The sequence below is a fragment of the SAR324 cluster bacterium genome (genome assembly GCA_015232315.1).
Taxonomy (GTDB): Bacteria; SAR324; SAR324; order SAR324; family NAC60-12; genus JADFZZ01.
The window spans coordinates 1-57,671 of the sequence record JADFZZ010000027.1 but is presented as its reverse complement, the minus strand read 5'-3'; the positions used below and the strand labels follow the sequence as shown (position 1 = coordinate 57,671).

52 protein-coding genes (1 of these 52 running past the window's edge) are annotated in these 57,671 nt (G+C 46.7%); 22 read left to right on the top strand and 30 right to left on the bottom strand.

Annotated features, from left to right (window positions below; translation table 11 throughout):
• The 9 genes from HQM11_16070 to HQM11_16030 all read right to left on the bottom strand — a co-directional run.
• A protein-coding gene (locus tag HQM11_16070; GenBank protein MBF0352549.1) for a hypothetical protein crosses the window boundary here: on the bottom strand, nt 1-475 show its 5' end (the start). Its footprint begins 932 nt before the window's first position; 475 of the gene's 1,407 nt are visible here — the first part of the coding sequence; its start codon is at nt 473-475; the stop codon falls past the left edge of the window.
• 209 nt (nt 476-684) lie between these two features.
• On the bottom strand, nt 685-2,550 hold the full coding sequence (locus HQM11_16065) for a hypothetical protein (protein MBF0352548.1): 1,866 nt from the start codon (nt 2,548-2,550) through the stop codon (nt 685-687).
• Nucleotides 2,547-3,554, bottom strand: a complete 1,008-nt coding sequence (locus HQM11_16060) for a hypothetical protein (protein ID MBF0352547.1) — start codon at nt 3,552-3,554, stop codon at nt 2,547-2,549. The genes HQM11_16065 and HQM11_16060 overlap by 4 nt, the downstream gene beginning before the upstream one ends.
• 43 nt (nt 3,555-3,597) lie before the next feature.
• Nucleotides 3,598-4,332, bottom strand: a complete 735-nt coding sequence (locus tag HQM11_16055; GenBank protein MBF0352546.1) for an SDR family oxidoreductase — start codon at nt 4,330-4,332, stop codon at nt 3,598-3,600.
• On the bottom strand, nt 4,329-5,663 hold the full coding sequence (locus HQM11_16050; GenBank protein ID MBF0352545.1) for an FAD-binding oxidoreductase: 1,335 nt from the start codon (nt 5,661-5,663) through the stop codon (nt 4,329-4,331). The genes HQM11_16055 and HQM11_16050 overlap by 4 nt, the downstream gene beginning before the upstream one ends.
• 78 nt (nt 5,664-5,741) lie before the next feature.
• The gene (locus tag HQM11_16045; GenBank protein MBF0352544.1) at nt 5,742-5,972 is read right to left on the bottom strand and encodes a hypothetical protein; all 231 of its coding nucleotides are present in this window, start codon (nt 5,970-5,972) and stop codon (nt 5,742-5,744) included.
• 201 nt (nt 5,973-6,173) lie between these two features.
• Nucleotides 6,174-6,413, bottom strand: a complete 240-nt coding sequence (locus tag HQM11_16040; protein MBF0352543.1) for a DUF4926 domain-containing protein — start codon at nt 6,411-6,413, stop codon at nt 6,174-6,176.
• Nucleotides 6,414-6,422: 9 nt separating this feature from the next.
• Nucleotides 6,423-6,761, bottom strand: coding sequence for a hypothetical protein (locus HQM11_16035; protein MBF0352542.1), 339 nt, complete (start codon nt 6,759-6,761; stop codon nt 6,423-6,425).
• A gap of 290 nt (nt 6,762-7,051) precedes the next feature.
• Nucleotides 7,052-7,936 (bottom strand): decaprenyl-phosphate phosphoribosyltransferase, encoded by an 885-nt coding sequence (locus tag HQM11_16030; protein MBF0352541.1) that lies wholly within the window; start codon nt 7,934-7,936, stop codon nt 7,052-7,054.
• A gap of 349 nt (nt 7,937-8,285) precedes the next feature.
• Here HQM11_16030 and recN point away from each other — a divergent pair, with 349 nt between their 5' ends.
• Both recN and HQM11_16020 read left to right on the top strand, forming a co-directional pair.
• Nucleotides 8,286-9,983, top strand: a complete 1,698-nt coding sequence (gene recN, locus HQM11_16025; protein MBF0352540.1) for a DNA repair protein RecN — start codon at nt 8,286-8,288, stop codon at nt 9,981-9,983.
• The gene (locus HQM11_16020; protein MBF0352539.1) at nt 9,964-10,878 is read left to right on the top strand and encodes a thermonuclease family protein; all 915 of its coding nucleotides are present in this window, start codon (nt 9,964-9,966) and stop codon (nt 10,876-10,878) included. The genes recN and HQM11_16020 overlap by 20 nt, the downstream gene beginning before the upstream one ends.
• A 234-nt stretch (nt 10,879-11,112) precedes the next feature.
• Here the strand turns inward: HQM11_16020 and HQM11_16015 are convergent, their stop codons facing one another.
• From HQM11_16015 to HQM11_16000, 4 genes are read right to left on the bottom strand one after another with little or no spacing between them, the layout of a single operon-like run.
• Entirely contained in the window at nt 11,113-12,522 is a 1,410-nt protein-coding gene (locus HQM11_16015) for an NAD(P)(+) transhydrogenase (Re/Si-specific) subunit beta (protein MBF0352538.1), read from the bottom strand.
• On the bottom strand, nt 12,522-12,815 hold the full coding sequence (locus tag HQM11_16010) for an NAD(P) transhydrogenase subunit alpha (GenBank protein ID MBF0352537.1): 294 nt from the start codon (nt 12,813-12,815) through the stop codon (nt 12,522-12,524). The genes HQM11_16015 and HQM11_16010 overlap by 1 nt, the downstream gene beginning before the upstream one ends.
• A 16-nt stretch (nt 12,816-12,831) precedes the next feature.
• Nucleotides 12,832-13,989 (bottom strand): Re/Si-specific NAD(P)(+) transhydrogenase subunit alpha, encoded by a 1,158-nt coding sequence (locus HQM11_16005; protein MBF0352536.1) that lies wholly within the window; start codon nt 13,987-13,989, stop codon nt 12,832-12,834.
• 39 nt (nt 13,990-14,028) lie between these two features.
• Nucleotides 14,029-15,312, bottom strand: a complete 1,284-nt coding sequence (locus HQM11_16000; GenBank protein MBF0352535.1) for a nucleotide sugar dehydrogenase — start codon at nt 15,310-15,312, stop codon at nt 14,029-14,031.
• 152 nt (nt 15,313-15,464) lie between these two features.
• Here HQM11_16000 and HQM11_15995 point away from each other — a divergent pair, with 152 nt between their 5' ends.
• The 3 genes from HQM11_15995 to bioD all read left to right on the top strand — a co-directional run bounded on the left by HQM11_15995 (nt 15,465) and on the right by bioD (nt 19,092).
• Nucleotides 15,465-16,955: an AarF/ABC1/UbiB kinase family protein gene (locus tag HQM11_15995; protein MBF0352534.1), complete on the top strand. Its 1,491-nt coding sequence runs from the start codon at nt 15,465-15,467 to the stop codon at nt 16,953-16,955.
• Between the two features lie 152 nt (nt 16,956-17,107).
• Nucleotides 17,108-18,427: a M18 family aminopeptidase gene (locus HQM11_15990; GenBank protein MBF0352533.1), complete on the top strand. Its 1,320-nt coding sequence runs from the start codon at nt 17,108-17,110 to the stop codon at nt 18,425-18,427.
• A gap of 14 nt (nt 18,428-18,441) precedes the next feature.
• A complete protein-coding gene (gene bioD / locus HQM11_15985) occupies nt 18,442-19,092 on the top strand; it encodes a dethiobiotin synthase (GenBank protein ID MBF0352532.1) in 651 nt (216 codons plus the stop codon).
• Here the strand turns inward: bioD and HQM11_15980 are convergent.
• From HQM11_15980 to HQM11_15970, 3 genes are read right to left on the bottom strand one after another with little or no spacing between them, the layout of a single operon-like run.
• Nucleotides 19,038-20,066, bottom strand: a complete 1,029-nt coding sequence (locus HQM11_15980; protein ID MBF0352531.1) for a hypothetical protein — start codon at nt 20,064-20,066, stop codon at nt 19,038-19,040. The genes bioD and HQM11_15980 overlap by 55 nt on opposite strands.
• Nucleotides 20,067-20,074: 8 nt before the next feature.
• Nucleotides 20,075-20,284, bottom strand: coding sequence for a sulfur carrier protein ThiS (gene thiS, locus HQM11_15975; protein ID MBF0352530.1), 210 nt, complete (start codon nt 20,282-20,284; stop codon nt 20,075-20,077).
• 1 nt (nt 20,285) lies between these two features.
• Nucleotides 20,286-20,822 (bottom strand): polymer-forming cytoskeletal protein, encoded by a 537-nt coding sequence (locus HQM11_15970; GenBank protein MBF0352529.1) that lies wholly within the window; start codon nt 20,820-20,822, stop codon nt 20,286-20,288.
• A 420-nt stretch (nt 20,823-21,242) separates the two neighbouring features.
• Here HQM11_15970 and HQM11_15965 point away from each other — a divergent pair, with 420 nt between their 5' ends.
• Both HQM11_15965 and HQM11_15960 read left to right on the top strand, forming a co-directional pair.
• Nucleotides 21,243-22,682 (top strand): proline--tRNA ligase, encoded by a 1,440-nt coding sequence (locus HQM11_15965; GenBank protein MBF0352528.1) that lies wholly within the window; start codon nt 21,243-21,245, stop codon nt 22,680-22,682.
• Between the two features lie 2 nt (nt 22,683-22,684).
• A complete protein-coding gene (locus HQM11_15960) occupies nt 22,685-24,958 on the top strand; it encodes a hypothetical protein (GenBank protein MBF0352527.1) in 2,274 nt (757 codons plus the stop codon).
• A gap of 54 nt (nt 24,959-25,012) precedes the next feature.
• Here the strand turns inward: HQM11_15960 and modC are convergent, their stop codons facing one another.
• The 6 genes from modC to HQM11_15930 all read right to left on the bottom strand — a co-directional run bounded on the left by modC (nt 25,013) and on the right by HQM11_15930 (nt 33,503).
• The gene (gene modC, locus HQM11_15955) at nt 25,013-26,080 is read right to left on the bottom strand and encodes a molybdenum ABC transporter ATP-binding protein (GenBank protein MBF0352526.1); all 1,068 of its coding nucleotides are present in this window, start codon (nt 26,078-26,080) and stop codon (nt 25,013-25,015) included.
• Nucleotides 26,077-26,757 carry a molybdate ABC transporter permease subunit gene (gene modB, locus HQM11_15950; GenBank protein MBF0352525.1) on the bottom strand — a complete coding sequence of 227 codons (681 nt, stop codon included), beginning with the start codon at nt 26,755-26,757 and terminating at the stop codon, nt 26,077-26,079. Before modB ends, modC begins: the two co-directional genes overlap by 4 nt.
• Nucleotides 26,754-27,524 carry a molybdate ABC transporter substrate-binding protein gene (gene modA, locus HQM11_15945; protein MBF0352524.1) on the bottom strand — a complete coding sequence of 257 codons (771 nt, stop codon included), beginning with the start codon at nt 27,522-27,524 and terminating at the stop codon, nt 26,754-26,756. Before modA ends, modB begins: the two co-directional genes overlap by 4 nt.
• A 231-nt stretch (nt 27,525-27,755) precedes the next feature.
• Nucleotides 27,756-28,568 (bottom strand): MBL fold metallo-hydrolase, encoded by an 813-nt coding sequence (locus tag HQM11_15940; GenBank protein MBF0352523.1) that lies wholly within the window; start codon nt 28,566-28,568, stop codon nt 27,756-27,758.
• A 7-nt stretch (nt 28,569-28,575) separates the two neighbouring features.
• Nucleotides 28,576-30,111: a SpoIIE family protein phosphatase gene (locus HQM11_15935; protein ID MBF0352522.1), complete on the bottom strand. Its 1,536-nt coding sequence runs from the start codon at nt 30,109-30,111 to the stop codon at nt 28,576-28,578.
• A 122-nt stretch (nt 30,112-30,233) separates the two neighbouring features.
• Complete coding sequence (locus tag HQM11_15930; protein ID MBF0352521.1) at nt 30,234-33,503, bottom strand: SpoIIE family protein phosphatase; 3,270 nt, start codon at nt 33,501-33,503, stop codon at nt 30,234-30,236.
• A gap of 212 nt (nt 33,504-33,715) precedes the next feature.
• On the opposite strand from HQM11_15930, the gene HQM11_15925 reads away from it, so the two are divergent.
• The 6 genes from HQM11_15925 to HQM11_15900 all read left to right on the top strand — a co-directional run bounded on the left by HQM11_15925 (nt 33,716) and on the right by HQM11_15900 (nt 38,648).
• Nucleotides 33,716-34,690 (top strand): P-loop NTPase, encoded by a 975-nt coding sequence (locus HQM11_15925; protein MBF0352520.1) that lies wholly within the window; start codon nt 33,716-33,718, stop codon nt 34,688-34,690.
• Nucleotides 34,687-35,175, top strand: a complete 489-nt coding sequence (locus HQM11_15920; protein MBF0352519.1) for a hypothetical protein — start codon at nt 34,687-34,689, stop codon at nt 35,173-35,175. Before HQM11_15925 ends, HQM11_15920 begins: the two co-directional genes overlap by 4 nt.
• A 15-nt stretch (nt 35,176-35,190) precedes the next feature.
• Entirely contained in the window at nt 35,191-36,540 is a 1,350-nt protein-coding gene (locus tag HQM11_15915; protein ID MBF0352518.1) for an O-antigen ligase family protein, read from the top strand.
• 52 nt (nt 36,541-36,592) lie between these two features.
• On the top strand, nt 36,593-37,798 hold the full coding sequence (locus HQM11_15910; protein MBF0352517.1) for a molybdopterin molybdotransferase MoeA: 1,206 nt from the start codon (nt 36,593-36,595) through the stop codon (nt 37,796-37,798).
• Nucleotides 37,799-37,924: 126 nt separating this feature from the next.
• Nucleotides 37,925-38,194, top strand: a complete 270-nt coding sequence (locus HQM11_15905; protein MBF0352516.1) for a hypothetical protein — start codon at nt 37,925-37,927, stop codon at nt 38,192-38,194.
• Nucleotides 38,175-38,648, top strand: coding sequence for a hypothetical protein (locus HQM11_15900; protein ID MBF0352515.1), 474 nt, complete (start codon nt 38,175-38,177; stop codon nt 38,646-38,648). The genes HQM11_15905 and HQM11_15900 overlap by 20 nt, the downstream gene beginning before the upstream one ends.
• A gap of 75 nt (nt 38,649-38,723) precedes the next feature.
• Here the strand turns inward: HQM11_15900 and HQM11_15895 are convergent, their stop codons facing one another.
• Nucleotides 38,724-39,191: an 8-oxo-dGTP diphosphatase gene (locus HQM11_15895; GenBank protein ID MBF0352514.1), complete on the bottom strand. Its 468-nt coding sequence runs from the start codon at nt 39,189-39,191 to the stop codon at nt 38,724-38,726.
• A 22-nt stretch (nt 39,192-39,213) separates the two neighbouring features.
• Between HQM11_15895 and fliM the strand changes: the two genes are divergently transcribed.
• Nucleotides 39,214-40,263 carry a flagellar motor switch protein FliM gene (gene fliM / locus HQM11_15890; protein ID MBF0352513.1) on the top strand — a complete coding sequence of 350 codons (1,050 nt, stop codon included), beginning with the start codon at nt 39,214-39,216 and terminating at the stop codon, nt 40,261-40,263.
• Nucleotides 40,264-40,271: 8 nt separating this feature from the next.
• On the opposite strand, the gene HQM11_15885 is transcribed toward fliM, so the two are convergent.
• Nucleotides 40,272-40,568, bottom strand: coding sequence for an integration host factor subunit beta (locus tag HQM11_15885; protein ID MBF0352512.1), 297 nt, complete (start codon nt 40,566-40,568; stop codon nt 40,272-40,274).
• A gap of 261 nt (nt 40,569-40,829) precedes the next feature.
• On the opposite strand from HQM11_15885, the gene HQM11_15880 reads away from it, so the two are divergent.
• The 6 genes from HQM11_15880 (at nt 40,830) to HQM11_15855 (ending at nt 46,544) form a co-directional block, all read left to right on the top strand.
• Nucleotides 40,830-41,717, top strand: a complete 888-nt coding sequence (locus HQM11_15880) for a response regulator (GenBank protein ID MBF0352511.1) — start codon at nt 40,830-40,832, stop codon at nt 41,715-41,717.
• Between the two features lie 7 nt (nt 41,718-41,724).
• On the top strand, nt 41,725-42,477 hold the full coding sequence (gene bamD / locus HQM11_15875; protein MBF0352510.1) for an outer membrane protein assembly factor BamD: 753 nt from the start codon (nt 41,725-41,727) through the stop codon (nt 42,475-42,477).
• Between the two features lies 1 nt (nt 42,478).
• A complete protein-coding gene (locus HQM11_15870; GenBank protein MBF0352509.1) occupies nt 42,479-43,621 on the top strand; it encodes a tetratricopeptide repeat protein in 1,143 nt (380 codons plus the stop codon).
• Nucleotides 43,622-43,624: 3 nt separating this feature from the next.
• Nucleotides 43,625-44,188: a hypothetical protein gene (locus HQM11_15865; GenBank protein MBF0352508.1), complete on the top strand. Its 564-nt coding sequence runs from the start codon at nt 43,625-43,627 to the stop codon at nt 44,186-44,188.
• A 94-nt stretch (nt 44,189-44,282) separates the two neighbouring features.
• Nucleotides 44,283-44,672: a response regulator gene (locus tag HQM11_15860; GenBank protein ID MBF0352507.1), complete on the top strand. Its 390-nt coding sequence runs from the start codon at nt 44,283-44,285 to the stop codon at nt 44,670-44,672.
• Between the two features lie 612 nt (nt 44,673-45,284).
• Nucleotides 45,285-46,544: a response regulator gene (locus tag HQM11_15855; protein MBF0352506.1), complete on the top strand. Its 1,260-nt coding sequence runs from the start codon at nt 45,285-45,287 to the stop codon at nt 46,542-46,544.
• A 267-nt stretch (nt 46,545-46,811) separates the two neighbouring features.
• Here HQM11_15855 and HQM11_15850 read toward each other — a convergent pair whose 3' ends face one another.
• Nucleotides 46,812-49,553 carry a PAS domain S-box protein gene (locus HQM11_15850; protein ID MBF0352505.1) on the bottom strand — a complete coding sequence of 914 codons (2,742 nt, stop codon included), beginning with the start codon at nt 49,551-49,553 and terminating at the stop codon, nt 46,812-46,814.
• 436 nt (nt 49,554-49,989) lie between these two features.
• Between HQM11_15850 and HQM11_15845 the strand changes: the two genes are divergently transcribed.
• Nucleotides 49,990-50,886 carry a hypothetical protein gene (locus HQM11_15845; protein ID MBF0352504.1) on the top strand — a complete coding sequence of 299 codons (897 nt, stop codon included), beginning with the start codon at nt 49,990-49,992 and terminating at the stop codon, nt 50,884-50,886.
• 165 nt (nt 50,887-51,051) lie between these two features.
• Here HQM11_15845 and HQM11_15840 read toward each other — a convergent pair whose 3' ends face one another.
• The 5 genes from HQM11_15840 to HQM11_15820 all read right to left on the bottom strand — a co-directional run bounded on the left by HQM11_15840 (nt 51,052) and on the right by HQM11_15820 (nt 57,156).
• Complete coding sequence (locus HQM11_15840) at nt 51,052-52,056, bottom strand: SUMF1/EgtB/PvdO family nonheme iron enzyme (GenBank protein MBF0352503.1); 1,005 nt, start codon at nt 52,054-52,056, stop codon at nt 51,052-51,054.
• On the bottom strand, nt 52,053-53,894 hold the full coding sequence (locus tag HQM11_15835) for a hypothetical protein (protein MBF0352502.1): 1,842 nt from the start codon (nt 53,892-53,894) through the stop codon (nt 52,053-52,055). Before HQM11_15835 ends, HQM11_15840 begins: the two co-directional genes overlap by 4 nt.
• A 45-nt stretch (nt 53,895-53,939) precedes the next feature.
• On the bottom strand, nt 53,940-54,389 hold the full coding sequence (locus HQM11_15830) for a hypothetical protein (protein MBF0352501.1): 450 nt from the start codon (nt 54,387-54,389) through the stop codon (nt 53,940-53,942).
• A gap of 144 nt (nt 54,390-54,533) precedes the next feature.
• Nucleotides 54,534-55,586, bottom strand: coding sequence for a sel1 repeat family protein (locus HQM11_15825; GenBank protein ID MBF0352500.1), 1,053 nt, complete (start codon nt 55,584-55,586; stop codon nt 54,534-54,536).
• Nucleotides 55,576-57,156 (bottom strand): hypothetical protein, encoded by a 1,581-nt coding sequence (locus tag HQM11_15820; GenBank protein ID MBF0352499.1) that lies wholly within the window; start codon nt 57,154-57,156, stop codon nt 55,576-55,578. Before HQM11_15820 ends, HQM11_15825 begins: the two co-directional genes overlap by 11 nt.
• 405 nt (nt 57,157-57,561) lie before the next feature.
• On the opposite strand from HQM11_15820, the gene HQM11_15815 reads away from it, so the two are divergent.
• Nucleotides 57,562-57,671 (top strand): AAA family ATPase (locus HQM11_15815; GenBank protein ID MBF0352498.1); only part of this gene is annotated, 110 nt, incomplete at its 3' end.

Here is a 57,671-nt window from a genome sequence, read left to right as displayed (position 1 = left end):
AAAACTCTTTAATTTTAGAAATCTCTGTTGTTTCCAGTAAATACTTCCAAAAGTCATATGATTTAAATTCTTTGATCAAATCTATTTCACCAAAACGAGACAGCAACACCTGAATCATTTTATCTTTTTGGAATAAAGGTATGATTTTTAAGGTGGTTGTGTAGGTTGTTGGTAATAAAGGTTGTGCTTCCTGCAGGGGCATACCACTTTGCAAAGTTAGAGATGGTGGGCTTTCTGGTGGTGGCTCTCGCAACAAAAAGGGAATGTATATATAGAGCACATAACTGCTTGCCAAAACGGTCCCCAAGACCATGAATCCGATAATCACTCGTTTGAAGTTCCATAAAATCAGCCATAAGCGATAAAGATTGATGGGTTCGATATTATTTTCTTTTGCGGGATACACCCATAAAGGGACTTCTTTGGGCGCGAGTGGAGAAGTTTTGGATTCCTGATTTATTTCGTGATTCGTCATATTTGATATTTTAAACGGGTTTAGGGGAATCTATAGTGTTCCAGATAACTATTTTCTGGGAGCGCGGGCGTCCCAGTCCGCATTTGGAGGGCATCTTGCCTCTCTCTGACCAAATTATTTTTCTGGAATATATAGAACCAAAGCCTTTATTCTGACCTGAATTTATGGAATTGGTTGATTATCAAAAATAAATGAATTCGATTTTTCTCTCATTCATGAGATAGCACACGGTATACCTGAATATTATTCCATTGAAAGATTTTTTTTGTCGAGCCTTGAGTTTCCAGCAAGGTCAGTTCCTGTTCAGTGTTGGGAGGATAATACTGGGAGGTATTCCTGACATGCGAAACAAATAATTTGGAATCCCAATGTTTCTCAAAACCTGATGACTGAAAATCCTTTCCACGATTGATCACGATATAATCGTATTGGTGAGCAAGTTGATTAGGAATAGCAACAGATCTCCATTTCGGGTCTGGAAAATAACATCTCCCGATACTACCATTACAATCATTGGAATAGAACCCAGACGTAATGAGTAACGGATATTCTGTGATGCCATCGGTCAAAATCATATGTGCGTGTTTAGGTTGGGCTTTTAAGAAATCATACACGGGCTGCCATTGGACATGATTGTGAGCTGGTTCCATTCTTTTGAAAAAGTGGGTTCCTTTGCCATTCATGGAAATTTTCATGGAATAGTAAAAAATGGGCATCAACAGGAAAAGGCCCACTGCTATCTGTTTGATGGATGATGATTTGAGTGGACACAATATTTTATAACCATGGACCATCAATACTGCGGATGAGCCATAAAGTGTCGACATATAAAACAACCGATTGAAAACACGGTCATCCAGCAATGTTGCAAATAATGTTGCGGTTGGAGGAACGGCAATCAGCAGTAATGGTATCCAGGAAAACCAATAAAAATATAAGTATCTTTTTTGTGGGAGCCCTCTAAGCAAACACAAACTCACCAGACTATAAAGAACCAGAAACCACATGGAAACTGATACAATATTCAAATCAGCCTGATTCAGCAGGTTGGCACTCACCCAACGGACTCCAAACCATTGACCCCAGTCATAAAAAATAGAGTTGTTCACATCAGGAACATGTCTGGGGGCTAACACCGCCATGATGGTGATGGTCAGTAAAACCATTCCGCCATGAATGCCCGTCCACCATGTCAGTGTCTTATCCCTGTATCGAGATAAACAAAAAAACAGCGTGGCAAAACAAAACAAAATCCCTAGAAACAGAGCTTCCTGCTTATGGGAGAAAAAAGAAGCTATCAGAAACAGGAACAAAATACTGCCAAAACGAATCAATGCCGACCACCAATTTATGGGCAATTTTTGGAAATAGAGCCAGGACAGCACCAATCCGTCAAATACCAACGTCATGCAAAAAAAAGCAGGGGCAAACGTGTAATAGCGATAAAATGAATAAATATCGACGCCCCAGGTCAGGCATGAAATCACTACAGCCAATGTGCTGATAATAGAATGGCGGGTAAAGAAAAACACCATGGCATAAACGGAGATGATGAGTAGCATGGTGAATACCGCGGATGTTTCATTCAATGCGGTCATCAATTCATAAGGCGCATAGCGGATCAATGTCGCATGAATCAAGTAAGGATAAAACATGGTGTTGGCGGAAAGACTTTTGCTAAAATCAACAAATCTTCCTTCATTCAGTAAATCTCCAATCCGGTATAAATGAACACCATAAACATCTGCTGGAAGTTCCAGATACGCTCCCTGATACAGATATTGATACAGAAATATTGCCAGCAACAGCACAATAAACGGGATGTGCTGTCGGGCGATTTTCAGGAAATTTATTTCACGATACCCCCACCAGAAAAGAAAACCAGACAGTGTGACAAATCCAATGAAGTGTCCTTGTGTGATGTGTGAAATGGAGACTCCGAGTTTGTGAAGAACCACGAAACCCACAATCATCACAGCAAAAGGCAACCCGATAGAAAAATAGGCGCCACCAAATATTTTCCGGGATAAATAACAGGCAGACAACAGATAGGTGAGACCCCAAAGAATGATCATAGCAAGCTTTCCTGGTAATTTCCTTTTTGCAACCAATCCACAAAAGGAAGACGATCCACAATCAACATTTTGACGCTGATACCGTTTAAAGCGGCCTGTTCAAGCACCGGACTCAGCATTGAAAACTCGTTATCTTCCGGAGTCACCATCAGGCCCTCTTGATGGTGCGAAATTTTACAATGTTGACAGACCCACTGTTCAGGATTTAGGGTTAACGAATTGCTTTGTGTTTGATCTGCGTTTTCTGAAGTTGTTGAAATAGCTGAAATCAAAATATAGCTCACTTTTCGGGAGGCCGGGTAAAGCTGAAACTGTTGTATGGAGTCGTTCTTCATTCTTTTAAAATAAATTTCCTGAATCTTTCCATTTGCGACAATTTCAATAGATTGCGAAGGACTATAAACATGGGTGTTCCCCCAGACAATACGTGTTGTTTCCATGTAAGATCTGGATGGCGCGTAATACCAGCAAAGCCAGATCACAACACAGGAAAACAAAAGAATTGCTGGAACCATCCCTGTCAAAACTAATAATTTCCGTTTGAATCGCACCGTCGTTGAATGACGCTGAACTTCTGTGGCTTTAGAAGTTTTGTGCCACTGTTCAACCTGATTTTCCCACTCGGCAATCACTCTCGCATATTGATCAACCCACTTCAAAAATGAGATGCGGTTGCTATCGGTATCTGTGAGTTTTCCTAACGATTGCACCGCATTCCACCCTTTGACGGTCATCACCCCTGAAGAGATAACTCTTGATCCCATCGTCTGTTGGTCAAAGTCAGGGGAAGACTGTCCCAGAAGAATGCCGCAACCTCGAAGAGTACATTCGATCGACTGTTGAATAAACGGAAGGGATCTATGAAAATGACTATTTTCGAGAAGAATCTGGCCTGTATCAAACAAATCTCTGGCCTGGCGCAACAAAGCTTCAAACTCTTGCTGCAATCGAGTTTTTTCTGAATCGTTGAGATGCGTGAGATGCGTTAAATCCCATTTAATCAAAGTGAGTCCTGACTGATGTGATGGAAGAAGGTTGGACCTGATTTTACAGTTTGAGCCGTTTAAAGATGGATTCCGGAATCAGGCAGATGATCAGCATGATGTAACGCCAGAACCAGCGGGTGTACAACACATCCCGCTGAGATCGTCCGGCTCGTACAATGTCTTTGGCCACTTGATCCGGTTGTGCTGTAAGTGCCGGAGGAAGGTTCATGTTTTCTGTCATTTTGGTGAAAATAAAACCCGGTTTGACGGTCATCACATGCACCTGAGAGCCATACAACCTGTTTCTTAAACCGGACAGATAGGCACTGAATCCGGCTTTGGCGCTTCCATAAAGATAATTGGATTGCCGACCCCGATCTCCTGCCACAGAACTGATGCCAATGATACTGCCGTCTTTTCTGGATTCAAAATCATTGGCAATCACGTTTAGTATGGAAACAGCCCCCAGATAATTGGTTTCCAGAATTTTTCGGGACTCTTCAAAATCTCGAATAGCAAGACTTTGATCGCCCAGATAACCAAACACGCACACCACAATGGCCGGCACCTCCGTTAAATTCCGGTAAAACGCCTCATGATTCGCAAAATCAACCGCGTCAAACTCAATGGCTTTAGCTGTGACACCATAACGAATTTCCAGATCATGGCAAGTGATCGACAGTCTTTTTTTCGCCTCACGGGCCGCCAGCATCAAACCATAACCTTCACGGCCATATTCATGGGCCAGTGCCTTGGCAATGTCAGAGGTCGCGCCTAATATCAATACCTGTTTCATGAAGTCACTCCTAATCGTTGGGAAAGCATGGACGCGAATTTTTGTTTTCCATATTTTTGAATCATTTGTTTGGCCTGTTCGTTATCCGCATAAGTCTGGTGAAAAAAATCAGGTTTCATCCGTGCGTCCTTTGCCAGATACAGGCGTCCACCATAGTCCAGAACGATCTGGTCCAGTCGATCCAAAAATTCAAAAATGCCCGGTTTGACCGCAAAATCCAGTGCCAGCGTGTAACCTTCCATTGGAAATGAAAGCGGTGCAGGATTTTGTTTGCCAAATAATTTCAAGACGGCCAGAAAAGATGCCTGTCCTTGCACTGAAATCTCCTTCAGAATGCGTGTCAACCCTTCACGGCTCACTTCTTTGGGAATCACAAACTGATATTGCAGAAATCCGTTTTTTCCATAAATTCGATTCCAGTGATAAATACTGTCCAGCGGATAAAAAAACGGATCATACGGAATCACGGATTCATGCGCCTGGTCCGGATATTTCCAGTAATACAATTCGTTAAACGCTTTCACCGTGTGGGAATTCAGCACCCATCCCGGAAAATTCACAGGAACATCCAGCTTGATTCCTGATTTTATAAGCAGAGGGGTTTGACTTGACAGACCACAACGAGCCATATCCTCAAGGGTCGCAGATTCTCCCCGCATGAGAACGCTGCGCCCGAGAGCATTCCCCTGAGCCAGACAATCAATCCAGGCAACGGTATAAGTCCAGTCTTCTGAGTCTTCAAACAGAGCCATGATTTCATCCAGATTCCCGGCTTTATGGGTTTCCTGACGAATGTATGCGGTTTGGATCGGCTTCAGCCTCATCGTCACTGTCATCACGATGCCCGTGAGTCCCATTGCGCCGAAGGTTGCCCAGAAGAGTTCGGAATTCTTTTTTCGGGAGCATGTCAGACTGCGACCATCCCCTGTCATGAGGTCGAAGGATTCCACGAACGAGGAAAAGGAACCTTCCTTATGATGATTTTTTCCATGCACATCCGCGGCGATTCCGCCACCGATAGTAATGAAACGGGTTCCCGGGGTCACTCCGGGAAAAAATCCTCGAGGCACAAAAATTTCCAGAAGTTCAGCCAGGGTCACACCAGCTTCACAAGTCACAATCCCCTGTTTTGAGTCAAACTCAAGGATATGATTGTGTTTCAGCGTGGAAACAACATGCTCCCCCAGCGAGGCATCGCCATAACTGCGTCCCATCCCACGAGGAATGGTCTGACTCCATTCCGAAAGAATCTGTTTGAGAGCCGCAGAGGTTTCAAAACCTCGACTCACGGCATTCACTACCGGATAATTTCCCCAATTCGCGATTTTCATCAATCCACCTTTTTCGTTTATCGTAGAAACGCGATTAATCGTGTCTCTACAGGTTCCGTTCTCAACAATGATTTTATTTCAACAAAACGCTACACGGTCAATCAGGCTTTCCGACGCGTGAAGTGGTGAAAGTGCCAACTCCGCAGACAACTGTAGCCCTGTCACGAAAAATTTGGGAGCCATCATGGTTTCCTCGTCAAAAAATTCCTGCTGTAAATAATTTGGTGATGAAATCCTGTGATCCGCCACGATGTCATCCCCGTGAAAACGGGGATCCAGGAGTGCGCCGATGGATTCCGTGTCAAGCACGGAATGACACCGCGCGATGGCTTGAATCGGTTACCGTCACCAGAAAATTTACAGCAACAAAAAATTGGCATTAGGGTTCACAGAGGCCTCTCCCTGCATACTGTGGGGCGGTGCATGAACTTACTATAAACTTTTGAAAGAAACACAGATTGGCCGTCCGGGGTGGTACCAGTTTGGGCTGATTACTGGTTCAGCGTTGTTTTATGCCGGGATTGCCTGGTTTTCCAGAAAAGGATCATAGTGCAATACCAGGAGTTGTTCCCCCGTTAAACCAAGCGAAACGTATGAACGCCCCTGACTATCACTAAATTCCACCTCAAAAGCAGAACCATTAGCAAGATTCTCTACTACGGTTCCTACATATCCCCGCTTCAAATTGTGTTCGGGCAAATCAACTGTCAATGCAACCACATCAAATAATTTTACAGTTTCATTCATCATCAGACCTCATTATTTTTCCAGCACATAACAACTGGTTAATCTTGGATATGACACTTCAGGTTCAATGATCCACGCACTGCGAACCATTGCTCGCCTTCCTCGCCATTCTAAGGGAAAATCTACTTGATACCGTTCTCCATAACTATCTTTCAATCCAGCCTCCGCATCATATTCCCGGACGATTCTGAGCAGGATTTCGCGTAATGCTTCGGCATCATCTATCGTTATTCCTAATGCGGATGCAAATACCCATGCTTTATTCCTGCCTGTCTTGTGTTGTGTGTTGAGACTGTATTCCTGAAGTTTCCTGATATCCGCTATCGCATGATCAGCATTTGGTACTTTCATATCATATCACTTTATTCCCAGGGTTGTTCATTTCTCCTTATTTTGAGCGTCAACCGGATGGTAGGCGGGGATTACATGCCCCGCAAACGCCCAAAATCGTATTTTTGACGGGCACGTAGTTCCGTCCTCCCAGAGAAGTGAACAGCCCTGATTTTATTCCATAAACATCATACCAGGCTATCGCCCAATACCCGTGAGTGACATCAGTTCCGTTCTCAACAATGTTCTGTCTTCAGGCGCTAAAGAACGCTGAAAGACTACCTGAAGGCGGAACTACGAACTAACGTGGGTTAATAAATCAGAAACATGAAACTGCCCAGCCAAGCTATGAGAGTTCCCTGAAGAAACCTGTCATTCAGCAAAATTCTTGTGGGATCACCACTTTTATTTTCTACAAAGGTGATCTGCATGTATCGCAAAATCCCCAACAACACAAACACTACGGTCAGATAGAGATAATCGCTATGAAAATTCTGACGGATTTCCAGTGAAATTGTATAAAAAATATAGGCCACCACAATCACAGCGCTCATCAATACCATGGTGGCATTGATGAATTCCAGATTGTATCCGTCAATGGATTTCCGTGTTTTTTGTATTCCTGACGCAAGCAGTAACACATCCTCACGGCGTTTGGCTACAGCCAGGAACAGGGCCAGAAGAAACGTCAGCAGAATGATCCACATGCTGATTTTGACCTGAGCCGCGAATCCTCCAGCAAAAACCCTCAGCACAAAACCTGTGGCAATGATCATGATATCCAGCAGTGCGATACGCTTAAGGCCAAGGCTATAGACGAGATTCAGAAGCCAATATCCTGAAAGCACGCCCATCACTTCGGGTCTTATCATCCAGGCACCATAGAAGCCAGTGGACATTAGAAAAAATGATAGCAACAAGGCTTGATGAGATGGAATCAATCCCGCGGCCAATGGTCGCATTTTCTTGGTGGGATGCTGCCGGTCCTCTTTCATGTCCCGATAATCGTTGATGATATAAATGGAACTGGCGACCAGGCAAAAGCAGACAAAGGCCCCGAATGTTTGAATAAGCGCGGGAATATCTGTTAAATGTTGAGCGAAAAAGATGGGAAGCAGAACAAAAGTATTTTTAACATATTGATGAGGACGGAGCAGTTTATAATAATTGCCAAGCGTCGAATTGATGGTATTCATGCAGAAGCATCCCGGATGTTTCATTTTTCGTTGATTTTAGAAATCAAGCCTATGAAAAAATTGGTGAAACCTCTCACAGACACAGGGGATTTCCAAGACAATTATCTGTGGATGTTACCCCGGTCCAACCGGTTAGACGTACTCACCCATAAGTTTTCCTGAGGCAAGCGTTGCTATGGTTTACCCATCGTTTTCTCCATAATTTAGTAAATTAATTCGTTTGGAAACTTTTAAAACACTTTCTAACAATTTCATTGAAGGTTCGATGCGGTTATGTATGTTGTTCATGCGTTTCATTTGAAATAGTTTTACCCACGGATATCTCACTCCTCATTCAACTGAATTCATTATGTTATCGCATTTAAAAATTTCCAATCTGGCCACTATTGAAAAAGTCGAACTCGATTTTAAGCAGGGATTTTCCATTCTGACCGGCGAAACAGGTGCCGGAAAATCCATCATGATTGACGCGCTTCAGTTGATTCTCGGTCAGCGCGCTGATAATTCACTGATCAGAACTGGTGCCGATCAGGCTTCTCTTGAAGCCGTGTTTAACACAGGGCACTCCGAAGCCATTAAAAGTCTGTTGGAAGAATCAGGCATTCCAGCAGATGAGGAAGTGATCATTCGACGGATACTTCCCAGAGATGGACGTCAGAAAATTCTGGTCAATGATGTGAATCTGACTCAGGCACGACTGGCCATGATCGGTCGTTTGCTGGTTAACATTCATGGTCAACATGACAATCAATCCTTGTTGCAGGCCTCTTCTCACATTGATTTTCTGGATGGTGCCGGGCAATTGCTTCAGGACCGGGAAGAAGTACGCACACTGTTTGACCGATATGAACAGATCCTGGAGGAAAAAAATCGTCTGAATCAGCAACTTTCGTCCCGTAACGCCCGTATCGAAGAATTGGGTTTTCTGCAGGAAGAATTGACCAGCGCCAATCTGAGAGTCGAGGAAGAAGAGGAATTGAACCAGGAAGCCGGAAGATTATCTCATGTTGAACGGCTTACAGAAATATTCGCACAAGTCCAGGGACAGCTTTATGAGTCGGAGGGTGCCATGATTGACACCATAGGATCTATCTCCAAATTGTTTCAGGAAGCCGCAACGCTGGATTCAGGTTGCCTGGAAATTCAGGAATCTATTGAAAACACCCAGTCACTGCTCAAGGAAATCTATCTTTACGCTACGCACTATTCATCCCGCATGGAAGCCGACCCTAAACGACTGGACTGGATCAATGAACGTCTGAATGATCTCCAGCGATTGAAAAGAAAGTATAAAGTAGAATCCATCGAAGAATTGTTGCTGCTCAAGCAAACATCGCAGGCCGAACTGGAGGAACTTCAGAATCTGGATTTTGACCTTCAGAAATTGACACAGAAACTGGAACAGACACAAAAACAACTCCATCAGAAATCCATGGAACTGTCCGCAAAACGAAAAGCCGCGGCAAAGCTTCTGGATGAACAGATTATTCAGGAAATTCATCAACTGGGGATGGAAAAAGCACTGTTTCAAACGAACATCAACATGAACATCCATGTCGCAGAAGGCACTTGCAGATATTCATCCAAAGGGGTGGATAATGTTGAATTTCTGCTATCCGTCAACCCCGGCCAGGAATTGAAAAGTCTGGTCAAGGTTGCGTCCGGGGGCGAACTCTCCAGAATCATGCTGGCCCTGAAAACAGTCCTGACGGCTGTAGATACCGTAGAAACCATGATTTTTGATGAAGTAGATACAGGAATCAGTGGTCGCATCGCGGAAATAGTCGGACAAAAACTCCGGTCTCTCGGAAAAGACAGACAGGCACTGTGCATCACTCATCTGCCACAGGTCGCCGCATGGTCAGACCATCATCTGGTTGTCAATAAGGATGTGATTGATGGTAAAACATTCACCTCGATTCGTGAACTTTCAGCCAATGAAAAAATTGAAGAACTGGCACGGTTGATTGGTGGTGTGGATATCACTGCTAAAACCATGCAGCTTTCCAGGGAGATGCTGAAAAGTATTGACCGGAAAAAACGGTGACAGTGTGAATTGTGCCCAACGAATTCTGCTGGTGATACTTCTGTTGTCATTTGTGGTTTCAGTCTATGCTCTGGAAGGAATTCCTGACCATTGGATCCGTTTCCCCATTCCGGATACCATGAAAACTGTGGTCGATGGCGATACCTTCAAAGCGGATCTGAATGCCAATGGTCAATATGCGCCCAAACATGAAAGTATCCGGTTACTGTTTGTAGATACACCTGAACTTTCAGAATCGCACAAAGGTCAGGACCTGAAATTTGGTCTTCCCGCCAAAGTATTTCTTGATTCCCTGTTGAACAAGAAACCTCTTGCCCTCTGGATCAATCCTCAAAACAAATACGACAAACATCAGCGGTTACTGGCGATTCTGGAAGTCAGACAACAGAACGGAAATCTGTTGTTGATCCGTGAAGGTCACAGTTATTTCGACACGCGTTTTGGTTTTCCTCATAACTTTAATGATTATGCCCGGGCGGAAGCGCTTGCGTTCAATCGTCATCGGGGAATCTGGAGTACTTCGGCTTCCCGGCAAAGATATTTGAAACGACTTCAGAGTGAAGGAAAAACGATTTTTTCCACTCAGAACCCCTTGTTTATTCCAGAATTGCTCCAAGCCGGTGAGTTCGCGCCAAAGCGTTTTGAAGGGAGGTTTGTCCGCATGGAAGGCCAGATTAAAAAAATCAGAAATTTCAATAAAGGTGTCCAATTGTATGTGTTTGAGTCTTCCGGAGACAATGAAATCTCAGTTGTCTGGTTTGAGCATCAGCGGGAAATGCAGGGTTCTGCGCATCTGGCTATAGGCGACCAAATGTATGCGGAAGGGTTTGTCCAATTGTACAAACAACGTATCTGGCAGATCCAGACTTATCGTGCCTGGAAAATGTCAGACTAACTCACAGGGGAATGAGACTTCAGACGATTTTCTTTTGCTCGTGCCCTACGCCAGTGGGGCACGTTATCCCTCAGGCGAAGCTCTGCTTCGCACTTACCGGAGGTGGGTCATGTTGAACATTTCACAGGGGAATGAGACTTCAGACGATTTTCTTAAACGTGTGGTGAGGGAAAGACAATGCGGAGAAGACGGTTCCCAATAGAAAAACATTGGGAACCAAAACTATGGGGCTTTTTACAATTCTTTCATTGAATTGATAATTCCCTGCAATGCTTCTTTGGCATCACTGAACATCATCAATGAGTTTTCGTTGATAAACAACTGATTGGGAATTCCCGCAAAACCTGGACTCAGGCTACGTTTAACCACCACAACAGTTCTGGATTTATCAACTTCCAGAATCGGCATTCCAAAAATAGGACTGCTTTTATCATCACGGGCCGCAGGATTGGTGACATCATTGGCGCCAAGAATAATGGCCACATCTGTCTGGGCAAATTCAGGATTAATGGCATCCATTTCCACCAGTTGTTCGTAGGGAACTTCTGCTTCAGCCAACAGGACGTTCATGTGTCCGGGCATTCTTCCCGCAACTGGATGAATCGCGTATTTGACATCAATGCCTTTTTTGATCAGCATGTCTGCCAGTTCACGAGTGACATGCTGTGCCTGAGCAACAGCAAGACCATACCCAGGAACAAACACAACTTTCTGAGCACCATCCAGCAACATGGCAACTTCATCAGGTCCAGTGCTTTTGACTTTGCCTTCATAAAATTCTTTACCTGGCAGGGCCGCTTTGGCGTCATCGCTGACGATCGCGCCCCCAAACAGGACGTTGACCAGTGACCGGTTCATGGCTTTACACATGATGCTACTCAGAATCAGTCCTGAGGCACCTACCAGCGAACCACTGATGATCAGTCCATTGTTGTTCAGAATAAAACCTGTGGCGGCGGCGGCCAGACCTGAATAAGAGTTCAACAGGGCAATCACAACCGGCATATCGGCCCCACCGATCCCCATCACCAGCAAAACACCAAGTCCCAGTGAGATGACAAAAACCATCAGCAAGCTGAAGCCGCTGTTGGCTGGATCAAACAATATCACCAAGGAAAACAGAGCCAATAACCCTACAGAGCCAAAACGAACATTTTTCTCATTGGGGATCTTGAACGCGTTTTCCATGTGGCCTTCGAGTTTGGCATAAGCCACAAGACTTCCGGATAGTGTCACCGCACCAATCAAACCGCTGAGAACCAGCGCGACAGACCAATCGATTCCAGGTTCCGCGGAACCAGCCGCCACCATACTGACTTCTTCCAGATAGGCGGCCGCGGCCACCAACAGGGATGCACCACCCCCAAGTCCATTGAGCAGAGCCACCATTTGTGGCATTTGTGTCATCTGTACTTTTTTTGCCAGCCAGACACCAATACCGGAACCAATGATGATTCCCAAAATAATCCATCCATAACTCAATACGTTACGATCCAGCAGTGTCGCAAGCACTGCGATCAGCATGCCGACAGCCCCTTGCTTGTTTCCAAGTGGAGCGGTTTTCGGAGAACTAAGTCCCTTGAGTCCAGTGATAAACAGAACCGCAGAGACCAGATAAGCAATGTTAATGATTAGTGCCATGATCACCCTTTCTTTTTACGTTTAAACATTTGCAGCATACGGTCAGTCACTAAAAATCCGCCAACGATATTGATCATGGCGAAAACAATGGCCAGAAAGCCCAGAAACGATGAAAACCAGGTACTGTGTTCACTGCCGCCAGCCAGCAAAATCGCACCAATGATAGTGATTCCTGAAATCGCGTTGGAACCGCTCATCAACGGCGTATGCAACGTCGGCGGCACCTTGGTGATCACTTCGTAACCGACAAACAATGCCAGCACAAAAACGGTTAATGATGTAATGAATATCTCCATGCAAACCTCTCCTCTGTTATTGTGGTTGTTCCAATAAAGGCTTTAACGCCGGATGCACAATCTGTTTTTCATGCACAACAAGTGCTCCTTTAATGATTTCGTCTTCCATATTCAGATTCAGCGCACCATCTTTGACCATATTCAGCAAGAATGTGCTGATGTTTTTGGAAAACAACTGGGAAGCATGCACCGATTTTCTGGAAGGATAATCTATATATCCCACCAGTTTCACCCCATGTTTTTCCACAATTTGTCCGCATACGGTGCCTTCGGCGTTACCCCCTCGTTCAGCGGCCAGATCCACAATGACGGAACCGGTATGCATTTGTTGAATCATCGCATCTGTGATCAGACGGGGCGATGGTTTCCCGGGAATCGCGGCAGTGGTGATCACAACATCCACAGTCGCCACTTTGGCGGCCATCTGTTCCTGTTGTTTCCGATAAAAGTCCTCTGACTGCGCTTTGGCATAGCCGCCTTTGTCCTGCGCATCCTGAGTGCCAAGATCAAATTCAACAAATTTGGCGCCCAGACTTTCCACCTGTTCTTTAACGACAGGACGAGTGTCATAGGCTTCCACCACCGCACCCAGACGCTTGGCTGTGGAAATAGCCATCAAACCGGCAACGCCGGCCCCGATAACAAAAACTTTGGCTGGTGTGATGGTTCCTGCGGCAGTCATCAGCATCGGGAAATATTTTGGTAGCAGAGCCGCACTTTCCAGCACTGCACTATAGCCGGCGATTGCCGCCATTGAACTCAGAACGTCCATGCTCTGCGCACGTGTGGTTCTGGGAACAAACTCCAACCCGAAAGTGGTGATATTGCGTTCAGCCATTTTTTTCAGGACATCCAGTTGGGAATAGGCATCCAGCAGAGAGATAAGGATACTGCCCTCTTTGAGCATATCCACTTCGTGGCAGTTCACGTCGTTATTTTGCATTGGCGGCTGAATTTTCAGGACTACATCCGCTTTGGCAAACATGGCCCGGACATCGGTTTCAATCACGGCACCTGCATTGGCATAAGCCTCATCAGAAATGAAAGCTCTTGCGCCAGCACCGCTCTGGACGACAATATCCAGTTTTGCTTTTTTCAGGGCCGCAAGCGTTTGCGGAATGACCGCTACCCTGTTTTCTCCGTCAGCGATTTCTTTGGGGATTACAATCAGCATAGGATTCATTGAAATGAAGTGAACAAAGGAGGTCAGACACTATAAACACCAGTATTTGACCGTTTCAGGAAAATCATTTTGGTGAAAGCAGGATTTGATGTCTACAAATACACCCTCTTCATCAGATTTCAGCCATTGCATGATATATTGAGGTCCTTCAGCGATGAAACACTGATGCATCACAGCCATAACAACAGCATCATATGAGCCTGCCCGGGGTGTCGAAATAAATTCAATTTCATATTCTTCGTGAGCTTCTTCCTGATCAGCAACCGGATCATAGACATCGACCTGGCAACCCCAGTCCTTGAATTCATGAACCAGATCAATCACTTTGGTATTGCGTGTGTCGGGAATGTTTTCTTTGAAGGAAAATCCCAGAATCAGAATTTTGGAAGATGTCAGGCGTTTATGCGCATGAACGAGCAAACGAATGACTTTGGTAACAATTTCCCTGCCCATATTGTCATTGATTCCACGACCGGCAAGGATCATGGCAGGATGATAGCCCAGTGACAGTGCTTTGTGCGTCAGGTAATAGGGGTCCACGCCAATACAGTGTCCGCCCACAAGGCCAGGGGAAAATTTAAGAAAATTCCATTTGGTACCAGCCGCCGCAAGCACATCGGCGGTACGAATTCCCATTTTATCAAAAATAAGCGCGAGTTCATTCATCAAAGCAATATTCAGATCACGCTGAGTATTTTCAATCACTTTTGCGGCTTCAGCGACCTTGATAGATGCGGCTTCAAAAATACCTGCGGTGATAATACTTCCATAAACGGAGGAAACAACTTTCAAGGAAGCGGCATCCATTCCGGAAACAACCTTGGTGATTTGTGTGATTCGGTGTTGTCTATCTCCCGGATTGACTCGTTCCGGAGAATAACCTACCTTGAAATCAACTCCGCATTTCAGGCCGGACGCATTTTCCAAAACCGGAACACAATCTTCTTCGGTAGCCCCGGGATACACGGTTGATTCATAGACAATAATACTTCCCCGTGACATGTTCTGGCCAATCGTTTTTGAGGCACTGATCAGTGGTGTGAGGTCTGGGATTTTGCTGTCGGTAACGGGTGTCGGTACCGCGACAATAATAAACTCACATTGACCGATTTGGGCTGGATCTGCTGTAAATTCAATAGAGACAGATTTCAGTTCTTCAGTGTCTACTTCGCGGGTACGATCAATGCCGTTTTGCAGTTCTTCAATACGGTGTTGTTTTTTGTCAAAGCCAACGACTTTAAATTTTTTTGCGAATTCCACTGCCAGAGGAAGACCAACATACCCCAAGCCGACAATGCATATTTTATTGATGATGGGTAACATAAGAAGAGTCCATATTTTGGGTAGGTTCCATGTAATAAAATTAGTGACGCACACTAAAAAATAGGGGTAAAAAGTGCAAGTGATTATTGTGTTAAAATAAGCACTGTTATCGATTTTATGAAACTTTATCTGAGAAACTTATTATGCCGTTAGACAAGTTGTTTCGGAGTTCCAAACGATTTTTGGAAGAGATTGGACAGCATACAGGACAATGGCTGGAAGAAGTCATTTCTGACCCTAAACTTCAAAAAGTGTTGCGTGAATTGCCTTTTGACCTTGGAACTCAAATGTCTCAGGTTGAACAGCAACTCATGGTGTTTCTTTCAGGGATTCTTCCTGAAAACCTGGATGTTTCCAGACTTTTTGAACAGGTTGAGTCACGTTTCAAGCAGGTCTGGCTGGAGATGGGAGGCATTGTTCAGTTTGGTGACCGATATGTTGATGCCGTTCAGGTGATCATGTCCATCGTCATCCGAACCAGGTTGTTTCAGTATTATTCCTCTCGACTCAACGAAGAGGAAAAACTTCAGAAAGAGGCTCTGTTGCATGAAAAAAACGCCATCGAACTGACCGACCTGTGTAAACGACAAAAAGGCGCATGGATCAAGGCCGCACAGTTTTTGAGTTGCAGAGCCGATTGGTTACCCCTTGTTTATCTGGATCACCTTGGCACGTTACAGGACCAGGCTCCTGCGACAGAATGGATTGAAGTGGAAAAAATTCTGGTTCAGGAACTGGGAGCTGAGTGGGAACAGATGTTTCTGGAACTGGACCGAACTCCTGTGGCAACGGCGTCCATTGCACAAGTCCACAAAGGCATTCTCAAGCGAAACAACCAACCGATAGCACTTAAAATCCAGCACCCTGATGTTTCCGCAATGATCAAGGCGGACCTCAAATTTTTCCAGATGGTGTCACAACTGGTCAATCGTGTGGAAGGAATTGATGTCAAACAGTTCATCAAAGAACTCTCGCGCAGTATTCTTCTTGAACTGGATTATTATCAGGAAGCACGAAACTTGAATGAATTCTGCTCAAGTTACCGCAAAACAACCTGGAAATTTCCACTGCTGATTCCTGAATTGCTCACCACACGCACCTTAGGCATGGAGTTTGTGGAAGGCATGCCTGTGCGCGATTTTCTCAAGAACACTCCGGGTGTCGCTCCGCTGGTGCTTAAGGAACTGGTTGGCAGTTTTATGCAACAGATTTTTTCTGTGGGTATATTTCATGCCGACCCTCATCCCGGAAATTTTTTCGTAACCCCCACCGGACAAATTGCGATTCTTGATTATGGCGCTCTGGGAAGGCTTACCCCTCAGGAAACAAGTCATTTTCAGAAAATAATGCTGGCACTGTTATTCCATTTGTATGTGGATTACGCGACGATCCTCACTCAGGCTGGCTTTCATGTCAGTGATCCGCAACGCCTGAATGACGCTCTGCATAATGCCAGTGTTCCACAGGAAGGGTTGTTGCAATTACAATTTTATCTCCAGATTCTCAAAGAAGTGGAGGTCGAAATTCCTGACAGTTTTATTCTGATGATCCGGGTGTTGATTTCGCTTGGAGGATTACTGGCACAATATCAGGTCAAACTGGATTTTCAGGAACTGGCCTCTTCACTGTTATAGCCGAGAGACATGATCTGGAAGAGCGTATCGTTTTCAATCTTTGACCTTGAACCTTCAAAAGCTTCCGACACTTGACTCTCGAATCATGGTGCGGGTAGATATAGCCCGTCATTCCCGATGTCTCAAAGATAACTCATACTTCATGGAAACAAATGTCTTCTGATACTCAAAGTGTTATTTCAACGCAGGCTTTGATGAACTTTCTGGATGAATCTCCAACCCCATTTCATGCGGTAGAAAGTCTGGTCCAGCGTCTCAGACCCCAAGGTTTTGAAGAATTGAAAGAAACCGATTCCTGGAAACTCGAAAAAGGCGGACGATATTTTGTATCACGGGGTGGCGGTTCATTGATCGCGTGGATCCAGAATGATAAGCCGGCAGAACAAGGATTCCGCATCATCGGTGCCCATACCGACAGTCCCAATCTCAGAATCAAGCCCAACCCGAACATCAGCCAACAGGAATATTGGCAACTTGGGGTGGAAGAATATGGCGGAGTGATTCTGGCCAGTTGGACAGATCGTGATTTATCACTGGCAGGTCAGGTCTTTACCGCCAATCAGGATAGTTCCCTCCAGAAACATCTGGTCCGGTTTGATGAACCCCTGTTGCGTATTCCGTTGCTTGCCATACACCTGAATCGGGAGGTCAACACCAAGGGATTGATCCTCAACAAACAAACCCAAATTCTGCCGGTATTCAGCATTAAACAGTCCAACGATGATAAACAGGCTGATATTTTGCGTGAATGGTTGGGGGAAAATCTGCACGTGGCACCTCAGGATATTCTTGGCTTTGATCTGTGTCTGTATGATGTCCAGAAAAGCGCGTTGACCGGCAAAAACAAGGAATTTCTGGTGAGTTCCAGAATTGATAACCTGTTTTCCTGTTTTTGCGCGCTGACAGCACTTCAGGGATGTGCGGATGAGAAACACAGACAGATTCCGGTTATGGCCTGTTTTGATCATGAGGAAATTGGCAGTATGACGGACCATGGCGCACGATCGTCTTTTCTCAAGAGCGTACTCACACGCGTTGTGCAACACACTCACAGCGATTCCCTGGCTGATTATGAACGGAGCATGGCTCACTCACTCATGATTTCAGCGGATATGGCGCATGCCGTACATCCCAGTTTTTCAGACAAGCACGATGCCCAGCATTTTCCTCATATGAATCAGGGGCCGGTGATCAAAGTGAATGTGAAAGGGAATTATGCAACCAGTGGCGCAACCCAGTCTATTCTGGAAAATCTGGCCCGGAAGGAAAAGATCCCTGTTCAACGGTTCGTAAGTCGAGGCGATCTGGCTTGCGGAAGCACGATTGGCCCTTATGTTTCCGGCGATTTGGGAATTCCGACCGCAGATATCGGTGCCGCCATGCTGTCCATGCATTCGATCCGGGAAATGTGCGGGAGCCATGACACCGAATTCATGATCCGGTTGATGCGTTCTTTCTATTTGCATTCATGAAAGGAAAAGCCCGAATGTCAAAGGCTCCTGAACAATTGTTTGTCACTGGAATTGGAACAGATGTCGGCAAATCAGTAGTTTCAGCAATTCTAGCCCAGAAGCTGGAGGGCGAGTATTGGAAACCCGTGCAGGCTGGAAATCTGGAAGATTCAGATTCACACCAGATGGCACGCTGGGTTTCTCATCCACATTTCAGGGTTCATCCTGAAGCCTTTCGGTTGTCTCGGCCAATGTCCCCTCATGCGGCGGCAGAATTAGACGGAGTTCACATTGAGTTGGACCAGATCCGGTTGCCCCAGACATCGCATCCACTGGTTGTTGAAGGCGCCGGTGGATTGATGGTCCCGCTGAATCATGACAAGCTCATGATTGATCTGATCGCCCAATTAAACCTCCCGGTAGTTCTGGTTTCCAAAAATTATCTGGGGAGTATCAACCATACTCTGCTTTCACTGGAACTGCTGAAACACAGACGGATTTCTGTTTATGGAATGGTATTCAACGGCCCTGAAAATTCAGCGACAGAACAATTTATTATGGAATATTCTAAGGTCAGGTGTTTGGGGCGAGTCATGCAAGAGGCCTCTATTGACGCCAGTATCATTCGACGTTATGCGGAATCCTGGACATGGTCCCCAGAGGAACCTTCCTCTGATTTTTGTTGAGGCGGAGTATCCACAGAAGTTTCTTCGGCATTTTCAACCCCCATCAAAATTCTGTGATGCCTGCGGGGAATCCCGTTTTGGCAGAGAAATTTTACAGTTGCGAAAAATGAACTGTTGTCAAAATCAGCGGGAACAATCTGGCTGTAATTTTTGTGTCCGTGGGACACCCATGTGAAATAATCCTTGAGCGTTTCAAGTTCTGGAATTGTATGCGAACGTTTTTTCCGGAATCTTAGCGATGGAACAATGGGGTATCCTGCTTTATGAAAGCCATGGGCAATCAAACCCGAACAGATGTAATATTTTTCAAACCGGGTGGTGCCGCCAATGTAGGCTTTCACATCAGGTCTGAATTTTTTATAAACATACTTGAAGAGAAGACTTTCAATGTTCTTGACATCATATTGAGGCTGCTCTTTCAGCATGTGCCGTGCGTGTTCCAACACGGTTTGAACCCCCTGATCACTCAACAACACAGGTCGGCAAATCCGTACATCCATTGCCAGATACTTGTCAATCGAGCTCAACAACACGCCTTCGGGTTCCGCCTCGATGATTTCGCCCTGTCCCATATAAAGAGCCGCATGGCTATAAGACGAATGGGTCAGTGTCTGAATCACACGACTGATACGCATATTGCCACGAACCAGAATCACATCTCCCGGTTGGGCGACTTCCATGAAACGTTTTTTCTTGTAAACCAGAAAGATGGCTTCTTCCACACTGGTACCGGATATGGATTGAAGCGGGACATCATCATAAGGCTGGGATTTTAGCAAAAAGTGGAGAAGGCGCTGATAGATGATATCTTTCAACAACTCCGGTGAAATGCGTTTGCCAATCGCGTTGATGACACCAAATAACCGGAAAATGATCCTGTCCAGCAAGGCGCTCCGACCTTCAAACACATCATGTGTCAGATAGCGATACAGACGTCGTTGCCAGCGCTTTTTTATGTGTTTTGAGGGGTTCATCAATGTTGTCAGCCTCCCTGGGTGGCATGTACGACATCAATCCGGTCTTGATCCTGCAACTGGCACCCGGACCAATTTTTTCTGGGAATCACTTCATCATTCACACAGACGGCAATGCCATGTTCGAGAGACACAAGAGGGAGCGTTTTGAGCAGTTGATGCAGAGTGAAATGTGCAGGAACCTCATGTTTTTGTCCGTTGAGGAACACACTCCGCATATCATTTCCTGGAAACGGGAGCAGCTTTCATTCCTGCGTGAGAAACATTTCTGGCGGCTTCATTGACAAAATCTTCAAGCATTCTGCTGTCGTCGGGAGCCTCAAGCAGAGTTTTTGACGGCTCCGCGGATGACGATGATGAAAATACCAGGCATTGACCTTCGATGATCGCGCCTTCATGCACCACCATACAACCGCGTGGAGTGGTCACATTTCCGACGATATAGCCTTGACTCAAAACCTCGAGATGTTCCGATGTGAATAAATTGCCTTCAATTTTACCATTGACAACCACTTTGGCCGCACGGACCGTGGCGATAATCAAGGCGGAGGGGCCAATCGTGATTTCACTTTCACAATCAATAGTTCCCCGGATTTCACCATCAATCCGGATCGGACCACCGCAACGCAGCTTGCCCTCAATTTTCATTCCGCTTCCGACATAGGTGGGGGTGGCACCTTTGATAAATTCGGGTCGTTTTTTACCAAACAAGGGGGTCTCCTTGATTTGACTGAAAAAATTAAAAAAATGTTTCATTCCATCCGTTGAAACAAACATTCATGAAAACCACGGTTTTTTTATTATAAAACGTGAGTTCGGGATAAGAAATTAAAGCGAATTAAATCCGCATTGCCCCCCCCCAAGCCTCCCTCAAAGGGGGATTCTCTCGGTGGATTGCTTCATAATTCCCCCTTGGAAGGGGGTTAGGGGGATGTCTATTCCATGATAATCCTTATTCCGAACTCACGTTATAAAAGTCTGTTGACCATAATAAGTGTTCCTTGCGTTATCAAGATTATTTTCTCCCTCAGAATCAACGGCATCTGACCCTGTTGAGGGTTTTTGCCTGCTAACAAAGAGCTTGAGACTATAAAATGTGACTAGTAGTGTCTGGCTTGGAAAATCCTGAAATTCAATCCTTTTATTATTTTTTCAAACCCCTTGGAGTGTGTTCGTATGGCCAAAAACATTACCCCGCGTAAAGAAAATTATTCACAGTGGTATCTTGATGTGATCAACGCCGGACAACTTGCCGATTATGCCCCGGTCAAAGGATGCATGGTGATTCGCCCCACAGGGTATGCGCTTTGGGAATCCATGCAGGCACAACTTGATCGGATGTTTAAGGAAACAGGCCATGTGAATGCTTATTTTCCGTTGCTGATTCCTCAAAGTTTTATGGAAAAAGAGGCCCAGCATGTGGAAGGTTTCAGTCCGGAGTGTGCGGTCGTGACCCATGGCGGCGGCAAAAAACTTGAAGAACCACTGATGATCCGCCCAACCTCTGAAACCGTCATCGGCCACATGTATTCCCAATGGGTTGGCAGTTACCGGGACCTGCCAGTTCTGATCAATCAATGGTGCAACGTGATGCGTTGGGAAAAACGTACCCGCTTGTTTCTACGAACTTCTGAATTTTTATGGCAGGAAGGACACACTGCGCACGAAACCTTTGAGGAAGCACAGGAGGAAACGTTGCGTATGCTGGAAATCTATCGCCAGTTTCAGGAAGAATATCTGGCAATTCCTGTCATCAAGGGGCAAAAATCAGAATCTGAAAAATTTCCGGGAGCGGTTTCAACCTATACGATTGAAGCCATGATGCAGGATGGGAAAGCTCTGCAAAGCGCAACTTCCCACAATTTGGGACAAAATTTCGCAAAGGCGTTCAATATTCAGTATCTGGATCGGGAAAACCAGCAGCAGTATGCCTGGACCACCAGTTGGGGCTGTTCCACCCGGATGATCGGCGGGTTGATCATGACCCATAGCGATGATGACGGATTGATCGTCCCCCCCAGAATCGCGCCTGTTGCGGTGGTGATTGTGCCAATTTTCACCAATGATGAAGAAAAAGCCAAAACCCTTGAATTTGCGGATGCTGTCGCACAGCGATTGCATGGAGTGCTGGACAAACTGAGAGTCAAAGTGGACACCCGTGATAATTTACGTCCGGCTGACAAGTTCTTCCACTGGATCCAGCAAGGTGTTCCCTTACGGATCGAAATAGGGCCTCGTGATGTTGAAAAACAGGCAGGCATGATTGCCCGTCGTGACAAACGGGAGAAAGTTTCCGTTCCCCTGGACGCCATTGCTGACAAAGTCAAGGAACTGATGGAAGCAATTCACCACAATCTTTATCAGCGAGCCATGACATTCCGGCAGGAAAACACCCATACTGTCAGCAGTTACGATGAATTCAAACAGGTCATCGACTCCCGGGGAGGATTCATCCGCGCGCATTGGAATGGTTCCAGTGCGATTGAAGAAAAAATAAAAGAGGAAACAAAAGCCACAATTCGTTGCCTGCCCTTCACAGAGCAACCTGTTCCAGGCAAATGCATCGTGACGGGTGAACCCTCTAAACAGGAAGCCATTTTTGCCATAGCGTATTGAACATGACACGATACATCCGCAATAAAAAAGACGAGGAAGTGATTATTATTTCCCAAAAAAATGAACCCAATGAAAACAGTACAGGGATTCATCAGACGCATGACAGTGCTGAAGATGCTGAAGACCTGTCCTTCTCGGAAGATGATTCGCTACAAGTCAAAGGAACTCCGGCAGATAAAAGTGGTCATGAGCTGGAATCAGATCATGACTTTGAGTCAGGCTCCTGGGACGCGGATCATGAAACGCCAGCAGAAGATACACAGGCGGACACAGAAACCACTTATTTCGAAGAAGCTGAAGACCTTGAGACTGAATCCGTTTCGCCCTTAACGGAAAATCTGGAACAGGTTGAAGCGGACCTGAGTGAGGCGGATGATCGTCCCTTCATGGCAAAAGCTCATGATTATTTTCGGGAACTTGAAGATTATTTCATGACACAGATTTCTGATGAGTCTGAGGGCATGGCCGATGCGGGTATGCCTGACATCACCACTGAAGAAGGGCTGGTTTTCGGGCTTTACAGCGTCAAGGAGGCGGTGATTTTATGTGAGTTTCTACAGGAATATCTGGATCAACTGCCCAAAGATCAGCTTCATGAAATTCAAAAAATCTTCTCTTTTTTCAACGATCCCGAGGAAATGCTGACAAAATTGAAGCTGTTATTCACCGGGGATATCAAGGTTAAGGAGAAAATTGTCAGGATTTACGCTTCGAAGGCCCTGAGTACATACCGGGTGACTCGCAGTATTCTGGAAAACACGGAACTTTTCACTTCGCTGGCGCCCGCAGACGCACAAAAAAACAGGGAAAACCTGGTGGCTCAGGCAGAAGAATCACTTAAAAAAATCAAAAATCTCCTGCCCAGATCCATTCAGTCTTCCATGACCTGGAGCCGTAAAACGCTTTATGGAAATACGGTACAGCTCATGTCTCTTGAATCGCCCTTGTTTGGTGAAAATCTGAACCTGGCCCTGCTGTCCGAACGTTACAGGGAACTGATTTACTGGTTACTCGGAAATCCGCATATCCTCCTGTACCTTCGCTGGAAACATCGATATCTCGCCTGGTGGCTGACCGATACACTCTATGAACAGGACTGTCGTAATATCACCAAAGGTGTGTCAACAACACCGCAGTATGCTATTTTCAAAGTCGATGCCTATCAGCAGGCAAGAGAACTGTTCAAGAAACTGAATGCCTCGGATCAGCAGTTTCCGGCACAACTGGAAATGAAATCAACCCATTATTCCCTGTTGAAATCTCCGCAAAACTATAAATCTGTCAAGGAACCCCTGCTTCAGCAGGCAAGAACCGCTGAAAAAGAATGGCTGGAGGGCTTGACATTCAATCAGTTGACCACGCTGGCCGCCGCCGTTCATAAAAGCATCACATCCGCACGTAAAGCCCGGCAGATCCAGGACAATCAGCTACCTCCCGCCACAGGACTTAGAACCGCTGATCTGGAAAGCGACAATCAAACTGAAAAAGACAACATGGCCAGGACCGTCCAGGTGCATATGGATGATGTCAAAGAAAAAGGTTCCAGACTTTCGGGATTCATGAACACCTTAACCAGGCTGGTTCAGAAATTCAAAATTTTTCCGGATGAGCCGGAATCCGCGCTCAAACCGCAAAAGAATGAACTGGACGAAATGGAACATCTGGCAAAAACGCTCGATCCGGTGTCAGCAGACTGGTATGGCTATGGTCGGGAATTCAAAAGCACCATCTATGAACCCAAGATCCCGAATCTACAAAAAAACTTCTTTGATCAGGCCAGTCTGAAACTCTATCTGTATGACGATTATATCAATTGTGTCAAAGCGGCCCTCGATTATTATTCGGATCTTGGCTATGCCAGGCTTGTGACCCATAAAATTACGGTCAAGATGTCAGGTCGGGAGTCCATGAAAGAGTTGGACGAGATTGGCATCTATCTGAAAACAGGCAAAGATCAGTTTCTGGTGTTGGGCAAAGCTCCCTTTGATAAATATGCTCAACCGGTTCCTTATTTTCAGCTATATCGAACCAATCCCATCAAAATTTATACAGGAACTTCACAAAATGTGGATTTTTCCAGAACAGTGAATAAAACCAGGTATGAACTGGAAAATATTGAAATTGCCAGTCAGCTCAGGCCCCTGGTATTTCAGGCAATGATTGATGTGATCGAGAGTTTCCCACCGGAACTTTACAAAAAGTTCAAAAAATTTCAGGACCGTCTGCGTGATTTTGTCAGCCAATATGAAAAAGTTGAAAAAGAAAAAACGGTGTAGTGCCGCGTTTTCCATCAATATGCCGCAGTCGCAATTCAAACAGTCACTCAATGCTCACATCAACAAAGCGACACTCTTCACCTGAGCGTACACCGCCACTCCCGGTTTCAGACCGAGATCATCAGTAGATTTGCGGGTAATTCGCGATAACAAGGGGACGGAGCCCACATTCAAGCGTACAGTGATCTGTGCTTCGCCCTCCTCCGCAAGTTGCTCCACTGTGGCCGGGAAGATATTGAGGATGCTGGTTTTGCTCTGTGGTTCCAGGGTAAGGCTAACATCCCGGGCCAATACCTGGAGACGCACTTGACTTGCTACGGGGAACGGTTTGCCTGTTACGGCGAATCGACCACCGGGAAAATCGATGTACGTGAGGCCGTAGGCCTTATCGTGTCCAGCGACCACGGCGTCGATCACCGTCTCCGCATCTGGTTCGTGAGCCAATGCCAGATCGAGACGGGAGAACAGTTCATTAACCCGCCCTGAAGCCTTGACCCGCCCCTCCGCCAACAGCACCATATGATCTGCCAGTCGTGCGACTTCCTGGCGGGAATGGCTGACGTAAAGCACCGGGATCTCTAACTCACGGTGCAGTGATTCCAAATAAGGCAGAATCTCCTGTTTGCGTTGCGTGTCGAGTGCGGCCAGAGGTTCATCGAGCAACAGCATGGCGGGGCTGACTGCCAGTGCACGGGCTATGGCAACGCGTTGCTGCTCACCTCCGGATAACTGATGAGGTCTACTCTCAAGCAGGTGCCCGATACCCAGTAGTTCAACCGCGCGTTCGAGCGACACCTTTCGTTGTCGGGCTTCAAGACGCTTGAGACCGTATTCAATATTGCGCCGAACATCGAGATGCGCAAACAGGCTGGGTTCCTGAAAAACATATCCAAGTTGTCGGCGATGCGGTGCCAGGAATTGCCCGGGGTCTTGCCATATTGCGTCGCCAACCTTGAGATAACCGCCCGGCGATCGCTCCAATCCAGCGATGGCCCGTAGCAACGTGGTCTTGCCGCAGCCGGAAGGTCCGAACAGTGCCGTGACACCGCGCCTGGGGATTGCGAGATCCACATCCAGCAAGAAATTCCCCCGGTCAATCCTGAAACGTGCTTCGATAGTCATGATTGTATCGCCGTGAAACGTTTATTGACGACATAGACTACCATCAACAGAGAGAAAGAAAGGAGCAGCAGCCCACCGGAAATCCAGTGCGCCTTGGTATATTCCAGCGCTTCCACATGATCATAGATGGCAATGGAGATCACTTGCGTTTGGCCCGGGATATTCCCGCCAATCATCAGCACTACGCCGAATTCCCCCAGGGTGTGCGCGAAGCCAAGAACGGCGGCGGTCAAAAAGCCGGGACGGGCCAGTGGCACAGCAACGGTGAAAAAACGATCCAGGGGCGAGGCCCGCAGGGTGGCGGCCACTTCCAATGGCCTGCGGCCAACGGTGGTAAAGGCATCCTGCAGAGGCTGGATGACGAAGGGCATGGAATAGAATACCGACCCGATAACCAGCCCTGTAAAGGTAAAAGCCAGCGGGCGGCCACCCAGCATCTCCATGAGTCTGCCAATTGGTCCGTGTGGACCCAGTGCGACCAGCAGATAGAAGCCGAGCACGGTCGGCGGCAACACCAGCGGAAGCGCTACTACGGCCTCCAGCAGAAACTTGAAACGCCAACGGCTGCGTGCCAGCCACCAGGCGATGGGCGTGCCAATCATCAACAGAATCAGTGTGGTGACTGCCGCCAGCTTTAGCGAAGTGGCGAGCGCCGTCAGATCGTGTTCATTGATCATTCAGGTGTCCCGTAACCATAGTTTTGAATGATTTTGCGCACCGGTTCGCTCCTGACGAAACTCAGAAAATCACGTGCCACAACATTATTTTTCAATAACACGGCCTGTTGCTCGATAGGGTCATAGAACGATTGAGGCGGCGCCCAGTAAGAGCCTGTGATGGTAGCACCCGGTTTCTTGACCTGCGAGAGGGCGACGAATCCCAATTCAGCATTACCGCTTATGACAAACTGGTAGGTCTGGCCGATATTTTCGCCGCGCACCATCCGGTTTTGCAGGGTTTCCCAGGCTCCTTTTGCCTGGAGCACCTGCTCCGCCGCATTTCCGTAGGGTGCGAGTTTCGGGTTCGCCAGAGCCAGGTAGCGAAACCGGCCACTGTTCAGCACCTCACCTCTGGCATCCACCAAATCCTCAGTCGGACTCCACAGCAACACCTTGCCGACAGCATAGGTGAAGCGGCTGTCCGGCTGTGCGACACCCTCCTCTTCAAGCAACTTCGGTCGTTCGACATCGGCAGCGAAAAAGGCATGAAACGGTGCTCCGTTCTTGATCTGCGCGTAGTGCTTCCCGGTTGATCCGAAAGCCAGCGTGATCTGGTGGTCAGTTTTTTTCTCAAAGGCCTGAGCGATCTCTTTGATTGCGTCAGAGAAGTTACTCGCTACCGCAACTCGTAGCTCGTCGGCATAAGCCGGTCGGTTGCACAACAGCACGAGTCCGGCGAACGCCAGCACGCGCAAGGTTACAAGAGAAAATCGTGTTCTCTTCATGATGTCTCCTGGTTTGTTTTCACGCCAACATATCAGGGCTGTTCATTTCTCCTTGTTTTGAGCGTCAACCGGATGGTAGGCGGGGATTACATGCCCCGCAAACGCCAAAATCGTATTTTTGACGGGCACGTAGTCCCGTCCTACCATAGAAGTGAACAGCCCAGGCCAACGAATAAGAAGTCTGGGATTGAAAATTAAATAAGATCCGATGATTCCCCGGTTCAACAGGAATTAGAATTTCAGTGGAATGCCAATTTCTGGAATTTTGAGGTCAATCTTCGGAAAAGATTTACGGATTATTGTGGTAAATCCTTCCAGATCCTGTTTGGGCAGCATGGGTGTTTTTCCCTGAACAGGTTTTGTGAAATCATCAAAATGAATCGGGATGACAACCTGAGGTTGAACGATCTCAATCAGCTTTTGAGGATACTCCGCAACACGTTTCCAGCCGGGAACACATAGAAACAGAACATCACAGCGATGCCCCTCCAGCGTTTCCGGGATGAAATGTGCGGAACTCACAGCCATGAGCGTCAGTTCCGGCATCACAATTTTCGGAATGAAAACCAACCCATGACGATAATCTCTGGTTCTCCAGGGAAGATTTGCCGGAATATTTTCACCCGGATAGGGAACTCTACCCAGAATCACCAGTCCATGTCGGGATCGAATCATGGTCACAGTGATGTCATTGGTCAGAGCCAATGTTTCATTTCCATGGCAAATGGTCACACGGTCATAGGCCTCCACCATTTCCAGGATAGTGGCGAGACTGTCAGAGCCAACCACAGGTCCCTGAATATGCGGAAGCAGTGACGGAATATCCAGCACATGATCAAAATGGGTATGCGTGACAATCAAGGCTGAAGGTGACGATGGAAGTTGCCCCAGATAGCGGGTGATGTTATCGGTGTCCGGATGCAGTTTACAAAATGCGACCTTCCATTTATTCAATCTGGAAAGATACGGATCAAGCAGGACAAGCTGTTCGTTGTATTGAATTTCAAGGCTGGCAGTACCCAGCCATGTTACGGATGTGGACATAGGATCTCTACAGAATTTCCAGGGCGACCATGGTACAGTCATCGGCCATGCCATCTCTTCCGGAAAATCGCAGGCATTCGTCATAAATCAGGTCCAGGAGTTCATTCAGCGGTGTGTCCTTGTTGGACTTTACCAACGCAAGGAGCCGTTCTTCGCCAAACATTTCCCCTGTCTCATCAGCAATTTCCATGATCGCGTCGGTATACAAAAGCAACCGGTCTCCCGGATTGAACTGAAATTCTTTTTCTTTGTAATTGGTGATTTCATTGGGGAATGGCCCCAGAAAAATTCCATCCGTGTCCAACTCAAAATGCTCATCGGTTTCGCCACGGAAAACATAGGCGACATTGTGTCCGGCATTGGTGAACAGGAGTGATTGCTCATCAGCGTCATAAATCGCGTAAAACATGGTGGCAAATTTATCATCTCTTAATTTTCCGTGCAGATAATGATTGGTGAGATCCATGACCAGTTTGGTGGAAGAAGGAACCGTTAAAGCGTTATTGGTAAAGATCCCTGACACCATGAATGAGATCAGCGCCGCTGGAACGCCGTGCCCGGTGACATCCGCGATCATGATGCCGAACCTGTTATCTTCCAACGGGAAAATATTATAAAAATCACCACCGATCTGGTCCATCGGCACATACTTGGCCGCCAGTCTGGCTCCCGGGATTTCAGGAAGTTTGGTGGGCAACAAAACTTTCTGGGTTTCTCTGGCCTGATTCAGTTCATAAATCATGGCAAGTTCCCGTTTTTTACGTTCGGCGAGTTCCAGTTGAAGCCTGCGGTTGAAATGAATCATACGCACATGGTTTTTGATACGCGCCATGATTTCTTCCCTTGAAAAAGGCTTGGTCAGATAATCATTGGCTCCGGCATTCAGGGCGTCCAGCACCACAGAACGTTCGCCTACAGCAGTCAGCAGAATGAACGGAATATCATCACGATTGAGTTCTGTGCGAACATATTTGCAGACTTCAATGCCATCTTTTTTGGGCATGATATAATCGGAAATAATCATATCAATGGGTTGACGATTCAGAATTTCGATGGCTTCTTCCCCGTTGACACAGCCAAAGGTAGTCGCGCCTACAGATGACAAGGTGCGGAGGATGATGGAACGGACCGTGGAAGAATCATCCGCCACCAGAATATTGATGTTTGTCAGATCCTGCTCCTTTCGGAACATGGTCTTGACATAATTCATCAATTTCCCGTCAGGAAACGGTTTGAAAAAAATTTCCGCGGCTCCGGCATCAAAGGCATGATTGATCGCTTCATCTTCTGTGCTGGAGGTGATCACAATTACGGGGATATGCGACAATTCAGGGGTGTGACGAATTTTCATGATCAGGCTGTTGTTGTCATTGCCTTTCATGATGAGTCCCATGGTGATCAGATCAGGAACATACTTTAAAACCTGGTTGAAGCCTTCCTCTCCATTTTCCGCTTCAAAGAACTGAGCATCCGGGAGTGACGAAAGCTCTCGTTTGATAAAAGTCCGAGCCACACGGCTCCCATCAATAATCAGAATTTTCATAATTGTTTCCCTGCTAAAATATTTGACATGGATGTCCGCTTGTCAGTGACGCTTTTTTCATAACCTGAAACGAGTTCTTATCACAAGTGCTTTATGTGTGCGCTTCCCGCATCGGGGATAAATCAGTGGATCTTTGCCACAATCAACGTGATGTCATCTTCTTGTGGAAATGCGCCGCAATGAGCTTTTACGCCTTCCACGATACGGTCCCTGATCTGATGCGCTGTCAAGCCCGCACAGTTCTGAATGATCTGTTTGAGTCGTCTTTTCCCGAACGGTTCCCGGTCGGCATTGCTGTTTTCTACCAGACCATCGGTATACCAGATGATCACATCATTTGACTCCAGTTCCTGTGTCTGTATGTCAAAATGTTTGCCGGCTTCATAACCGAGATACATACTGCGGATACTGATTTCCAAAAAAGGCTGAAACACCGCGATTCCCTTGCGTAAAATCTTAAATTTACCGGGTCGCCAGATGATGCAGGGTGGGTGGCCCGCACTGGAAAACACCATGATATTGCGCTCCAGATCAATCACTGAATAAAAAAATGTCATGTTGTAGAGTCCTCTGGTGGCAGTGAACAATACGTTGTTCAGCATTTCGACATAATAAGTGGGATGCCACAGATAGGAATCAGGTTGATGGAGTTCTTTCAATCGTTTCCGCTGTTCTGAAACCGAGGCATACACACTGTCCGCCATGGCTGTGATCAGTGCCGCGGCAACCCCATGCCCGGTCACATCGCCAATCAAAATATCCAGCGTTCTGTTTTCAGGATGATGGCGGTAACTATACCAGTCGCCGCCAGTTTCAGCGGCTGGACTGTAATAACTGGCAATTTCCAGCTCTTCGAGTGAAGGATCCTGTTTGGGAATCAGCAATTCCTGCACCGTTTGGGCTGTCTTGAGTTCCATGCCCAGACGTTCTGACTCCCGCAGAGTATCCACCGCTTCCCTGAAACGGATCTGTGTCTGAATTCGGGCAATGAGTTCATCCCGATTGAAGGGTTTTGTGAGATAATCATTGGCCCCGGCACGTAGGCCTTCAATCATGTCTTCTGTTTGTGTTTTCGCGGTCAAAATCAGAATCGGCATGGTTGCGGGATCCATCGTTTTGCGAATTTCACGACAGACTTCATAGCCACTCATTCGCGGCATCATCAAATCCAGCAGAATCAGATCCGGCACTTGAGTCTTGATGGACTGGAGTGCTTCCACACCATCCCAGGCGACCCTGATCTGAAAGGGGAGATCACTCAAATGACTCTTGAGTACCTGCACATTGATAGGTTCATCATCCACAATCAGAATGGTTCTGTTTCCTGACTCCGGATTATGTTCCTTCAACTGAATCTGCGGGATAAGAAGGGAATCCGGCGATAACTCTTTTTGTGGGGGGGGCGGCATTCCGGGAATTGCTTTCCAGTTGTTTTTCTGTTCTTCGGTCGCTAACGGCAGGGTGAACGTGAAGGTCGAACCCTTGTTGACCTCGCTTTCCACTTTCAATGTTCCGCCAAGCAGTTCCACCAATTGCCGGCTGATTGAAAGACCAAGGCCTGTGCCCCCGTATTGCCGTGAAATGGACCCATCCACCTGATCAAACGCCTTGAAAATATCTTTTTGTTTTTCCCGCGGAATCCCGATTCCTGTGTCTGTGATATGAATCACCAGAAATGGAGAAATGACCTGATGCTGAATCATGATGGAACCTTCATCCGTGAATTTAATGGCATTTCCCACAAGATTCATCAGGATCTGTTCCACCCGGTTTTCATCGCCCCAGACCAGCGGCATCAACCCCTGCATGGTGTGATGTAACTTGACCTGCTTGTGACTCAGAAGCGGTGAGAGAATGGAGATCACCGTGTCCGTGATACTGCGGACATCTACAGGTTTGAACTGAAGCATCAATTCCTGATGTTTCATTTTTGAAAAATCCAGCAGATCATTCACCAGACTGGACAGACGCTTGCCACTCTGGATGATCATTTTCAAATTCTGGACAACTTCATCCTTTTTTTCAAACTGATTGAGAAACAGCATGGATTCACTGAGACCGATGATTCCATTCAACGGAGTCCGGAGTTCATGAGACGTGTTTGCCAGAAACTCATCCTTGAGTTGATCCGCGCGTTGCAGACTGTCAATGGCCACTTTCTGTGCTTCAAGCGCTTCTTTTTGCAATGTTTTGATCCGGTCAGCCAACCCCAGCGACAGTAGAACAGCCTGAGTGAGAAAACCTGTGAAGGCGCCCCAGGTGGTGATCAGATTGTAGGGCAGAATGCCGAAATTGGCCAAAATGAGCGTCACTCCGCCCAGCATGAAGCCAAACCCGGCTATGGCGTAAAAAAAAGACTGTCGATTCCGTTTCCAGAGGCCATAAAGAGTGATGATTGTCGCGACTCCCAAGGCCATGAACGCAAACAGAATGGACGTTTGCAACGTGGGAAAATATGGCGTGAACGGAGAAATCACCAGGCCTGCGATGGCTGAGGCCATGATCACTTTCACAACATTATCCAGGACTGGTGAAAGTTCCTTGATGTTGATAAACGAACGGCTGAATTGCAACCCGAGAAAAACGAGCAGACACAACAGAAATGGCCGGCTGATATTTTCCAGTTCTGGTGTATGAAACGCAATAAATTGAGACAGGGATCCATCAATGGTCAGACTGAACAGAATGATGCAGGCCAGCATCAGTGAATAGTCACGATAGGTTTGATCCCGTGTGCCCGCAAACAACAGGCAGTTGTATATCAGAATGATCACCATCGCCCCATAGTAAAACCCCAGAATGACATAATCGAGCAACATGTATTTGGTAAACGCTCTGGGCTGATAGAGCGTCAAGGGCAGGATCAACGAATCTCCGGAGTCGATGCGCATGTAACAGGTGAGCGGTTTTTTGGGGGGAACTTTTATTGAAAAGGCGTAGTTGCGATAGGGAATTTCACGCTGATGAAACGGTTGGTTGCTGCCAGAGTGTTTGACTTCATAGCGCAGGGGATTTTCCGGGGAGGGCACATAGAGATCCACGCCTCTCACCCGTGGATAGCTGAACAGCAATACTCGATCAACCGTTGTGTCCTCAGGATTGAGCAGTGTGAATCGCAACCAGAAAGAAGACGTGGTGAAACCGAGACTTGGAGCATCATTCTCTGACCGCACAAACTCGTTGGAGGCAAGAACCTCTTCCTGCGTGAGTTTCCCTGAAATATCTTCGAGGATGCTCATCTGCTGACCCAGCCCATTGATTTCCATAGCCTTATCAAGAACGAGAACAGGTTCCTGTGCCATCAGCAGGGGAAGCCCCTGACAAAACAGCATTATTCCGATTACCAGGCCAGTCAATGATTGTATTTTTCCTGTGAGTAGTCCCTGTTTCACTGAAGCCCCCCGGTCTTCATCGCAGTCATAATATCATTTTGTTTTTATTTGGAATCCTCTAGGGATATGACATTGATAAATATCGAAAAGCAAGGATAAATTTGAGCGGATGCCAGCGCAAGAATTTCTTTGCTTTTTTTGTTGTCTCCTTATACCTAGATTACAGAAAGCTCAATTGTCAGCATTACGTGAACCTGTAGTTAAAACACACAATGAATCCCACCATTATAGCGGTAGCAAGTGGAAAAGGCGGTGTCGGCAAAAGCCTGATTACCGCGAATCTGGCTATTGCACTGGCAGACATGGGCTATCGAACCATTGCGGTTGACCTCGATCTGGGCGGTTCCAATCTGCATTCCTATCTGGGGTTACCCAACCACTACCCGGGTGTGGGCGATTATCTGCTTTCAAAAACTGAAACACTGGAATCGCTGGTTGTTGCGACAGGAATAGAAAATCTGGGATTTATTCCCGGAGATGCCCGCACGCCCTGCATGGCCAATATTTCTTTTTCAGAAAAAATCCGGCTACTGCTTTCCATCAAATGGTTGAAAGCGGACTATATTTTGCTGGATCTGGGTGGTGGTAGCGAATTCAATACTCTGGATTTTTTTGCGGTGGCGCGCCACAGTTTGCTGGTGACCACCCCGGAATATCCGGCAATCATGAATCTGCTGACGTTTCTCAGAAATTTTCTGTTTCGGGCCTTTGACCGGGAGTTGAAAAAATTCCCAGCGGCATGGGAGCAGTTGCACCATTTCCGCAGTTTGCCCACACGTGCCGGACAATTGACCATTCCGATGATGATCGAACGTCTGGGAGTCACAGACCGCAATGCGGCCGTTGCCGCCAGAAATCTGCTGGAACGTTACCAACCCCGTATTGTGTATAATTTGTGCCTTCTTCCCGAACAATTGGGCATTTGTCACAAACTGAATGAAACCAGTCGAGCCACCCTGGCCATGTCGCTGAGCCATTTTGGCAGTCTGTTTGAAGACCGTCACGCCCGTGAAGCAACCTATCGTTCGGTGCCCTTGCTACGCCATTATCCTGAGAGTACTTTTGCTCGGCGTGTTCAGAAAATTGCTCTGGACATTACGGACAAATGGGACGATGTTACGGCTTTTGGAGCGGATGCTCTGATCGAAGAAACCACATTATATTATCAACAGCTTAAATCGTTATGAGTCTTCACCAAGATTGCAGTCAGTGTAAAAATCCAATGTGCCAGATTACCATTCCGCGATTTCACTTCAAGCATCCCGGAAAAACCAGTATCACCCCTGTGGATGGTCGTCCGGCCCAAAATGCCCTGTTGTGGGATTTGTTTGAATTTGCTCTGGTCCATTGCTTTCAGGTTCAGGATTTCAGAGTCATGCTGTATTACGGCTTATGGGAACACAACATCCCCTTGTTCCTGAGAGAAACCGACGAATTGCCTGTTGAAACAGTGATCAGTTTTTTAAAGCTCACCCATCAGGTTGTTATTAAAATGACCGGAGACTTCAAAAAGTTTTACCATGAATTTTCAGGAATCACTGAAATCACCGACCTCGTTCCCAATATAATCACCATTCTTCAAATGGAATTGCTGGGACTATCTTCGCATTATATCCGCCATCATCAGCAACATCCGGATTTTTGTTACACACTCCGCGATATCACCGGCTAAAAATCAGGATCCACCATGCCCTCAATCAACGCTGAATCTTCCCGGATATTGTTTCGGGAAATCACCAACAGTTCGTTCTGGAATCGTTTTTTCCTCTATGGGGTGTTTGTTTTCAGCACATTTTCCATTGCAGGCACCGATGCCGCTATTGTGGGATTATATCTGGTCGGCGTGTATAAACTCTGGCGTAATCCCCGTCCGGTTTTATGGAAGCATCCCCTGTTTCTGGCATTGATGGTCTGGGTGCTGGTACAGTTGGTTTCAACGTTGTTGACACCCTACACAACAAGGGTTGGCATGATGCTCTGGAACAACTGGCGGATGTTTCTGCCATTTGCGTTGATGTTTTCACTGAAAGAAGAAAATCATCGCCATGTGATGCAGATTTTCATGTTCTTTCTGACGGTGATCTCTGTGTATGGAATTATTCAGTTTTTTACAGGAGCGGAATGGTTTGATTTCTTTGGAAACAGTCACCCCAAACCATACAAGCATCCCTGTTTTACAACTTATGGCTACACCCCGTTTTTTCATGCCAAGGGCAATTATTCCAACCACCTCACTTATGGCGGCGTGCTTCTGCTGAGTTTCCCCCTGTTTTTTTCACTGGTCCTTCGTCCGGGCACACTGCCCGAGCGGCAGCGGCTCACGATTTCAGGAAGTACCGCGCTGATGCTGTTGGCCATCGTCTTATCACTGGCTCGAAGTGTGTGGATCGGCACCTTTTTCAGCATCCTGCTGCTCCTTTATCATTTTTCAAAAAAACTGTTCTTTTCCCTGCTGATCGGGGTTGGCTCCGCCGTGGTGATTCTTGGTTCAGTGTATCTCAACCAGGGCGAAAAGCCTTCTTCCTCCGATTCGTTCAGTGACGTGGTCTGGAGTCGAATTACCAGTGGTTTCATGCTGAAATACAATGAGGACCGCCTGCTCATGTGGGAATCCGGAATCAATGCGATCAAGGATCATTTCTGGTTTGGAATCGGTTTTGACAATGACCGGGAGGTGATGGACCGCTATCGAACCCCCCTTGCTGAACGGACAGGCCATCGTTTTTTCAACAAGCCCAGTGCGGGCGTTCACAACATCTACATCCAGACCTTCCTAAACACGGGTTTTGTCGGCTTTATGGCCTACATGGCCATCTGGATCACCTGGATCGGACAGTTGTTGGTTCATTACAAAAAAATCACCGATAAATATAACCAATCCCTGATGTGGGGCGTCCTGTCTGCCACCATAGGCTTCATGCTGGCAGGCTTCTTTGAAAACAATTTCCGTGACAGTGAAGTTCAGACGATGGTGTATCTGTTCATGGGGCTGATCTTGCGTCTCATTCATTTTCCAGATTCAAAAGCAAATACGTAAACCCGCCACTGCCAATTATTTATCGGATAAACATCAATCTCATAGGAGCGTCATGCTGCACCCTGATCAGGCACGAAATATCATTCTGGATCATACCCCTGCCGGAAAGACCATTCTGTTACCCTTGAACCAAATTCATGGATTGATTCTGGCCCAAAACCTGACAGCAACCTCTGATTTGCCGTTGTTTGACAACTCTGCGATGGATGGCTATGCCGTTCGGCATGCGGACCTGGTTGAAGCTTCCACAGACCATCCTGTCACACTCAGAAATCGTGGCTTTGTACCGGCGGGTCTCCATGAAACGGAACAACCCGGACCCGGTGAGTGCTACCAGATTGCGACGGGATCTGAAATGCCTCCGGGCGTGGATACCGTCGTGATGAAAGAAAGTGTGACAGTGGCTGGTACAAATATTCAGTTTACCCGCAGTCCCCGCCTGGGCGACAATGTGCGTTACCGGGGGGAAGACATACAACACGGACAGCAGATCCTCAAAACCGGAATGAACCTTGGCCCCACGCAAATAGCGGTTTTGGCCGCGTTTGGTTATGCGGAAGTACCTGTGTTTCAGCCCTTGAAAGTTGCGATCCTGTCCACTGGCAGTGAACTGGTCAATGTGGAAGATCCGTTAGCTCCGGGAAAAATCAGGGATTCCAACAGTCACATGTTCACAGCCTTGGTTGGATCAGAACATTGCGCCGCATGGCGCCTGGGAATTGTTGAAGATCGCCCGGACCTGCTGGAACAGCATTTGAAAAAAGCCATGGACGCTGATATGGTGCTGATTTCAGGTGGAGTTTCTGTGGGCGATCATGATTTTGTGAAAGACACGCTGGAACGATTGGGGGTTGAAGAAATATTCTGGAAAGTTTCGATCAAGCCCGGAAAACCATTCTTTTTTGGCAAAAAAAACGAAACACTGGTCTTTGGCATGCCGGGCAATCCAGCATCCAGCTTTGTGGTCTTTGAAGAATTTGTGCGCCCTTCCATCCGGAAACGGATGGGCCGAACGCCTTATGTGAAACCGCTCGTACCAGCCGTATTGACAGAGCCTGTCAGGCATCGGGCAGGCCGCCAGCAATACCTGCGGGCATGGCTAGACCGGGACTGTGTTCCGGCACAGGTCCGACCAATGGCCAGTCAGGGATCTCACAGTCTCAATTCCCTGAGTGAAGCCAATGCCTTGATTGTGGTTGAATCCAATTCACCGGAAATGCCTGCGGGAACCGTTGTTTCGGTTAGACCTGTTTCTTAATGCGAGAGCACTCCCGTGCTCAGTCATCTTCCAAATTATGAAGATGCTGATTCACAAAATTTATGATATTTTTATCATGAAATCATTGTAACATTGACCATAAATTCTGGAAATGGAGAGAATATTATGCAAATCCATGAGTTAGTGATTGAAATGAAACTGATCGAGCGCCGTCTGACACTCTATGAAGAAAAATATGGAATTCTAAGTGAAGATTTCTATACGGCACTCATGTCCGGCCAGTTAGAACGATATGATGAGTATGATGAAACCCGTGCGGATTTCAGCCGCTGGAAAGGTATTTATGAAACATGGTTACGACGGAAAGAATCCTATACTCAGCAATTCAAACAACACGACGTAATAGAAACCTTACGTGTTCAACCTGTATATTGATATGGAGAATCAGAGTCTCAACTCTCTGGCAGATTACAGTCTGTTTATTACAGAACTGCTCCATCGTTCATCCATGCAACGTTCTACCATCGTGGTTTGGTCGGACAGCCCATACACAGGAACAGCGGAAGGCGAGGTGTACTTTGCCTACGGAGTACGCCTGCGAATGCGGGAAGAACTGGATTTTGACGCCGGTTTGATTACGGCTTACGGATATGAAGTGTATCACCAGGAAAACCGATTGTATTGGTATGATGATTTCCCACATCCCCATCATCCTGATTTAGCCTCAACATTTCCCCATCACAAGCATATACCACCTGACATCAGGCATCATCGCGTTCCTGCGCCAGAAATGAGCTTTTCCAAGCCGAATCTGCCAGTGGTGCTTCAGGAAATTGAGGAAATTATTGATGCTATTTCAAGGGGTTTCATTCGGGAAACCCAGTCTTGAACAAAGGAATCAGGAATTCAGGGTACGGGAACATGGAACAAAAAATAACATTGAATACCATGAAAAAAGGAAGGCTCAATCCTTGCTGAAAGAGGCTTCAACCAGTGTCTGTCCACGATAAACCAGTTTGCCATAAAAAAAATCGTTTTCAAAAATTCTGGGCGTGAACAGCCGGTCACCTTCCCACATGGGCAGTTCAATCAGCTTTTGTCTGGGCACCCAGTGGAGCGTTCCTTCCACGGACACGTCCAGCAGTTCACCGGAAAATTCTGTGGCATGAAATACAAAAACATGCCATTCATCACCAAACGGGGAATCACCCAGATCAGGAAAAGACAGCACGGCTTTCATTTTCGGATGCGGAACATGCAGTCCGGTTTCTTCCAGCACCTCACGGATCGCTGTTTCATCAGGTGCTTCATTGCGTTCAAGTTTTCCGCCTGGCGCAAGCCAGAAGCCAAGGTGCTCGTCGTGTTTCTGACGATGGATCATGAGAACATGACCGTCAGAGCGTTCAATATAGACAAGAACTCCAAGTTTCATAATTTCCTTCAAAGGAGGCGTTTTGGTACAGCTATTGACTCAGAAAGAAGTAGATTTACTGCTACGTGGAATTCCTGAATGGGATGTGGAGGAGCCTGAATTTGAGGCCTCACCCATTGCGCGGAAACTCCCTCCACAGGAATCCCCTGACGGTATTGTGAAATATGATCTGGCCAGTCATAACCGGATTATTCGTGGCCGGATGCCCGCACTGGAAATGGTTTACAGTCGCTTTGCCAGAATTTTCAGGCAAACGCTGTCAAACCACCTGCGGCGACCGATACACATGGAACTCCGTGCGACAGAACTTGTCAACTTCAAGGACTTTCTCAATTCAGTCTCCTATCCGTCATCGCTCAACCTGTTCCATTTTTCTCCGCTCAAAGGCACAGGGATGATGGTGCTGGAGCAAAAACTGGTATACACCTTCATTGACATGCTGTTCGGGGGCTCAGGAGAATTGCACATCCAGTCTGTCAAACGGGATTTTTCTACCATTGAACTCCGGATGATATCAAAAGTCATTCATAGTGGACTGGAAGATCTTCAGAGTGCCTGGAAGCCCTTTATCCCTCTGCGTGTCAAGTTTTCCAGGGCTGAAACCAATCCTCAGTTCACCAATATTGTGCCTGACTCAGAAGTGGTGGTGGTGACAACGTTTGATGTGGAAGTGCATCAGACCCCCATGACGCTCAGCATCTGTGTTCCTTACAGTATGCTTGACCCCATACGTTCTAAATTGAACACGACGTTCCAGAAAGAAAATTCTGAAACAGACCAGCTCAGTCTGACACGCCTGTCAGAAAATGTTCTAAACACCAAAGCAGACCTCCGAGTGTTTCTCGGGCATGCCAAAATCAAGTTGCGGCATTTTCTGAATCTGGATGTAGGGGATCACCTGGTATTGAATCAGGGCGTAGATCAACCGCTGAAAGTGCTGGCCAACAATATTCCGAAATTTGAGGGATTTCAGGGGGCGTTCAATGGGCATCTGGCGATCCGCATCAGCAAGATGCTCTTCGAACCCAGAACATCCGCATTGCTGTTTGAAGAAGAGGAAGCCCCCAAATAATGATCAGTTCAATCCTTGATAGGACCCCGAACTTCATTAACCCGTTGCTTCAGGTCTTTTCCGGTACGAAACACAGGCAGTTTTTTGGGAGACACCTCAACTTTGGTTCCTGTTTTGGGGTTTCGGCCCACATAACCTTCGTATTTTTTGAGGATGAACGAACCGAACCCACGGATTTCAACACGTTCGCCAGAGTTCAGGGATTCTTTGATGTTGTCAAAAAAAATCCTGACCGCTTTATCCGCCAGTTGAAGGTTGTTATTGTTTTTTTCTGCGAGTTTCTCAATCAATTGAGATTTGTTCATAAATATCCTGAGACAAGAAAGATGTTATCTGACACAGAACTCCTTTTCATTAAGAAATTCCTGTTTGAATGAAACATAGGATGAAATCGTAGCAAATTTCAAGAGATGTATTGATTTTAATCATAAAATTCTCTTGTTTTCAGGTTGAGATAAAAATCTTGTATTCCCCGATGCTTTTCGTTACTGTCTGAATAAAGCTGACAAAGTGGCTTTTTTGCTCAAATTTCCGTGGTTCTGATGATTTGTTGATGTTGAGGTTGCATGCATATCCTGATTGCCGATGACAATGTTGAAGTGCTGGATACCCTGGCGAAATTTCTGGAGGAAAATCAGCATACTTACGAACGGGCTGTTGATGGAGTCGATGCCCTGGAAAAATACCAGAAAGGCCATCATGACGGGGTTTATGCCGGCTTGACCATGCCTAAAATGGGGGGAATTGAACTTCTCAAGGAATTGAAACGGCTCAATGCGCATCTTCCCTTTGTGATTATCTCCCGCCATGGAGATTCCGATAATATTTTGACCTGCCTGAATCTTGGTGCCTGTGATTTTTTAACCAAACCTCTCAAAAACAGTGAACTGAATCAAAGCGTCAATCGTGTTAAAAGTTTGATGGACGATTCCCGGTTCAGTGTTTACTGCCTCGAAAATTCTGTTTTCGAATCCCGCACCCTGGAAATCGGCAATGATTTTGAATACATCAACAAGATTGTTTCCTTCATCACACGAAACCTTCCGTCCTATCAACTGCTTGAAGAAGAAGATCTGTTCACCATGAACATTATTCTTTCAGAAGCCGTGGAAAATGCCATGTTTCATGGAAACCTTGAAATTTCTTCCGAGTTGAAAAAAGAAAAATTCGAAAAATTCCGGCAGGAAGGCGAACGCCGGAGAGTTGAAGAGCAATACAAGGCCCGCAAAGTTTATATTCATACTGAAATCACCAGAAACTCTGTCAAATATGTGATTCGGGATGATGGCCGTGGTTTTGATTATTCTTCCATTCCAGACCCCAAAGATCCTGAAAATTTGTTCAAGGTCAGTGGTCGTGGTATTTTGCTGATCATGAATTTCATGGATGAGGTTTTCTGGAACGAACGTGGCAACGAAATTACGATGGTCCGCTATAAAAAACGAACCAGTTGAAGCTGTTATGACCATCAATTTCACACAATTGAAACGTCTCATCTACTGTACCAGCCTGATTTTTCTGCTATCCGCCTGTAGCGACACCAAGGAATCTGTCAGAACACCTGCTCTGGAAATCTACCAGGCGGGTATGATGGCTTTTGACGATGAATTGTATCAGGAAGCGGAAGACAAATTTAAAAAGGTGACTGAAGAGCATCCCGGGACACAACTGGCAACCCTGGCTTATTTGAAAATGGGTGATTTGAACTTTCGCAGAAACCGCTGGATTGAGGCCGAAAGCGGTTATCGGATGTTTCTGACGCTCAATCCCAACAGTCATCTCACACCTTACGTTCTGCATCAGTTGATTTCCTTGAATTATCAACGAAACTTTACAGGCGTTTTTTTCAGAGAACGTGAATATGACAGGGACATGGAACCCAATCGAAGGCTGATTCAGGATTATCAGCGGTTCTTTTTGTTATATCCCAACAATATTTATCTGAAAGATGTCTATGCGTATCTGCTCAAGTCCAGAGCTGATCTTGCGGAATATGAGTTTCTGGTTGGGAATTTCTATTTTAAAAATGAAGCTTACCATTCGGCCATACACCGTTATCGGTATCTGCTTAAGTACTTTCCGGAGTATCCCCGGTATGATGAAGTCGCGCAAAAACTGATTGAGGCCTATTATAAAAACCAGCAACCCCATCTTGCCCGGGAAATGGAAAACGTTCTCAAGCATCACAAACAGGAAAACCACACACAAAGTTAATATGGTTCATGTTTACAGAAGGCTGATAATCCGGGTTTTCATCAGCATGATGCTTCTGTCATCGTGCTCGTCATTCATACCCGAAGCTCAAAAAGCAGAACAAACCGCACCAACCCCTACGCCTGAAGAAACCGCCTTGAAGCATTACCAGGAAATGCTGGAACAATTGCAGGTGGACTATGTTCAGTTGCGGGATGATGTTCAGCAGGTAGACCAGCAACTCGCTGAACAAACGGCAAGACAGATGGAACAGCAGCAAACGCTGGATGATCATCGCAAACAATGGGAAACCACGTTTTCGCTTCTGGAAAAAGCCATGGAAGACCAGCTTCAAAAACTGGAAAAAAACGTGGATTCGCTGAAAAAAGAGCTTCAGGAAATCAACAGCACGATGGAATCCTCAGCAACGCGGAAACAATCAGCCCCTGTTCAACCCGCACCGCCTTCTGAGGGACCAGCGGTCGTGGAATATTCGTTGTTTCCTGAAAAACGAAAGGAAATGGCGGTCCAAAACGCACAGAAACAAAACGCAGGCAACGTGTCGAATGGCGATTTGGTCAAACCCATGCCGCCTCCGCCTAAAAAAGAAGTGGTCGATAAAACACGTCCGGCAGAAGAGATTCCACCGCCTGTCATCCTGGCAAAACCCTTGAATGATTCCATGTCCATGGCGCCTGAATCCAAACAGGAACCGTTCGAGGACCCTGATCTCAACGAACCGGAATCGCCGCGGGAACTGAAACGCGTCAATGGCGTGAAGCGGTTGTATAATCAAGGCATGGCATCCATCATACAACGCGATTACGACAAGGCGATTGAGGTGTTTCAGAATTTCACCAGTCAGTTTCCTGATGATCTGGATAGTGACAACGCCTGGTACTGGATTGGACACGCCTGGTTCAAACTGGAAAAACTGGAGGCCGCAGAAAAAGCTTTCAGGGAAATTCTCCGACAATATGAACACCGTCCCACATCGCAGGGTTATAAAACACCTGACGCGATTTATATGCTGGGCCAAATTGCCGAACAACAAGGGAAACCCGAAAAAGCCCGCTATTATTATAAACAACTCCTGGAACGATTCCCCGATTCCGCTGCTGGCAATAACGCTGAAAAAGATCTTCAACGACTTGAACGGCAATAGCTTATGGCTACAAAACAAAGTATTAAATTTCGTGTGAAATATCTGGGCTCAGACAACATTGATTCGCCTTGGCTGGCGCCCTCCACAAAAGAATACAAACATTGGGTGGTCGTTGTCCAGAAACAGATGGGGGCCGATTATCAAAAAATGTCAAAACTCATCAGCCTGGTGCTGAATCATGTGGAAGAACAAAAACAGATTCGACGGATTTTACCAAAATCGGAATGGACGCTTGCCTGCCAGATTGAAGTGGTCACCCAACAATCGCACAAGCATTATCTGCTGATTGTCGGCGCGGATGTCGTGACAAAATCAAAAAGCATGGCCTATGGCGCGGGCACTGACGCCTATGACTACAGCAATCAGTTTTTTGTCGTAGGAGCCAGGGAGTTGCTACAGGAATCCCGGTTTGGGGCCCCTGTTAAAACACGGCTGGTCAATGGCAATACGTTCCATGAATTTGATGCCAGGCAACCCGCGGTTTATGCGCTGGGACTCAAACTCATCCGGATGCTGATGACCCAGGAAAATATCCAGAGCGATGATGAACAGTTGTTAAGCGAATGAAATCCTGCTCATCATGATCGAAGCAACAAGAGAAAATTGAATTCAGAAATCTGAAAAATTGTAGATCACCAACTAATCATAATCTGGAGGAAACGTGTCCGACAAAGATATCAATATTCTGGTGGTGGATGACATTGAGAATATGCGGAAACTTATTGCAAGCATGTTGTTCAAACTCAAATATTCACACATCACGACCGCGGCCAATGGCCGTGAGGCCTGGGGGAAAATGCAGACTGCCAATTTTGACCTTGTGGTCGCGGATTGGAATATGCCGCAGATGAGTGGACTTGATTTGCTCAAGGCAATCCGGGCTGACCCCAAAATGCAGGATATCCCGGTGTTGATGGTCACGGCAGAAGCTGTAAAGGAAAACATTGTCGCCGCGGCGAAACACAAAGTAAATGGCTACATCGTCAAACCCTTCAGTCCTGCCACGCTTGAAGAAAAAATTCAGGACATCATGTCAAAAATCAAAAAATAATATCCCATGTTCTGTTTTGTGCAGAATCAGCAGGAAACCCGGCTTGGGGATCCTGCCAAAGCAGAAAAAGATATTATCGTTTGTCGTGCTTGTGGCATTAAACTCAGTGAGTCCAGGCATCTCGTCAGTATTCAATCGCCATCCCCTTAGGAACATTCAAAAAATAACAGGGAATACTTCTGGTTACGAACATCCCGTTCGTAACCGTTCCATGACCCACCTCCGGTGGGTGCGAAGCAGAGCTTCGCCTGGTGGATAACGTGCCCCACGGGCAATGTCGTCAACTTAGAAATTCTTCGCTGGATAATCCCCCTTTACAAAGGGGGCATGGGGGATTTAACACTCAGAATTACATCCCCCTATCCCCCTTAAACCAAGGGGGAATTGAAACACAGCACCATTCAGAATGCTTAAGTTGATGACATTGGCCCCACGGGACGTAGGGCACGAGCAGAAAACTTCAAATTTCAATAACTTACTAAAAGCTGAAGGCTGATAACTGAAAACTTACAACTCTTGAGGTAAAAAGATCTTTACGAATTTGTCTTAAAACGTCATAGACAACAAGAACCTTTCCCACAATCCCTCAAACTTGCGAAGAGTGATGCGAACATGAACAAGAATGCGATAATTCTGTGTGTGGATGATGAACAGATGGTTCTCAACTCACTGGACAGCCAGCTACGCAAAAAAATTTCAGGCTATGTGTTTGAATTTGCGGAAAGTGCTGAAGAAGCACTGGAAATCGTGGCGGATCTGCGTCCGGAGGATCATTTGGCCATGGTGATTTCGGATCAGATCATGCCGGGTATTTCCGGAGATCAGTTGTTGGTCGATCTTCACCAATCCCATCCTGACGCCGTTAAAATCCTGCTCACCGGCCAGGCCGCTCTGGAATCAGCAGTCAATGCCATCAACAACGCCGACCTGTTCCGGTATCTGAGCAAACCGTGGGATCAGCAGGATCTGGTTTTAACCGTGGAAAAAGGCTTGAAACAATACAACATGCATCGCACCTTGCAAAAGCAGGTTGAAACCTTCAAAAAGTTTGTTCCCAGACAATTTCTGGGACGCATTGCCAGAGATGGCATGGAAAACATTGAGGTTGGACATGCGGAAATGGATGTGATGAGTATTCTGTTTGCGGATATCCGTTCGTTCACGCCCTTTGCTGAAACAATAAGCCCGCAGGAACTGCTGAATTTTCTCAATGCCTATTTTCGTCGTATGAATGTGCCGATCCATGAACAACGGGGATTCATTGACAAGTTTATCGGCGATGCGGTGATGGCCGTCTTTGAACGGGATTCCGGATCGCCCGCAAGTGAGGTTTTCAGAGCGGTTCAGTCTGCGCTGGATATGTTCAGGGTTCTCGAAACTTACAACATTCACCGCAAACAATCGGGCTATGTCCCCATCAGGATCGGGATTGGTGTGCACCGCGGGCCTGTCATTGTCGGAACGGTAGGTTCCAAGGACCGTATGGATTCGACCGTTATCGGCGACACCGTCAATATTGCCGCCCGGCTGGAAGGTTTGACTAAAATTTATGGAGTCTCTCTGGTGGTGAGTGAACCGGTCATTGAGGAGATCCGTAGTGAGCCCTCTTTTTTGTTCAGGGAACTCGACTGGGTTTGTGTCAAAGGGAAAAAGGCACCGATCTGGGTTTATGAAATATTCAACCCGGATCCTCCTGAAATCAGGGACTACAAATTGAAATCAAAACAACTCATGCGGAAAGGCATAGAAGCGACTCATCGTCAGGAATGGGATAACGCCATCGCGATTTTCCGGAGTTTGCTGAGGGAGTGCCCGCAGGACAATGCTGTGGCCTACCATCTTCAATGCTGTGAATCACAAAAAAACAGATGATGTTTCTTTTTGGCTATAACCCTGTCCTGGATTTGTTTCCCGATCAGGGTTTTGTGCTGTAGGGGCAGACCTGTGTGTCTGCCCGGGATCAGGTTCAATATCAGGACTTACCTGTGAGAAAATCCCCCTTTTCAAAGGGGGTTGGGGGATTTAACCCTCAGAATTACATCCCCCTTACTCCCTTAAACCAAGGGGGAATTGATTCGCAATACCATTTTGGATACTTAAGTTGATGACATATTGAGACCAAACCCGGCAACCCCATCCTCAAGATACCTGATCCAGCAACTGGCGAAGTTTGGCGAACAGAATTTTAAAGCTGATCGGTTTAGACAGTTTCAGCGAGATACCCGCAGCCTGAACCTCCTCCATGTCCATGGTATCCGCCAGTCCAGACATCATCAGGATCGGGATATCCTGGCGGATTCTTTTGATTTTCCGACTTAACTCCAGGCCATTCAATACCGGCATGTCAAAATCAGTGATAAGCGCATCGAAACTGTACGGACTTTTTTCAAACAGTGTGATGGCCTCAACACTGCTGTCAACCGTAATGACCTCATAGCCTTTCTTGCTCAAGCCCTCCTTCAACGATTGAATAATAGTGATTTCGTCATCCACTAACAGAATTTTTTCTTTTCCGGAAATATCAACAAATTCATCAGTGACTGTTGAAACGGTTTCCGGAAGAGCGGTTCTAAAAAACACAGTGAACCGTGTTCCCTTGCCAACTTCGCTTTCCACTTCAAGCAGTCCGTTCTGCCTCATGACAATCTTCTGCACAATCGAAAGGCCAAGTCCCGTTCCTTTGCCCTGGGGCTTGGTTGTAAAGAAGGGATCAAAAATATTTTTCATCACATCAGGCGGGATACCGCATCCTGTATCCTGCACTTTGAGAACCAGATAATTGCCATTTTCCGGAAGAGCCGGGGTCGTTTGCCTGGTGCAATGGCGTTCTTGCAGTTCAATTCGCAGGATCCCGCCTGTTTGTTCCATGGCGTGTGCGGCATTGGTACAAAGGTTTATCAGAATCTGCTGCAACTGAGTCGGATTGCTCCTGATCATGGACACAGGACTGTCATGCCGGATCTCAATTTTTATATTTTTGGAAAACGTGGCCATCATCATTTTTGTGGATTCCTTGAAAATCGGCAAGGGATCCATCGCGGTTATATCCACATCATCACTGCGACTGTAATTCAGAATCTGACTCACCAGATCCGCGGCTCGCAGGCCGGCCTTTTGAATTTCCTCCAGAAATGAAAACTCCGGAGTGCCTTCCTTAATCATGCCGGACAGGAGTTCCGAATAGCCGAGGATGCCCATCAGCACATTGTTGAAATCATGCGCGATACCACTGGAAAGCAACCCGAGGGTTTCCTGTTTCTGCATCTGCCTGGCGAGTTCTTCTTTTTTGCGACGGTTGGCCTCTTCCTGCATAACCTGGGTCAGATCGGTGATCATGGCAACCACTTTTATCACTCCCCTGATCCTGATGACAGACGGTTTAAACGAAACCATAAAATTGGTTTTATTATTCCTGGTCATGATCAGTTTTATCGGCTCTTGCTGATAGACCCCTGTTTGTATGTGGAACTGCAAGTTTAGAATTTCCGATTTTTCCGCCACTAGATCCATGATGGACCGGGAACTGGAACGGGGAAACTGATAAACATGGAATAACCCCAAGGCAGCATGATTCAGGTCTTCAAGCGGGGCAATCTGGAATAATTGCAAGGCGGCCTGATTCATGTCTTCAATTTGCAGGCTCTTCAAATCAAACACGATGATCGCTTCAGCGACATTATCAAAAATACTTTCAAATTTCTTGCGATTTTCCAGCACGGCCTGTTCCAATTCATGATAGGGCCCGATATCCCGTACAACCAACACCGTCGAACGGTTTTCAGCAGTACCGAAAGAATTGATGGTTATTTCAGCAAGAAATCGTGTTTTGTCCTTGCGGATGCCGGTGAGTTCATAACTGTTATCTTTTGAATGGAACAATATGTCAGACAGGATGGACTCTGATGGACTCATGGCTTCCAGTTGCTCAATCTGAAGTTCATGAGAAATGATGGTTTCATAACTCAGACCTTGCAGTTCATTCCGTTTGTAACCAAACAATTGTTCCGCGGCACGATTGAACATCATGATTTCATGGAGATGATTGGTCAGGATCATCGCGTCCGGAGAATTTTCTAAAAACGATATCAGTTGTTCCTGAGCCTTTCGCTGTTCAGTGATGTCCTGAGCAAAGCCGGTTTTTTTGATGATTTTCTGATTTTCGTCTCTTATTGTTTTGCCTTTAAGCCTCAACCAGATTGTTTGTCCATCGCCACGAATATGTCTGAACACAATATTGATGGTGTCGCCTTCAGAACCTAGAAAGTCATTTATCCGTGGAATCACAGAGGCTTTGTCCTCAGGATGCATCATAGACATGATAGTTTCCACGGACAGTGTGTCTTTATCCAGATAATGGAGTTTCCACCACTCATCAGATCCTTTGAATTCCCTGGTGCTTGGGATAAATTCCCATGCTCCCATCCCTGCCAGAGTCTGAACTTCAGCCAGATTTTTCCTGGTTTCAAGCAGTTGAGATTCTGCCTGCTTGCGTAGCGTGATGTCTTCACCAACACTGATCAGACCAGTGATATTGCCCTGGTGATCTCTTAAAACGTCATTATGCCAGCCAACGATCACCTCGTTGCCCTGTTTGGTCCGGATTCCATTTTCATAATAGCGGACTGGTTCAACATTCCCCGCCATCAAACTGGCGAAAGTTTGTTGGACGCCTTCCATGAAGGCTTCCGGAACAAACAGTTCAAACCAGTTCTGATGAATCAGTTCTTGCGCGGTATAACCCAGCATTTGACAGCCGACCCTGTTGATCAGATGAATTGAGCCATCACGATTCAACACAACGAGAATTGTAGGCATGATATCCAGATATTCCTGAATCCACGGCAGTTCGCTTTCCCTGTCTATTTTCAGACACTTGTTCATGGCATTTCCTTCAAAGAAAAAAGTAGACTGAACACATTTTTTAAAAACCATAACAAGTCAGGACTATGAAAACAATGATTTTCTTCGGAAAATTCGGAAAAATACTGAATACCAGCGAGGTAAAAGTGAGCGCTTGCAATGCCTGTGAAGCAGGCATATATGGTGAGAATTCCTGCAAAAAAAATGGTTGCTTTAAATTTTCTGGTGACGGCAACCGAATCAAACCATCGCACGGTGTCATTCCGTGCTTGACACGGAATCCATCGGCGCACTCCTGGATCCCCGTTTTCCCGGGGATGACATCGTGGAGGGCCACAGGAGTTCATCACCAAATTATTTACAGCGGGAAAAATGTCCACTTGCAGAAGTATTCAATCCACGTCGGAAATACGATTCCGCAGGAAATCGCAAATGTTCCGACCTTCCTGTTAAATGTATGTCATGCATCCTCCGTTGCCTGTGTTTGATTGTCACTGCCGTTTTAATAGCCTTTGCCGTTCAGGCGGAACAAACGATTGTTGCTGTTTTCGGCAACAAATCGACAACCAGTCCCTTTCCCTTTCAAATCTCAAGACGTCCGAACGATGCTGTCACCGGTGCAGAATTCGCTGAGATCACCAGAGATATGCTGGCCTCCGAACGGCAACGCAGGGCACTGGTGGAACTGAGACAGGGAAACCTTCCGGGGTTCATGAGAAAATTGAAACCTGTAGGTTTTAACTACATCACACCGGAAGGCGCAACTCTCACGGCCATCATCTGGGTCATGCCTGATTATCTGGCCATTGGCAGTGACAAAGATTTTCTGAGGATTCCGCTGAATTATAGCACAGCCATTGAAATTGCCGATGACCTGGGCTTCATTTTGCCCACACCCAGGATGGTCGATATCATTTATGAACAGGCGACTTGTCAATTGAAACCACAAACCATGAAACCGGGACCAAGGATGCGCTCCATTGAATATTATTGGCAACACCAGCAGGACATCAAGGCTCAGAGGAATAAAGAAGGTTGCGCGTTGGGAGAATTGACAGCCGGACACAAAAAGGACATTGTCTTGACCAATTTATTGAATAAACGTCCGGGAAGGATCGCCATTTATGGCTGGCAAAAACCGGATGGGGTTCCGATTCAACCACTCAGTACATTTCATGGCGCGGAATACGCGGATTACAGCCATGGAGTCCGGCTGGTCTATCAAACCATGTGGATCAATGACAAAGCTTACAACATCAGGGATGTTCTGAAAAATCCCCTGTTGGCTCCGGTTTTGAGTGATGAAGGAATCATAACGCATCTGGATCGTATGCTGACCGTTCAGCGGCGGTAGGTAATTGTGGCCTTAGTCATCGTTTAGCCAGTGAGTGGCGAACCGGGCAGGACGATACCGGGAATGGTAGCCCAATGTCGTCAACTTAAGCATTCTGAATGGTGCTGAGTATTAATTCCCCCTTGGTTCAAGGGGGTTAGGGGGATGTAAGTCTGAATAAAAGTTTTATAGCGTTTTACAGCAACGGAAACCCAGATGGTAATTATGATGGCTGTCGGGGTCCATCACTTTTGAGCCATGCCAGAAAGGAGCACGCCAGCGGCACCAGTCTTCATGGGCTTTGTATTTGTCAAAAATAAACCAGCTTCCTTTCATTTCTGTATATCCCAGTTGGGTGCTACCCTTGCTACTCATCTGCTGTTCCGCAAGAGGCAGATTCATGTGTTCTGCGGCATTGCCATTGAGATCATACACCCCCGAAAGACTTTTGCATTTTGCAAAAAAACCCGTGGGATAGGTGTTGGAGCCACAGGTGTTCCATTGTCCGCCCTCGCATTTTTCATCCTTGACGCTGTTTGCGCCGCAGATCCCGGTCTGATATTGAGAACCATAGCTCCAGTTTTTATGTGGGCCATGTTTGCGGTTATGCGCTTCCCGCATCTGCCGGATGGAGGTTTCCAGAGTCTGTTCCTTGACCAGATCAAAACGATAATCCGCGTCTTCCAGGGCGCCGGCACAGGCACCTTCCCATTCATGGGCATCGCACAAGCGTTTGCCCATTGCCGAACAGATTTCAGCGGCTTCCTTTGCGCGTACCCAGACGACGGGGTATTCGCAGGGGATATCAGGAAACTCAAACTGATCCACACAGGCTTTTGCCTCCTCTGGTCTGTTTTTAGAGGGATCATATAACGGCGCCATGTAGGGCGACCCGCAAATTTTCTCAAATTCGGGATTTTCATAGATCAAGCCTGAATCTTTGCGCTGTTGTTCACATTCAGACCGTGTCACAGGGTGATGGGTGATGGCAGGATTTCCCTGACTCAGGACAGGAGATCGGAAAAAAATATGACGCAAGGCGGCTGTTTGCGACTCATTCAAATGGTGGCTCTGTTGTATTCGCAGAAACAGTTGTTCCTTTTCGGCTGTCACCGCAATTCGGGATTGTCCCGAACATAATGAGGCCGTCAGAAAAAATACCAAACAAAAAATAAGAATATATTTACTCATGGTGACACCGTCTTCCGGAACATATAAAAAAAATCACGATTGTCAGAAAAACCGATAAACCGTGGAACCGTCTGTCCCTTGTGCGATTTATCCAGCACATCCATGCCCTTGATGAGATGCTGGACTTCAAATTGTCCATCTTTCAAGGGATAAACCGCAAGATAGGTGTGTTCCAGCGCATTGATATCCAGTTGCATGGCATAGTTGACCTGATACGCCTCAAACACTCTTGCCAGGGCCGAAGTTGTGGCTCCGGTAAACAATCCATACAGCAAAAATCCTTTTCCCTTATTGGGCTGAAATCCCAGTCCGGCTCTCAAGGTGCGGAACCGTTGTTCTGCGGAACCAGACCAATTTCCCTGCCCCCAGTTTTTGACATACGCTCCCGGTTTGATGTTGCCGGTAGCATCCTGATCAATCAAGGGAACACCGTTTTGACGGGCATGACGGATGGTTGGCAGAAATTGATCTTCTCTTGCCGTCCATGTTTTCAAGGCAACCTGACCATTGTTATAAACTACCACGGTGGCCAGGGAGGGTTGCAATTTGCTCAAAATGACGCCGTTCTCGATAAAACCATAGTGATGGCCATGATTTGTTTTAGCCAGTTCGCCCCATTTGAATGCGCCATGCAAGCGTTTGAAGCCGCCAATAAACGTGGCAACTGTCTGTTTCACCCTGTAGGGAGGAACTCTGCCTGTCATAGCCAGGGGTGCCACCGTTGCGATGCCATCTGGTCCGGGCAGGGAACGTTCCAGCACCTCGTCCTGCACACGTTCTGACCAATCCACACGGGGATGTTCGGTCCCCATTGCAAATCCCATTTCCAGTTGATTCAGATCAAAAGCCACCATATAGACCAGAGCCTCATTTTCGATTTCATCCAGGGGATTGGTCAGTTTTTTTTGCTTTTCAAGGATGTCTTGGGCCACAAGTTGAGGCTGAACAACACTCAGGAAAACACCGGGGAGATCCTGCACAGGATACCACGCTCCAACCAGCAGTTCAGAGCCTGTCATGGCACTCAACCGCAAACCACGTTCAGGAGCGTTCAGCAGGTACCCCTGATAGTCGGGATTGATTTTTGGAGGGAGCGGCCCCGACGGCACGATAGACACAAGCTCTCCAGCTTGGGATTCGATGACTTTTGAGGTCTGGAGAAACGCATCCTGATAAAACTGATTTTTGACAAACCGCACAATTTCTTCACCAGCCCAGACATTATTTCTCAACCAGTCTGTCACGATTTCCAGATTGGTTTTGTTGCCTTCTGTTTTATTCCGCAAATACACATTGTTTCCACACAGTCCCTCATAGGCCCGATTACGCTTTATCGCGTTTGCTAATTCAGAGCCGGAAGCGGAGTTCCACAAATCACAAGAACATTGCTGGCTGGCTGTCTGGAACTGGAACTCCGGAGGATTTGCGGCGAGCAGTTTGAAGAGCTGTTTTTTTGGAAAGGGATTTTCAAGATGATATTCCTGGATGGAATCATCGTTCCATTTAAGTTTGAGGACAAACCAGATGTTGATTACGGGGTTGAGATTGATCAGGGTGGCAGTGCCCTGTTTTCCCTCAACCGTGTTTATCGCAAGGGTTTGTGTCTGGCGAACCGGCTGTAGCTCAAGGATGGTTTTAGAAGTCTGGCGTTGATATTCCTCCCAGGAAACAGGCAAACCTTGTTCATTGCGGAGTTGTTCCAACTGTTGCGGAAAATCAGTTTCAGCCACTGCATGGCATTGGACAGATTCAGCGGCAAGAAGCACACCGGAACGCAAATTTAGAATTCCGGTCAGGACAATAAAAATGGTAATGAGAGGTGTTGAGAATAAACGCATAATTGAACGCAACCAGAGGATGCCTATTAAATATTTTTACGAGTGTCACTGCCTGACAATATGACTGGCAATCTCGTTCAACCGGGCATCTTCCCGGAGAAACTGAACCTGAATTTTGGCCAGTTTCAGCACTTCTTCAATAAATGGCGGGTCCAGTCCCAGGCGATTTCCGGCGATTTTCAGAAATTCTGCTTCATTTCTGGAAAATTTTTTATCCACCACCGCAACGACAGACAGGGTTTTTAGCATCTGATACGCCAGCAATCCTGAAACATTCAGATTTTTCATCGGTGGCAGGCGACGGTCACGCACCAGTTGAATGATCTGTTTGATGGTGTCAGGATTTTTGACAAACGCAATCGTGCTTCCCAGATACTCCAGTTCGCTGGCGTCCACGACGCCGTCTGAAACAATCAATCCTGCCATGGCAATGGCCAGCCATGTTTTTTCATCATCTGACAATTGTTCAAGCCATGACTCATCAACCTTGTGCATTGTACCTCTTCATTCATTGGTGATTGTGAAACTGCCTGCTTTTTTCAAAGTGAAGACAGAACGTTGAAAAAATTCTGACCCGCTGTTCTGTAGAGACGCGCTATAGCGCATCTCTACGTGTGTCCGTCAGATACCCCTTCGTTGTTATTCCCCTGACTTTTGTGAGGCTCGCTCATACCAGCGCATGGCTTCCTGCTGATTTTTTTCGACACCATAACCATACATGTACATATACGCCAGCCTTGAAGCCCCGTAAGGATTGCCGGCTTCAGCGGATTTTCGATACCACTCCACAGCTTTGATGTCATCCTTTGAAACCTCATAGCCCATTTGATAACAATAACCAATGTAGGCAAAGGCCAGGGAATTTCCCTGATCCGCGGCTTTCAGAAACAACGACAGTGCGGTCTTTGGATCTTTTTTGACAACATAGCCATTGAGATACATATAGCCCAGATTGCTCTGGGCGTCCGGATTGCCTTGATCGGTGGCTTTGATGTACCAGAATAATGCCTGCGGATAATTGAGTGTGACGCCATTGCCATACTGATATAAAACGCCCAGGCTGTTTTGTGCTTCCGGATCGCCTGCCTGTGCGGCGAGTTGATACCACTTGAACGCTGTTTCTGATTCCCGCGGAACACCGAGTCCGTTCAGATAAAGATAGCCCAGTTTTTTCTGTCCTTCCACAACACCTTTCTCCGCGGCGCGCTGATACCACTTTGCGGCCTGGGTGTAATCCTTATAACTTTTCTTTCCATAAAACCAGTCGTCTCCTTCCTGAACCAAAGGATTCACTGATTCTGGCGCGTTCCGGGCCGACTTGAGTGACACATTCACAGCGTTCATCAAGGCTTCATTCAATCCCAGAATTCCTGTTTTGGGCGATGTCCCGGAGGCCTGAGTTTTACCGCTCAAGGTGAGGGTTGAGCCTGAAGCGGTGCTGTCAAACTCGACGCGGTACACACATTGGTCCTGTTTGATTTCAGCGGCGGCAGTCACAGGTTTGACCGGTCGGATATTTTCACTGATCAGTGCGACAGCCATCATTTCCACCACCGAACGCTCAACTCCCTGTGCTTTGTCAACCAGCACAAAACAATCTTCCGCATACAACGATGATCCCGCGACAATGAGGCACACAACGCATGTCCATAGTCGGTAAAGAATTCCTTGATAACAATGATCAGTCCGCATGATTCCGCTGATAAAGGGTGATATTTGCTTCAGGCCAGGAACGATAAACACGGAATTGTCCGTAAAAACCATGTTCCCTCAGCTTATGCCAGAATTGTGCTTTTGTCACATATTCCGGAGTTTGCGTGTATATTTTTTCAGCAACGCCCTCTTTTCTCAACAAACGGAGATAATCATCCGGCAGTAGCAGAAATTCAGGCCTGGTTTCACGAATCACGGATTCTGTGGGTTCCATGCCCAGCGCCTTTGGAAATATGGAGCTTTCAATAAACTGTAGCCGTGGGCTGAGAATAACCGCCTCGTGCGGAACCAGATGCTGAATTTCGTTCATAACCTGCCTGATTCCGGCAATTTTTTCTGACATCTGAAGTCTACGGTCAAAATCACGCTGGGTGTGTTTGGCTTGTTGCTGCAATCCAAGGATCAGCAACAGGAGGATCATTGCCTGAAGCCCTTTGGGCCATCGCGAATTTCTGGCCCGGAACAACCCCGTTGTCAGCATCAGCATCAAGGCGGGAACCGCATGTGTCACGTATCGCGCGATCAAAACATTCACACTCAGAATCACATGCCCCATACTGACACAGACCCAGAGAAGGCTACCAAAAAACAGGGCATTTTCAGGTTTGTCCAGCCAGATTCGAAGATTCCATGACGTGCGGTAACACTGGAACAGCATCCCTGCGATAAAACCTGACAGCAGCAGTGAATACGGGATTCCCAGGAGTTCATTGGACGTGATATATTCCAGCCATTCCGTCACGCCGAGATGGTTCATGGATTGAAAATTCCGTTCGGATTGGATGCCCTCCCACAGACGTTGCGGATGCAACAATTGCCAGGGCGTGATCAACAGCAAACCACCAAGAAAGATTCCGAGAGCACCCATACCCCAGGTTATGACAACCTGTGCTGAAGTTTGACGACTTTTCCAAAGTCCGGTGAGTCCAATGACCGCCATCCATGGAATCAACATCAATGCCTGAAGTTTGCTTCCAATAGCGAGTGCGGACCCGGCGGCCATCCATCCCAGATAATGAAATCGGGGATTCCGCAGATAAAAAGCTCCTGACACAAGGGCTATGGTGATTCCTGCCAGCATGGGTGGTTCCGGGTGCAAGGTCACGGCAAAGAAACGTATCCAGCGATGGGTTCCTGTCAGCAGGACTGCGACCAATCCCCAGCCCCAGTGCCCGAACAACCGCCAGACACCCAGGAAAACAGTCCCTAGCATCAAGATGGAACATCCCCAGGACGTGATGCGGGAACCCGTGATGACAGGATTCATTTCAGACAAAGGCCACCATTCCACAACAGTTGTAACCAGAAATGACAAATTGGGATATCCGCCGGTATAGGCGGGATGCAGCAGTTCCAGAGTCTTTTCAGATTTCATTTTTTCCAGAGTGCGAATATGTCGGCCTTCATCAGACCACAGCACTGCCGCTTCATGCGCGTTCCGCACGTCCATGGTCAGAACAGGCCATGAGGCCCATGTCCACAGGAAAAGAAATAACGCCAGTATCAATCCTGAAATTTTACTGTCGGCCTGAGTGACCAATAGCGGCATGGGGAGGAGTCCTGAAATTTTGTTAGCTGTGCAGGTATTTTTTTAGCCACGAAGTATACGAAGAACACAAAGTAAAAAAGGGAATATGCACCAGAAAACTTGAAAACCAGGGTTTCACGGAGGACTTCATTTATATAAAAAACCTTTTTTTCGTGTTCTTGGCGTTCTTGGTGGCTCATTTTCAAACCACCTGCACAGGTGGAAAACTTTTGATCGGGTACGTATTTGCCTGTTGATGATTCACGTTGCGGGCAAACGATACATGAATCCTGTTTCGTTTTTCAAGATGTAACACTCTTGACACACCAAAACCTCATCTTTTGCGGGAGAACATTGCTTGCGCTGTTCGGGGGTTAAGGTTACAAGAGGAGTATTGATTCATTCTCAATCTGATCAGGAGGTTTCATGCTCAAACCCGGTGTTCGCAATATCGCTTACGGTGCGTCCGACTTTGAACGCATCCGTAATGAAAACCGCTATTACGTTGACAAAACACAATTCATTCCTGTCCTTGA

Excerpts from the sequence above, each read along its gene's own strand:
- HQM11_16065 (MBF0352548.1), bottom strand. The coding sequence starts at position 2,550 with ATGATCATTCTTTGGGGTCTCACCTATCTGTTGTCTGCCTGTTATTTA.
- HQM11_16055 (MBF0352546.1), bottom strand. The coding sequence starts at position 4,332 with ATGAAACAGGTATTGATATTAGGCGCGACCTCTGACATTGCCAAGGCA.
- HQM11_16050 (MBF0352545.1), bottom strand. The coding sequence starts at position 5,663 with ATGAAAATCGCGAATTGGGGAAATTATCCGGTAGTGAATGCCGTGAGT.
- HQM11_16040 (MBF0352543.1), bottom strand. The coding sequence starts at position 6,413 with ATGATGAATGAAACTGTAAAATTATTTGATGTGGTTGCATTGACAGTT.
- HQM11_16035 (MBF0352542.1), bottom strand. The coding sequence starts at position 6,761 with ATGAAAGTACCAAATGCTGATCATGCGATAGCGGATATCAGGAAACTT.
- HQM11_16030 (MBF0352541.1), bottom strand. The coding sequence starts at position 7,936 with ATGAATACCATCAATTCGACGCTTGGCAATTATTATAAACTGCTCCGT.
- recN (MBF0352540.1), top strand. The coding sequence starts at position 8,286 with ATGTTATCGCATTTAAAAATTTCCAATCTGGCCACTATTGAAAAAGTC.
- HQM11_16010 (MBF0352537.1), bottom strand. The coding sequence starts at position 12,815 with ATGGAGATATTCATTACATCATTAACCGTTTTTGTGCTGGCATTGTTT.
- HQM11_16005 (MBF0352536.1), bottom strand. The coding sequence starts at position 13,989 with ATGCTGATTGTAATCCCCAAAGAAATCGCTGACGGAGAAAACAGGGTA.
- HQM11_15995 (MBF0352534.1), top strand. The coding sequence starts at position 15,465 with ATGCCGTTAGACAAGTTGTTTCGGAGTTCCAAACGATTTTTGGAAGAG.
- HQM11_15990 (MBF0352533.1), top strand. The coding sequence starts at position 17,108 with ATGTCTTCTGATACTCAAAGTGTTATTTCAACGCAGGCTTTGATGAAC.
- bioD (MBF0352532.1), top strand. The coding sequence starts at position 18,442 with ATGTCAAAGGCTCCTGAACAATTGTTTGTCACTGGAATTGGAACAGAT.
- HQM11_15980 (MBF0352531.1), bottom strand. The coding sequence starts at position 20,066 with ATGAACCCCTCAAAACACATAAAAAAGCGCTGGCAACGACGTCTGTAT.
- thiS (MBF0352530.1), bottom strand. The coding sequence starts at position 20,284 with ATGCGGAGTGTGTTCCTCAACGGACAAAAACATGAGGTTCCTGCACAT.
- HQM11_15970 (MBF0352529.1), bottom strand. The coding sequence starts at position 20,822 with ATGAAACATTTTTTTAATTTTTTCAGTCAAATCAAGGAGACCCCCTTG.
- HQM11_15965 (MBF0352528.1), top strand. The coding sequence starts at position 21,243 with ATGGCCAAAAACATTACCCCGCGTAAAGAAAATTATTCACAGTGGTAT.
- HQM11_15960 (MBF0352527.1), top strand. The coding sequence starts at position 22,685 with ATGACACGATACATCCGCAATAAAAAAGACGAGGAAGTGATTATTATT.
- modC (MBF0352526.1), bottom strand. The coding sequence starts at position 26,080 with ATGACTATCGAAGCACGTTTCAGGATTGACCGGGGGAATTTCTTGCTG.
- modB (MBF0352525.1), bottom strand. The coding sequence starts at position 26,757 with ATGATCAATGAACACGATCTGACGGCGCTCGCCACTTCGCTAAAGCTG.
- modA (MBF0352524.1), bottom strand. The coding sequence starts at position 27,524 with ATGAAGAGAACACGATTTTCTCTTGTAACCTTGCGCGTGCTGGCGTTC.
- HQM11_15940 (MBF0352523.1), bottom strand. The coding sequence starts at position 28,568 with ATGTCCACATCCGTAACATGGCTGGGTACTGCCAGCCTTGAAATTCAA.
- HQM11_15935 (MBF0352522.1), bottom strand. The coding sequence starts at position 30,111 with ATGAAAATTCTGATTATTGATGGGAGCCGTGTGGCTCGGACTTTTATC.
- HQM11_15925 (MBF0352520.1), top strand. The coding sequence starts at position 33,716 with ATGAATCCCACCATTATAGCGGTAGCAAGTGGAAAAGGCGGTGTCGGC.
- HQM11_15920 (MBF0352519.1), top strand. The coding sequence starts at position 34,687 with ATGAGTCTTCACCAAGATTGCAGTCAGTGTAAAAATCCAATGTGCCAG.
- HQM11_15915 (MBF0352518.1), top strand. The coding sequence starts at position 35,191 with ATGCCCTCAATCAACGCTGAATCTTCCCGGATATTGTTTCGGGAAATC.
- HQM11_15910 (MBF0352517.1), top strand. The coding sequence starts at position 36,593 with ATGCTGCACCCTGATCAGGCACGAAATATCATTCTGGATCATACCCCT.
- HQM11_15905 (MBF0352516.1), top strand. The coding sequence starts at position 37,925 with ATGCAAATCCATGAGTTAGTGATTGAAATGAAACTGATCGAGCGCCGT.
- HQM11_15895 (MBF0352514.1), bottom strand. The coding sequence starts at position 39,191 with ATGAAACTTGGAGTTCTTGTCTATATTGAACGCTCTGACGGTCATGTT.
- HQM11_15885 (MBF0352512.1), bottom strand. The coding sequence starts at position 40,568 with ATGAACAAATCTCAATTGATTGAGAAACTCGCAGAAAAAAACAATAAC.
- HQM11_15880 (MBF0352511.1), top strand. The coding sequence starts at position 40,830 with ATGCATATCCTGATTGCCGATGACAATGTTGAAGTGCTGGATACCCTG.
- bamD (MBF0352510.1), top strand. The coding sequence starts at position 41,725 with ATGACCATCAATTTCACACAATTGAAACGTCTCATCTACTGTACCAGC.
- HQM11_15870 (MBF0352509.1), top strand. The coding sequence starts at position 42,479 with ATGGTTCATGTTTACAGAAGGCTGATAATCCGGGTTTTCATCAGCATG.
- HQM11_15865 (MBF0352508.1), top strand. The coding sequence starts at position 43,625 with ATGGCTACAAAACAAAGTATTAAATTTCGTGTGAAATATCTGGGCTCA.
- HQM11_15855 (MBF0352506.1), top strand. The coding sequence starts at position 45,285 with ATGAACAAGAATGCGATAATTCTGTGTGTGGATGATGAACAGATGGTT.
- HQM11_15850 (MBF0352505.1), bottom strand. The coding sequence starts at position 49,553 with ATGAACAAGTGTCTGAAAATAGACAGGGAAAGCGAACTGCCGTGGATT.
- HQM11_15845 (MBF0352504.1), top strand. The coding sequence starts at position 49,990 with ATGTCATGCATCCTCCGTTGCCTGTGTTTGATTGTCACTGCCGTTTTA.
- HQM11_15840 (MBF0352503.1), bottom strand. The coding sequence starts at position 52,056 with ATGAGTAAATATATTCTTATTTTTTGTTTGGTATTTTTTCTGACGGCC.
- HQM11_15835 (MBF0352502.1), bottom strand. The coding sequence starts at position 53,894 with ATGCGTTTATTCTCAACACCTCTCATTACCATTTTTATTGTCCTGACC.
- HQM11_15830 (MBF0352501.1), bottom strand. The coding sequence starts at position 54,389 with ATGCACAAGGTTGATGAGTCATGGCTTGAACAATTGTCAGATGATGAA.
- HQM11_15825 (MBF0352500.1), bottom strand. The coding sequence starts at position 55,586 with ATGCGGACTGATCATTGTTATCAAGGAATTCTTTACCGACTATGGACA.
- HQM11_15820 (MBF0352499.1), bottom strand. The coding sequence starts at position 57,156 with ATGCCGCTATTGGTCACTCAGGCCGACAGTAAAATTTCAGGATTGATA.